The sequence below is a fragment of the Eubacterium sp. AF34-35BH genome, assembly GCF_003477765.1.
GTDB lineage: Bacteria > Bacillota > Clostridia > Lachnospirales > Lachnospiraceae > Eubacterium_G.
Genome location: NZ_QUDZ01000001.1, coordinates 346,027 through 403,697 on the forward strand (window position 1 = coordinate 346,027; position 57,671 = coordinate 403,697).

Genomic DNA, 57,671 nt, shown 5'->3' on the forward strand with positions numbered 1-57,671 from the left:
GTAGGTAGCGCAGAGGGTTACGGATTTTACTTTACTGACTCAAAAAGCAAAGCAATGGGATATAGCCATAAAAATGGCAATATACTTTCTGGTTATGTTAATATCGAGAAACCGTTATCGTTAGATAAAAGAACTCTTAAGAAGAGTGAAATAAAGAAACTTCTAAAAAAATTAGATCCGTCAGGTGATGATATATTATCAAATTATGATACTACAGGAGTTGGTTATCCATCAAAACAATGGTATAACAATGCACTTAGAGATACAATAAATGCGGTATTTGAGAATGATAATGATGCTGACCTTATTGCGGAAATATCAAATGCATATGGAGATAAAAGTATATTAGGAACAGTAAGAAAAGTTCTTGGTTATGACGGATTCATAGCAAAAGATAAGTATAATGATGGAGAAGTGTATGTAACATTTGAATCAAATCAGTTTAAAAATGCAGATAATATTAATCCTACCAGCAATGAAGATATTCGTTATCAGGTTAGACAGGATGCTGATGGAAGGGATTATGTTGAAATTAACGAAGATATATTGGAAGGGGTGAATGAAGATGATTATGAAGCTGTAACAAAAAAAGTTCTCACAAGCATATTTAAAAGTGGAATAGAAAACAAAAATAATATTTTTACTATGAACAAAAATGACAAGAATGAATTTGTCAGAAATAGAACAATGACATATTACTTACATAACAATAATCAGATAAGATTAGACAAATTAAGAATGAGTAAAAATGCAATGGAAATAATAGACAATGCAAAAAACTGGAAAAACGTTGAAAAAAAGTATACAAATACTAATAACAAACATTTAGTTGATTTTGCATATGGTTATTTGAATGTGTCAGTTCTTGGAAATGATTATAAAGTGAAAGTTGTAATGGGGGCAGATAAGTTTGGAAATATTCATTTGTATGATATAGCTGATATGACGCCAACAAAAATAAATGGAAGAACCAATACTACCGTTCACTCAATTAAGGGAGCCAGTATGTTTAATGGTTCTTCCGAGGACAATATATCAAAAAGTGAAATGGATGTCAATAAAATCTTAAAGCAGGACCGAAATACAGATTCAAGCAGGGAAATCCTTGCAACAGCATTGGAAAGCACCATTAAGGATGACACAGAGAGACAATACATTAAGAATTATAGAGACAACATAGACAAGCTCTATGACCTTGATAAAAAACTTGATGTTGTAAACGGTGCATTAAAGGAAATGTATTTTATGCCGGGAAATAAGCCTACATCAACAATAAAGGATTTGCAGAAGCAGGCAAACGGTATCAGAATACAGATGAAGAGATACGAAAACAACCTGCTTAAACTTGAATCTACAAAAACTCTTAAGAACTTTGTTGAGAGAGAGAATAAAGCAGCAGCTACAAAGCAGAGACATATAGATGCACAGAGACTTAAAGAGTATCGAACAAAACAGAATGAACGTTTTGACAGAATGCAGAAACGTTATCAGGATGCTGCAAAGCAGAAAGTTGAAAACCGTAAGAGAATTGAAGCAAGAAACAAAGTTATTAAGAGAGTAGACAAACTCAACAAATGGCTTGAAAAACCAAATAATAAGAAATACATACCTGCTAAGTTTATGAATGGTACGGTTGATTTGTTACAGGGACTTAATCAGGATGTAATGAATGTAGCCCAGAGACTTGATGAAGTAAGGGCAGAAATGGCAGGCTATACGAAAGTTCCACAGAATTTGGTAAATGAATATACAGTATTATTTGAAAAGAATAAACAGTTAAAGGAAAGAACGGAAGCACTTTCAAAGTTTTACAAGGCAATAGAAACAGATCCTGATTATGCAGGTAACTACAGCCAAACAGTAATGGAACAAATTGACAAGATGAAGGAAACCGTAAAGGACAAGCCTATTGGTGCAATGAATGTACAGGAACTCAATGTGGTAAAAGATACCATTGATTTACTTACTAATGAAATAACCAAGTGGAATGAAACTCTTGATACAAAGTTCATTGATGGCGAAGAAAATGAAATGAACATTAAGGAAATATCTGACAAGGCATATAAGGAGCTTGTGCAGAGACAAAAGGTTAGCGACAACGTTGTACAGTCGTTCATTAATTCGCAGTTATCACCAACAAGATTCTTTAAGAGAATTGGAGGATATGCAAAGAATGGAGTTTGGGAACAGCTTGGAGAAATGCTTAATGACGGTCAGAGAGACAAGTTAAGATATGAGCAGGGTGCAGCAACCATATTTGATAAGGTTACATCAAACAGAACGGACAAGAACAACCAGAAGAATTTGGCAAGACTTAAAAAGGAAAAGGTCGATATTGGACTTGTGGACGAAAACGGAAAGCCTGTAGAAATAACAAAGGGAATGATGTTATCAGTGTACAAGCACCTGCTCAATGAAGAGAACTTAAGACATGCAATGTATGGTGGCTTTACAATTCCTGAATTTAAGGATTACTACAAGGGAAATAGAAGTAAGTCATACGCACAGAATAAGACAAGAGCGCTTGGTGTTTCAACAGAACTTGCACAGCTTGGCCAGAAGATTCAAAAAGCATATGATCATGGAGCAACGGATGTTGAAATTGCAGAACTTGAAAACGGACATGAAGAAATCATTGAGCGTGGGAAAATGCAGATGGCTAAAATCAAAAACACCATTGAAGAAATCATACAGGGTGATGAATATCTTAAAAAGTGGATTGATTGTAGCAGTGAATACTTTGACAAATATTCAAAGGATGCCATTAATGAAGTTACAATGAAGAGATACTCAATGAAAAAAGCAGGAGTAGACAACTATTTCCCAATCCACACAGACAGCAATTACCTGGCAAAAGGTAAGGAAGGAAAGGGAAGCAGAGCGGTAAATCTTGAAAATTCAGGGTTTATGCAGGACAGAGTTAAGTCAACTAAGCCTATTTACCTTGAAGACATTACAAATGTTGTTAATGATTCAATATCAGGAACAGGAACTTATGTAGGTTTCCTTATCCCACAGTACAACTACAACAGAATTTTGGGATATACAACGGATGGATATAAGACAAACATTAAGAATGCATTGGAATTAAGACTTGGACAGCAGGCTACAAATTATCTGTCAAATCTTGAAAAGGATTTGTTTGGTGGAAGAAGTGGAGACGGAAGCTGGTCTTCAAGAATAATGTCAAAGGCAAGAGGTAAGGTTGCACAGAGTGCATTAACTCTTAATATTCCTGTAACAGCAGGTCAGGCAGCTTCTTATTTCACCGCTGCACCTACAGTCGGCTGGAAGAATCTGGCGAAGGCTTTTGCCAAGGGTGGAAAACATGGACTTGTTATCTCATCAGCAGACAGAGAGTTAATTAATAAATACAGTCCGCTTTTATGGTATAGAAATCTGGGTAACGTATCACAGGATATTCACGACGCAAAGAATGCAGATGGAATATATAACAAGATTAACGATAAGACAAACGGTTATCTTTTCGGTTGGATTCAAAAAGCGGATGTGGCAACAGTAGGAAGATTGTGGTATGCTGCACAATACTATGTAAGTGACAACTTTAAGGATTTAGAAAAAGGCAGTGATGAATACTATAAGCAGACAGCAAAAGTATTTAACAAGATTGTTGAAGAAACACAGCCAAACTACACAGTAATGCAACGACCGGGTGTATTAAGGTCTCAAAATGAAATGGTAAAGGCACTCACAATGTTCTCTACACAGAGAATGCAGAACTATAACATACTGTTTGATTCAATAGCCACAGCAAGAAGATACAGACAGGATTTTAAGAATGGACTTAACGGAGTAACAGCAGAGGATGTTAAGCAGGCAAACAGAACAGCAAGAAGGGCAGTTGCATCACAGATAGTGTCCGCAGCAGTTCTTGGAATAATGAAGACCGCAGCAGCTCTAATGTTACTACAGTGGAAGAATTTTGGTGATGATGAAAATGAGTTTAGAAAGGAAAATGTATTAAAGTACGGATTAGACCAGTTCTATTCCAACGTTGCAGGAACAATAGTTGGAGGTTCTGAATTATATTCCTTTGTTTCATCAATTGTTAATAAAAGTGCTTACTACGGAATATCCTTAACAGGCTTTGATGCAATTACTGAGTTTGTGTCAGAAATTCAAGACTATGCATTAAGACTAAGAACTGATAAAGTGTCAGCAAAAGACACAGAGAAACTTATTAGAAACTTTAGTGTAGTTATGGGAATACCTTATGCGCAGGCAAAGAAAATCTACGAAGGTACTACAGGCTGGACCAAATACACAGTATCAAAGTTGCAGAGAGAAAACAGGGACTTAACCGAATTTGCACAGACAAATGAAGTTACAATGACTAACAGTGTGAAAAAGATTATTAAGCAGACTGATTTCGACAAGAAAACATTTGATAAAATAATGAAACAGCAGGAAGAAAGTGTTAAGATTAAAAATCCTGAATACAGCAAGAAAGAGGTGGATAAAACAACAAGGTCAAGAATGCGTAGCAGATTCACGAAAGAATTAAAGGAAAAGTATAAGGCAAATGAAATGTCTAAGGCAGAAGTCATAAGACAGCTGAAAAGAACGGGCCTTTATACCGGACAGAGCAGTCCATACAAAACTCTTAAGAGGTGGAATAAAGAATAGCTGGTTTCAAGGGGGGTGTAATAACCCTCCTTTGCTATGCTATTCTTTTTTTATGGAGGTAAAAAAAATATGGACGTAATAATTTATGATATTCTGCTAGACACCCAGTATGCAGGGTGCAGACGGCAGATTGAATTAAAAAAAGGGGAAGCCAATTCAAAAATTTTCAGAATTGAACTTTGTAAGGGAACAGAACCCATAGAAATTGACCCTAAAGAAGCAATGGCAATTATCAGAGGATGTAAGGAAGACGGAACAGTTATTGTCAATCCTGCAAAAATTACAAATGAGAGCAAGATTGAGTACGAGGTGGGAAGTCAGGACACTGCAGCAGTTGGAACAACATGGTATGAAGTACAAGTTGTGGCAAAAGATGGAGAAAGCTATAAAATACTCTATTCTGCACAGTTTAAGGCAGTAGTCAAAGATACACTGGTGGAAGATGGAAAAATCACATCATCAGATGAATTTGGACTTCTAGTTGACACAATCACAGAAAATAAGGAATGGAAGGAAAACAAGGACAAGGAACTTGCCTCGTGGATGGAAGAACGTGAAAAGGAAATAGATACTAAGGAAAAGGAACACGAGACTAAGATTACAGAAAATGAAAAAGCACATGTGGAATTGATTTATGATAATACATTAGTCTTTAAAGAAACAAAAATATTTACTAAGGCAGAAGATACAACTCCGGAAATTTTAGATTTCAATTCGGAATATATAGAAAAAGATTGTGATGCAATAGAAGTCATAAACAACGATAACAGTAGAGTTAAGATAAAAATTGATGATTATAACACAATTAAAACCATAGGCCCGGGGCAAACTGCAAGAGTAGTTTTAGGTGACATTGAAAAATATAAAATTAATGCCACAAATTTATTTCCGGGACAGGAAAGTATTGATATTACAAAAGTAACATTAAAAAAATATATTTTTGTAAATAAAATTGGAAGTTTCTTTTCAAATTATGCCGAGAATGAATTAGTACAAAATGATTTGTTTGTTGAAAGATTAGCAAAAAATACAGCATCGTATTTACCAAGTTTTATGGCATCTTATTGCGCATCAGATCCAATGTTTATGAGTAGCATGACAGAAGCATTACCAAAGGATGATGGCTTTATGTCAAAAGTAGGAAAGAGAATAGAAAGTTTTATAGATCAAACATTGCCAAAAAATGATGAATTCATGACAGGAGTAGGAAAGAGAATAGGAAGCTTTTGGGATGGAAATTGTGCATCACAAACAGCATATGCGTTAGCAAGTAATACAGCATCATATTTACCAAGTTTTATGGCATCTTATTGCGCATCAGATCCAATGTTTATGAGTAGCATGACAGAAGCATTACCAAAGGATGATGGCTTTATGTCAAAAGTAGGAAAGAGAATAGAAAGTTTTATAGATCAAACATTGCCAAAAAATGATGAATTCATGACAGGAGTAGGAAAGAGAATAGGAAGCTTTTGGGATGGAAATTGTGCATCACAAACAGCATATGCGTTAGCAAGTAATACAGCATCATATTTACCAAGTTTTATGGCATCTTATTGCGCATCAGATCCAATGTTTATGAGTAGCATGACAGAAGCATTACCAAAGGATGATGGCTTTATGTCAAAAGTAGGAAAGAGAATAGAAAGTTTTATAGATCAAACATTGCCAAAAAATGATGAATTCATGACAGGAGTAGGAAAGAGAATAGGAAGCTTTTGGGATGGAAATTGTGCATCACAAACAGCATATGCGTTAGCAAGTAATACAGCATCATATTTACCAAGTTTTATGGCATCTTATTGCGCATCAGATCCAATGTTTATGAGTAGCATAGCATCTTATCTCCCAGAACAGGAAGCATTTATTAATTCAGTTGGAAGAAAAATGGCGAAAGCAGATTCATTTTGTAGCGAACTTGCAAGTAGCCCGCCATTTGGAAGTGCAGTATTAAAGAATGCTCTGGTTTCATTAGAACTGAGTAAATATGTGCCTAAAACAGCCACCGTATGTGGTGTACAGATACGGGATGGTATATCACCTGCTGTTATAGCAGATAAAGTGGCACCTTATTTACCATCAAGATTAGGCTTTTTTGGAGTTTATCAAACTATTGCAACTCCAAATGAATCAGGTAAGGAATATTTTAAATTCGAGGATTATTCGATTAAAGGTAAATATTCTATTAATAGTGATAGAAATAAAATTAACATTCCTCGAAAATTACTTTCAATTAAAGTTAGAGGAAATTTCAGTGGTGCACAATCTTGTAAAAACTGCAAAATTTGTGGAGAAGTCGTTGATGAAAATAACCAAATTGTATTTAGCAATTTTGAGATTTTTCGTGCTACAGCTGGAAGTGATGCTGATGGATTAGTTACAGGAACACAACCGTTTAATGCCGAATATATTTTAAATGCAGATTTGGATGATAGCTCTCTTGGTAATAAAACATTATATATAAGATTTTATGTGAAGTATGATACAATGGCATATTTTTATGCTATCGGTGGATGGGGAGACTGTTCAGTAACAATTACGGAAATTTAAGGAGGCAGAATGAGTAAATTAGGAATATTAGTTACACAATACAACGAGGATGAAAAAATATTAAAAAATCTGTTGGACAGCATAGCTGTTCAGCAGAATGTTGATTTAAAAGAAATTGAAGTAATCATATGTAATGACGGAAGTGACACAATCATTAGTTCAGAATTTTTTAATAAATATGACTTTAGTATTAAGTACATACGTCATGAGCATAAGGGAGTTTCGGCAACAAGAAATGCCTGCCTTGATAATTCAACGGCAGAATATGTAATGTTCTGTGACATAGACGACATGTTTGAAAACATGTATTCACTATCAAGAATCTTTTTTGAAATGCAAAGACCTTTTGATGGATTGGTTTGCTCTTTCATAGAGGAATTAAAAATCCCAGACGGAACAATTAAACTTTTGAAAAAGGATAACGACAGTGTTTTTGTTCATGGCAAGGTGTATAGAAGAGCATTCCTTGTAGAAAACAATATCAGATGGAATGAAAATTTAACAATCCACGAGGACAGTTATTTTAACATTCTCTGTAAACAGCTGGCAAAGGAATACAGATACTGTAATGAGCAGATTTACATATGGAAGTGGAGAGACGCATCTGTATGTAGGCGCGATCCAAAATATATACTTAAAACATATACAAATCTTTTAGACAGCAACGAGGCATTAATTGATGAACTAACAAGAAGAGGAATGGGTAAGGAAGCAGGACAGGTTGCATATTCAGCCCTGTTTGATTTCTTTTATACCTTAAACAAACAGGAGTGGATGGATTCATCAAATGCGGAATATGTAAATAAGACACTTGAACGATTCAGACAGTTCTTTGCTAAATATCAGAAAATTATAGCAAATGTATCTGATGAAGAAAAGAAGCAGATTATTTATCTGATAAGGAACAGAATGAGTGGAGAGGGTGTTCTTGTTGAAAGTTTAACTTTTAAGGATTATATGCTAATGATAGGAGGCACGAAATGAAACACATTAAAGAAATCGTAACAGCAATAGGAAGTACATTATCTTCATTGTTAGGAATACTATACATTCCTACATTGTTGATGGTAATCTGCAACATTATTGATTATGGAACAGGCTTAATGGCTGCAAAGTACAGAGAAGATGGAACCATAAGCTCATACAAGAGCTTCAGGGGAATAGCAAAGAAAGTGTCAATGTGGCTGTTGGTAGTTGTAGGTGCAGTAATAGACCAACTGATTTTGTATGCATCACAGACAGCAGGAATAACACTTCCGTTTACGTTCCTAGTAAGCTGCATAGTGGCAATATGGATTACATGCAATGAACTGATAAGCATTTTAGAAAACATAGTAGATATTGGAGTTGAAATACCATCTTTTCTGATGCCATTAGTTAAGAATATAAAGAGCCAGACAGAAGAAAAGATACATATGAACAATGAAAATAGCAAGGAACAGGAGGAATAAATATGACAAAAAATAAACCTAAGAACAAAATAAGAAAATTTAAGGCATCAGACAAGAAGACATATACAATCAATAGAATGTGGGCATACGAAAACACATTCTTCTGTGCTGCAGGAAAACAAAAAAGAGCAAATGTAAAGAATATCCCTATTCACAACACAGGAAACAAAGGAAGAGATACAGCCAAGGCAAATGCTAATTATTTCTGCAATAACAGAGAAAGATATTGTGGTGCTCATTTTATCATTGATTTAGATGGAGTAATCTATCAGTGTGGCAGACTTAAGGATGCTTGCTATTCGGTAGGTGGAAATAAGTATGCTAATTGTTCCAGCACAGGAGGTGGAATTTACTACGGTAAGTGCAACAACTATAATCAGGTGTCAATTGAATTGGCAGGTATTGTTGATAATAAGCCAACAGCCAAGCAGATTGCTGCTACAAAGGCAGTAATTGAATACATACAGAAGTATTGTAAAAACGCAAAGAAAATCATCAGACATTTTGATGTAACAGGAAAAGATTGTCCACATAGATATTCAGGAAAAGCAAATGAAAAGGCTTGGCTTGAGTTTAAAAAGAAAATACAGTAAAAAAGAGAGAACCAATGCTGATTCTCTCTCAAACTAGATTGTACCATTTTACACTATAATTATAATTAGTTTCTTCCTATTAATAATAGTATCTCATATACGTTGTTGATGTACGCACCACCATACTGGCTGAGTATGAACTGGGCAGTTTGAGGATTTCTTATTTTTATATTAACAGGGCATTGCAGTCTTTTTTCATATACATACATTAGCAACTACCTCCTTCCCAAGGCATATCGCCTTTATTCCATTGCCAGTAATCTTCATCATTTACTTCGTAAAAAGTAAGCGGACCAAAGTTATCAACATATTCTCGCCATGCACTCTCCCTTGTTTTTTGCACTTTGTTATAAAACATGATAGCCTCCTGACAGTTGGGATGTGTGTCTAAAAACAGTCTTGTGTCGTCAAGTGCAAAACTGGTTTGAGTAATAATTTTCATTAATGATTTTTTATCGCATTTCATTATTTACACTTCCTTCCTATATATGACTTGTCAAGTTGAGCAAATATTGTGCCTCTGGCAAATCCTTCTTCTGGAGAATAAATGTCTTCCCATTTCTGCCATGGAACATAACACATACCGGGAGCCATATGGTCCACATGCTCTGTGCCTATATCGCAACCGTCAGTTTTCATACAGCCACAACCGCCGGCTCTTTTACAACCACAAATATTACCTGAAGAACTATTTCTTGAATTCCCGTTTGCTGTCATATTACGGTTATTATTCATACAACTGCAATTATTAGAACTGTTGGCTGAACCATTACGACTCATGTTATTAGAATTATTTCCTAAGGGACCACAGCTTTGCGTAGTATTATTGGAACATCCACAACCTTGCGTAGCATTATTAGAACAACCAAAACCCGACATGTTATTAGGACGATTACCACCGGACATGTTGCATGAGCGACCGCAACCGGACATAGTATTGCCACTGCAATTGCAGTTTCTATTCATTGTACAATTCATTATTTACATCCTTTTTTTATTTTACAATAATAAGGTATGCAATTTTTTGACTGTTGTTCTAAATATTGATGTTGGTTTTTGGTGAAAACTGGGGTATACTTATATGGAATTAATTTATCGGAGGAAATCAAATGAGAAATTGTTTAGTTGCTCAGTCAGGTGGACCAACAGTAGCTATTAATGCCAGCCTTGCCGGTGTTATACAGGGTGCAATTGACAGCAAAGAGTTTAAAACAGTATATGGCTCTCTTAATGGAGTTCAGGGGTTACTAAATGGACGACTTATGGATTTGACTAAAAAAGTTGAGGAAACACCTATGTTCATAGAATTACTTAAGAAATCACCTTCTATGTACCTAGGTTCATGTAGATATCAGCTTCCACATTATGAGGAAGATGATGCACCATACGCATATATTTTTAAGAAATTTAAGGAATATGAAATAGATGCATTTTTCTATATTGGTGGTAATGATTCAATGGATACTGTAGACAAATTAAGTCAGTATGCAAAGACAATTGGAAACAATATTAAAATTATTGGAATTCCAAAGACAATTGATAATGACTTGTGTGTTACAGACCATACGCCAGGGTACGGTTCAGCCGCTAAATATGTAGCATCTACATTATTAGAAATAGGTCATGATACTTCAATTTACCCAATTAAAAGTGTTACAATTGTAGAAATTATGGGACGTGACGCTGGTTGGCTTACAGGCGCATCGGTATTAGCCAGAAACAAATATAATTTTGCACCACACTTAATTTATCTTCCGGAAGTTCCTTTTGTGGAAGAAGAATTTATTGAAGACGTTAAGGCTGCAATGGAGAAATACAATAACGTTGTAATTGCTGTATCTGAAGGTATAAAAGATGCAAATGGCAAGTACGTTAGTGCTACAACAGCAGTGGAAGATACATTTGGTCACAGCCAGCTTAGTGGTACAGGCAAGTGTTTGGAATATATTATTAAGCAGAATATACAGGTTAAGGTGCGTTCTGTTGAAATTAACATTCTTCAAAGAAGCGCCGCTCATATGTCATCTATTACTGATATAGGAGAAGCTTTCAGATTAGGAAGACATGCTATTAATATTTCCATAGAAGGAAAAACAGGTGTTATGGTTACAGCCATTAGAAAGGCAAACGATCCATATTGTGTTACAATGTCTGACACACCTGTACAGAATGTTGCAGGTCTTGTAAAACATGTGCCTAGAGAATGGATTAACGCTAGAGGCAATGATGTAACTCAGGAATTTATAGATTACGCATATCCTCTTATTTTAGGAGAACCTGTTGTAAAATATCAGAGAGGAATCCCTGATTATTTGGACATATCGCATTTGTTCCCTAATATGAATGACAAGTAACATAGTGCAAAAATAGTGCAAAATAATGTTGGCAATTAGGATAAAATGGGGTATACTAAAGTTAGTTGTTTAAAATTTAACAATAAAGTATAAGATTATATGGAGGTACATTATGTTAGTATCAGCTAAAGAAATGTTAGAAAAAGCAAAAGCAGGACACTATGCTGTTGGACAGTTCAACATCAACAACCTTGAATGGACAAAGTCAATTCTTTTAACAGCAGAAGAATTAAAGAGCCCTGTTATTTTAGGAGTATCTGAAGGCGCTGGAAAGTACATGACTGGATTTAAGACAGTTGCAGCTATGGTTAAGGCTATGGATGAAGAATTAGGAATTACAGTTCCTGTAGCTCTTCACTTAGACCATGGTTCATACGAAGGATGCTACAAGTGTATTAAAGCTGGATTTACATCAATTATGTTTGATGGTTCACATTATCCAATCGAAGAAAACATTGCAAAGACTAAGGAATTAGTATCAGTAGCTCATAACATGGATATGTCAATTGAAGCTGAAGTTGGTTCAATTGGTGGTGAAGAAGACGGAGTTATCGGTAGAGGCGAATGTGCAGATCCTGATGAATGTAAAGCAGTAGCAGACCTTGGTGTTGATATGCTTGCAGCAGGTATTGGTAACATCCATGGAAAATACCCAGACAACTGGGAAGGACTTAGCTTTGAAACTCTTGATGCTATTCAGGCTAAGACAGGAGTTATGCCATTAGTTCTTCATGGTGGTACAGGTATCCCTGAAGATATGATTAAGAAGGCTATTGATCTTGGAGTATCAAAGATTAACGTAAACACAGAATGTCAGTTATCATTTGCTGATGCAACAAGAAAATATATTGAAGCTGGAAAAGACTTAGAAGGAAAGGGATTCGATCCTAGAAAACTTCTTGCTCCAGGTGCAGAAGCTATTAAGGCAACTGTAAAAGAAAAGATGGAACTTTTCGGTTCAGTAGGAAAAGCTGAATAATTAATATAAAATAACATATTTTATTAAAAAACAACTGGGATGTTGCATCCCGGTTGTTTTTTTCTGTAATAGGAAATTCTGAAAGAATTTCCTATTACAGAAAAAACGTTCCACTATGGATATACTTGCCTTTTTATGCTAATAATTTTATACTTAAATAAGTATATTTAGAAGGAAGACAAAGCTGTGGAAAATAGAGATAAGAAAAAAGATGAATTAAATAAAAAACAACAGAATAATACTGATAAGAAAAACATTGAAGACATGAATGAAACAACAAATAATGATGATAAGAAAAATGTGGAAGATATAACTGAAAGAAAGAAGACAGGCAAAAAACTGAAACTTTCAAATCGAGCTTATAACATTATCAGGTACGTTGCTTTAGTGTGTGCGGCAGCAGTGCTTATTTATGCATCATACAGCCTTACGGATTCTTATTTGAATTACAAAGAGGATGAGGCAAAGTACGCAGAAATAAACAAAATGTTCACACAGAAGACTGAAAATAAGAAAACCAAAAAAAAGAAAAATAAAAGTGAATATTCTTCATCTCTTACAACATGGGTTTGGGATTACAAAGCAATGTTGCAGTACAACGATGAAGCAAGAGGTTACATTAAATTAGATGGAACAAGAATACAGTATCCAATAGTAGAACATAGTGATAATGACTTTTATTTAAAAAAAGGTTCAGACAAAATATCAAATGGCGCCGGTGCCATATTCCTTGACTATAGAACGGCAGGTCTTGATGGCAAAATGTGTATTTTGTACGGTCATAACATGCTTGACGGCTCAATGTTTAAAGGACTAATGAGTTTTAGAGAGAGCAAGTTTGCTAAGGCACACCAGATATTTGATATATACGTTGGCTATAAACATTATCTATATTATGTTTTTTCAACATTTACTGCAAAAGATAACAATGAAGATGTTTATAAGTACGGCTTTGATGATGATGTTGCTTTCCAAAAATGGATTAATTTAGTAGCTGGAAAAAGCAGTCAGAAATTTGATTATGGCATTCCGGGAGTGGATGATAAGATTATAATGTGCTCTACCTGTGTAGACGATTATGGCAACAGACAGATTGTTTGTATGTATAGAGGAGAAGAGGTAGTAGATTAGCAAAAGTTGTAAAAATATGTAAAAATAAGGGGTAAACTTAATTTAATTAAGAAAAAGGTTTAAATAATTAGATAAATACCTTGATGCTATTGATTTTTATAAAGATATGATGTAGATTAGTCTGCGAATGAGGGAGACCTCACCGCTGAATGAGATTAAGGACAAGGGCGTTCTTCAAAATGAATATTTGGAGAAGTGCCTTTTTCTTTTGGGTTAATTAAAATAGCGGAAGAAATATGTTAGTAGAGAAAGGAACAGAAAACTATGGGAGTTAATATTGAAAAAGTATTTGGAGAAAACGTATTTGACGACTCAGTTATGAAAGTTCGCTTACCTAAAAGTGATTTTGAGAGAGTTAAAACTCTTATGCATGAAGGTGGAGAAATAACAGAAGATTTGGCAGATGTTGTTGCTCAGGCTATGAAAGAATGGGCATTGGAAAAAGGTGCTACACACTATACACATGTATTTCAACCATATGTTATTTCAGTAGGAGCTGAAAAACATGATTCATTTGCATCAGTACCAGTTGATGGAAAAATTGAAAATACATTTACAGGAAAAGAATTATTAATGGGAGAACCTGATGCTTCTTCATTCCCTTCAGGTGGACTTAGAGAAACATGTGGAGCAAGAGGATATACAGCATGGGACATTACATCTCCTGTTTACATTAAAGAAGATACACTTTGTATACCGACAGCTTTTTGCTCATATACAGGTGAATCACTTGACACAAAGACACCACTTCTTAAGGCAATGCATGCAGTAAGTAAGCAAGGTGTAAGACTTATGAGATTATTTGGAAATGAAAACACAAAGAGAATTTACTCATATGTTGGACCTGAACAGGAATACTTCCTTGTGGATAAGGAAAAATATTTGAAGAGACCTGACTTAATTTACTCAGGACGTACATTATTTGGAGCACCTGCTCCTAAGGGACAGGAAATGGACGATCAGTATTTTGGCGCAATTCCTCCAAGAGTAAAAGCATTCATGGAAGACATAGATGCGAAATTATGGAAGTTAGGAATCACAGCAAAAACAGAACATTGCGAGGTTGCTCCAGGACAGTTTGAAATTGCCCCAATCTTTTCAATTTCAAATGTTGCTTTAGATAACAACCTTTTAGTAATGGATATTTTAAAGAAAACAGCAAGACAGCATGGCTTAATTTGCTTACTTCATGAAAAACCATTTGATGGAATCAACGGTTCAGGTAAGCACAACAACTGGTCACTTACAACTGATGATGGAATTAACTTATTTAAACCTGGAAAAAAACCTGAAAATAACTCATTATTCCAGTTAGTATTAGCTTGTACAATGGCAGCTGTTGACGCACATGCAGTTCTTTTAAGATTAGCAGCTTCAAATACAGGTAATGACCACAGATTAGGAGCTAATGAAGCACCACCTGCAATTATCTCAATGTACTTAGGAGATCAGGTTGGAGACGTTGTAGATCAGATTATTAAAAATGGTGAAGCTACATCAAGTCTTTCATCAGGAGAAATTGATTTTGGTATTAAGAAACTTCCAAAACTTGAGAAGGATCCTACAGATAGAAACAGAACATCACCATTCGCATTTACAGGTAACAGATTTGAATTTAGAATGGTTGCTTCATCAAACACAATTGGTGATGTAAATACAGTTCTTAACGCAATGATGGCTGAACAGTTTGAAAAAGCTGTTGAAGTGTTAAGCAAGGCTGATGATTTCGAAACAGCAGTTACAGAATACACAGCTAAGTTAATGAGAGAACATCAGAGAATTATCTTCAACGGAAACGGATATTCAGAAGAATGGCCGGTTGAAGCTGAAAAGAGAGGTCTTCCAAACTGCAAATCTATTGTTGATGCAATACCTGCATTATTAGATGATACAACAATTGAAATGTATGGTAAGTTTGGTATTCTTTCTAAGGCTGAATTAGCAGCAAGAAAGGAAATCTTATTTGAACAGTATGCAGGTGTTAGAAATATTGAAGCATTAACAATGGTAGATATGGCTAACAAGTTAATTATTCCTGCAACAGTTAAATATACAAAAGAACTTGCAGATACTGTTTTAGCAGTAAAAGAAGCTGGTGTAGATGCAACAATTCAGGCAGAAATGTTAGCAGATGCTACAGCAAAATTAGCTGAAATGAAGAAGGCAGTTAAGAACTTGTCAGAAGTAACAGAAAAAGCTGCAAACGCAGGAGATGCACAGGCAGTTGCAGTTGCTTACAAAGATGAAGTTATGGAAGCAATGGCTGAACTTAGAAAACCGGCTGATGAACTTGAAGTAGTTATGCCAAAAGAAGAATGGCCAATGCCTACATACGGTGATTTAGTATTTGAATTATAATTACTATTTATAATAAAACCTCAAAAGGAGTTTGCGATTTTTATCGCAAGCTCTTTTTATGTAATAAGAAATTCTTTCAGAATTTCTTATTACATAAAAACGTTTCACTATGGATGCACACTAGCACAAAATGAAAAATGTTGCTAAAGCAACACGCGCTAGGCGCGTAGAATGCCCCAAGCGACATTCTTTTGGTTTAACAAGAAATGTCCCTTGCTACATTTTTCTTGCGTTGTTTTGCATAATTGTATAGAATAGTATTTATTCGTAAAAAGATAATAAGTAAAAGCCCGCAATATTAAAAGTGGGATTAAGGAGAGAAAATTAAAGATGAAAGTAATATTGGATATTCTATTGTTATTAGTAGGATTTTTATTCCTTATTAAAGGGGCTGATTTTTTCGTAGATGGAAGCGTGGCAGTTGCCAGAAGATTGAAAGTTCCATCAATTGTAGTGGGACTTACAATTGTTGCGGTGGGAACATCGCTACCTGAACTTGCCGTAAGTTCATTTGCTTCAGCAAAAGGCTCTAATGCTATTGCAGTAAGTAATGTTGACGGTTCAAATACATTTAACCTTTTAATGGTTTTGGGTGTAACAGCTCTTTTTGCAAGCATTAAGGTGAAACAGTCTATATTGAAGAGAGAGTTCCCATTTTTAGCCATAATTTCCCTTATATTGATATTTTTATTAGGAGATGCATTGTGGTTTGGAGATATAATCGGAAATGTGAATTTGCTTAAATTTTCAAACGGAAATGCTACAGTAGGGTCTGTTGGACGAATAGACGGCATATTATTGTTGTTACTGTTTGTAGGTTTTATTGCATGGACAATTTCTTATGCTTTAAGAGAAAGAACACAGGGCGATGATGGAGATATTCTAATGTCTAAGTCCAAATGTGTTTGGTTTATTCTTGGTGGTATAGTAGCAATTGTTGTAGGTGGAGAGGTAGTTGTAGATTGTGCCAAAAGTCTTGCATTGGCGGTAGGTATGAGCGAAACATTAGTAGGTCTTACAGTAGTAGCAATGGGAACATCTTTACCTGAGCTTGTTACATCAGCCGTTGCTGCGAAAAAAGGAGAAGCAGATTTGGCAGTGGGAAATGTAGTTGGCTCTAACATATCAAACATTTTATTGGTGTTAGGCGTTTCGGCTACAATATCACCTGTAACAGTTACTTTAAATAATGCGATTGATGCGGTTGTAGCACTACTTGTGGCAGTGATAGTTTATGTAGTGGCAATTACAAGTAAGAAGATTGAAAGAAAAGAAGGTATATTACTAATCTTTATTTATTGTTTATACATGGCATATATTATTTGCAGACAATATATGGCGTAAGTAAAAGATCACAGATTTGTTGGAAATGAATTTTTCACAAGAAGTTAGATATAACAATCTAACATTTGCCAGCGAGTTCATTTGAAGATTAATTGAAAACAAATCTGTGGTCTTTTTTTAGACAGCAAAAAGGATGCATCTCTGCATCCTTTCCGCAAATATATTCTAATAATAAAAAAGGGAGGGAATCGGATAAATCCGATCCAAAAAAATTATGAAAAAACATAAACAAAATGTATAGCAACTTTTGTTTATGTTTATATAATAATTTGAAAACGTGAAAAAAGAGTGTTTTCGATGTAAAGAAATTATGAACAAGGTGTAAAAAAGAAAACTAAAATTGTTTCAACGTAAAATACGTGTTCCTATAGCTGAATTTCTGCACAAAATGTAAACAGTTATTGAGTAAGTGCGTCTCTACAAAAAGGAATGTATCTTTTGCTACTATATGCACCGCTACAATGTAAGAAAAAGTAAATTATGCCGGTACGTAAAAGCGCTACATTATTAAGAATAAAAGACGAGTTTTATATTGAAAAAGAGGCAAGTTTCATATTGGAAAAGAGGCAAGTTGTACTGTGAAAATAAATGTGTTAGAATATTTAGAAATCCGAAATTTAATTTTGGACAAAATAAGAAAATGGTTGTCAGGGCAATATAAAGTCTGGCACTTAGAATATTTTAATAGAAAGGAACGAGAAAAATGGCACAGAATCCAATAGTAACAATCGAAATGGAAAACGGAGACGTAATGAAGGCTGAATTATATCCTGAAATCGCTCCAAATACAGTAAATAACTTTATAAGCTTAGTAAACAAAGGTTTTTATGATGGAGTAATTTTCCACAGAGTAATCAGAGGTTTTATGATTCAGGGTGGAGATCCACAGGGAACAGGTGTAGGTGGACCTGGATATTCTATTAAGGGTGAATTTTCATATAATGGTTTTGCAAATGACTTAAAGCATACAAAGGGTGTTCTTTCAATGGCAAGAACAATGGAACCAAATTCAGCAGGGTCACAGTTCTTTATTATGCATGAAACATCACCACATCTTGATGGTCAGTATGCAGCTTTTGGAAAAGTTGTAGAAGGTGAAGATATTATTGATAAGATTGCAGCAGTTGCAACAGATTATATGGATAAGCCTTTAGAAGAACAGAAAATGAAAAAAGTTACAGTTGAAACTTTCGGTCAGGACTATCCTGAACCTGAAAAGATGTAATGGAGGATTTCAATGGCTAGAATAACAAAAGATATGATTATTTCAGATATAATTGACATTCACATGGGATGTATACCAATTCTATTAAGTGAGGGAATGCATTGTGTGGGCTGTCCATCTGCTCAGGGAGAATCTTTAGAGGAAGCATGTTTGGTACATGGACTAGATGCAGACGCTTTAGCAAAGAAATTAAATGACTTTGTAGAAAATGTCAAAGAATAGAAGACGTACCACTATAGATGAGTTGGTACAAAAAAGAATAATTTTTAAAAAATAATTGCAAAAAAATAGTTCCAAAGATATTTGTTTTGTATGTAACAATATCATTTGGAACTATTTTTTATGGATTCTTAATTAAATCCTATAAAGCAACATCACCGATAATGCCATCGATAACATAGTATGCTTTCATATCTTCAGGTTTTACATAAATAGAAACTGAATTTATTGTTCTCTTTTTATTTTTTGCTTTGAAGTCAGCCTTTACAGCTTCTTCAATCTGCTTAGCATCAAATTCCATTCTCTGGAACTGAACATATAAGTTTGACTCTTTTTTAGTAGTCTTTTTAGCTGCTGTTTTCTTAGCTGTAGTCTTAGTAGCTTTCTTTTCTGTTGTTGTAGCTTTCTTTGTAACTGTTTTCTTAGGCTCTTCAACCTTCTTAGCAGTTGCTTTTGTTTCTTCAGCTTTCTTAGCTGGAGATTTCTTTGCTTCTGCAGTAGTCTTCTTTGTTTCAGTAACTTTTTTTGCTTCAGTAGCAACAACCTTCTTCTCTGTAGTAGCTTTAGCAGTAGTTTTCTTTTCTGCTTCTGCGTTTAATATTGAAGAAACAGTAACCTGCTTTGGTTCTGCTTTAGTTTCAGCTGCTTTTGTACTGATTGTGTTTCCCTTTTTAGTTGCCATAATAAATAATCCTCCTTGAATTTAACCAGGGTGAATCAAGTCATGTATTAATGTATTAGTATATATCAACCCTAATTTAATTGTCTTTCACGCAAATATCATACATCTACTAAATAAATTATGCAACGATTTACCTTGAAGTTTGTAACATTTGCCAAAAAAAGCGAATATTTTCGTAATAAAATTATGGAAATAAAAGTTAAAAATAATATATATGTGGACAAATAAAAGATTATAAGGAAGATTGGGAGTTTATGTATATAGGAAGAAAAACGTAGATATTTCATTGACACTATGTCGAAAAATTGTTAAAATTTTATTACAGATGACGAGCACAAATTTAACATATGTAACAAAAATGAATTATTAAATTAAAGATATACAATTTCTATATAAATACTAATTGTAAGTGACTACATTTGTTAAAGCATTAGATAGATTAGTTTGGGTGTTAATAGGATGAACATAAATAATAAAGAAGAATTAAAGAAACAGTTGTACATACATAGAAATAGAATATTTTATATTGCAGTATTTGCAATAGCTTCCATTATTACAATCGCATCAGTAATTGGAAGAAATGACAAGATTGTTTTAGTAGACAGCTCTCAGTTGGTTGTTAGTGAGAAAGAATCAATTGATGTGAAAAATAAGGATGAGCAAAAAGTAGCGGCAGTTGATAGAAATGATGCAACAGTAGAGGACACACATATTGAAACTGAAAACACAACAGGCTCTAAGATAGTTATTAATACTGATATTTTGAATGTTAGAAAGGATGCCACAGAAGATTCGGAGGCATTGGGAATCGCTGAGCAGGGAGATGAATTTGATATTATTGCAGAAGACGGTGAATGGATAGAAATTGACTATAATGGCAATAATGGATATGTAAAACAGGAATATGTACAGTTTAAATAAAATACATTTAAGAAATCCTTTATAATGGGATTTCTTTTTTTTATCACAAATGCTATAATGCTCTTTAACTGAACAAATATTATGGTTACAAAAGATAAACACATTATATTGGGAATTTATACATAATATAATGTAGACATTGTGACCGTAAGAGAAATGTAACTAACAGTTAAATATAGAAAAGGAGGGCGTATGAATTATATTGGATGGTTAATAGTGTTTGTAGTTTTTGCGGCACTGGAGTTGATTTCCCTTGGAATGACCTGTATATGGTTTGCAATTGGAGCTTTGGCTGCCTGTGTTACATCATTGTTTACCGGGAACTGGATTATTCAGGCAATTGTTTTTATAGTTGTTACGGTAATCGTATTGTTAGTGCTTAGACCTATTGCGGTAAAGTACATTAATAACAAAGCCGAGAGGACTAATGTGGAATCAATGGAAGGAAAGAACGGAAAAGTTATTTCTGAAATAGACAATATTAATGCAAAAGGAATGGTTCTTATTGACGGAATGGAATGGACAGCCAGAAGCGTTAATGAAGATATAATACCGGAAAACACATTAGTTGAAGTTGTAGCCATTGAGGGTGTTAAGGCTATTGTGAAAATTAAAAAGTAGATATAAATAAGGAGGAGAAAAATGGAAATTTTATTAGTAGTTATAGTGTTGGCAATTGTTGTCACATCAACATGTGTAAAGATTGTACCACAGGCACATTCATATGTTATTGAAAGATTAGGCGTATACAAAGAAACATGGTCTGTAGGAATTCACTTTAAGGTGCCTTTTCTTGATAGAATATCAAGAAGAGTTAATTTAAAGGAACAGGTTGCAGACTTTGAACCACAGCCTGTTATTACAAGAGATAATGTAACAATGCAGATTGATACTATTATTTTCTATCAGATTACAGATCCAAAGTTATATGCTTACGGTGTTGAAAATCCAATAGTGGCAATTAAGTCACTTACAGCAACAACACTTAGAAATATTGTGGGTGATTTGGAACTTGATGAAACACTTACATCAAGAGAAACAATAAATGCAAAAATGCGTACAGAATTAGATGTTGCAACTGATCCATGGGGAATTAAGGTAAACAGAGTCGAACTTAAGAACATTATTCCACCAAGAGATATTCAGGAAGCAATGGAAAAACAGATGCGTGCCGAACGTGAGAAACGTGAACAGATTCTTAGAGCTGAAGGTGAGAAGAAGTCAGCGGTTCTTATTGCAGAAGGTAAGAAAGAAGCAGCAATCTTAAATGCTCAGGCTGACAAGGAAGCAGCAGTTCTTAAGGCTGACGCTGAGAAGCAGAAGAAGATTCTTGAAGCTGAGGGTGAAGCCCAGGCTATTTTGAAGGTGCAGCAGGCTACAGCTGATGGTATTAAGGTAATTAAGGAAGCAGGAGCAGATGAAGCTGTTCTTACAATGAAGAGTTTAGAAGCCTTTGCCGCAGCAGCAGATGGTCAGGCTACAAAGATTATTATCCCATCAGATATTCAGGGAATTGCAGGAAGCGTAAAAGCACTTGCAGAAGTTATTAAAGAATAATATTATGTAGAAATCAGAAAAATTAAAAACTTAATATAATGTAGAGTTATGAAAATTCAGATTATTAAAGTTTAGTTATAATACTTGGGGCATATTTGATGTTAAAGAATACTTGAAAAGTAATGTATTTTAATGTAAGATATGCCCTGATATTAAGCAAAAATAAAACAGGTGAAAATATTATGTACAATGAAGATAGAGTTTTGTGTGGGGCAAATTCCTATGAAAAAAAATATTATTTGAATCCTAAATTTAACAATTTACCGGAACAGGTAAAACAGGAATTACAAATTATGTGTGTTATGTTTACTGAAGAGGTAGGTGGAACACTGATAGTTGAATATGATGAAGATGGTTACCTGCAGCTTATAACTCAGGCTGACGAGGGCGACTTGCTATACGATGAAATCGGAAGCGGATTGAAGATTCATCAGATTCAATTAGAGAAAAGAGAGCTTTTAGAAGCTCTTGAAATGTACTATAAAGTGTTTGTTTTAGGAGAAACGGAATAATGTTACTAACAGTAGATGTAGGAAATACAAATATCACATTGGGATTATTTAAAGGAGATAAAGTTTTTGCAAATTTGCGACTTAAGACTCAGTCAGCAAGAACATCAGATGAATATGGTTCATTGATTGCTGAAATGATAGTGAGAAAAGGCATAGACATTTCATCCATAAGCGATGTAATAATTGCCTCTGTTGTTCCAAAAGTAATGTATTCACTAAACAGTGGTATAATAAAGTATTTTGGAATCAAACCTATTATTGTAGGAGTTGGCACAAAAACAGGAATAAAAATCAACAGAACTGATCCAAGAGAAGTAGGAGCAGACAGAATTGTAGATGCTGTTGCAGCTTATGAGTTGTATGGCGGTCCATGTATTGTAATTGATTTTGGCACAGCCACAACTTATGACCTTATAAGCGAAAACGGTACATTAGAAGCTGGTGTTATTTCACCAGGAATTCAAATATGTGCAAAAGCATTATGGGATGGAACAGCAAAACTTCCTGAAGTTGAAATCAAAAAACCTGACTCTATTTTAGGAAAAGACATAATCACTAACATGCAGGCAGGAATTGTGTATGGTTATATAGGTCAGACTGAATATATTGTCAATAAGATTAAGGAAGAAAGCAAAATAAAAGACCTTAAAGTTATTGCTACAGGTGGTCTTGGAAATGTTATATACAAAAACACAGACTGCATCGATGTATATGATAAAGAACTTACTTTGCAGGGAATGCGAATTATATACGAAAAGAATAAAAAATAACTCATAAAGGGATAGAATAATGAAAATTGGTAATCTTGAAATTCAAAACCCTTTAGCGTTAGGACCAATGGCAGGCGTAACAGACCTGCCATTTCGTCTGCTTTGTAAAGAGCAGGGATGCGGAATTTTATATTCTGAAATGGTTAGCGCAAAGGCTATTTTATATAACAATAAAAAAACAAAAGATTTACTTGCTATTGATGAAGATGAGCATCCAATAGGAATTCAGCTGTTTGGTTCAGATCCGGATATAATGGCAGAAATTGCAGGCAGAGTTTCCTATGGAGCCTGTGATTTTATTGATATTAACATGGGCTGTCCGGTTCCTAAAATTGTTAATAATCATGAAGGTTCATATTTATTAACTCAGCCAAAGCTTGTTGAAGAAATTTTAACAAAAATGGTTAAGGAAAGCATTAAGCCCATAACAATTAAAATAAGAAAAGGCTTTAAAGATGGAGAACTACAGGCAACGGAAATTGCAAAAATTGCAGAAGCTTGTGGTGTATCCGCCATTGCAGTCCATGGGCGTACAAGGGAACAATACTACAGTGGAAAAGCTGACTGGGATGCAATCAAACAGGTAAAAGAAGCGGTTAATATACCTGTTATTGGAAATGGTGATATTTTTACACCGGAAGATGCCAAAGCAATGAAAGAATATACCGGGTGTGACGGGCTTATGGTTGGGCGTGCAGCAAGAGGAAATCCTTGGATATTTAAACAGATAAATGAGTATTTAAACACAGGAAAGCACATAGACAAGCCAACATCTGGGGAAGTAAAGGAAATGATTTTAAAACATGCCAACCTTATTGTGGAGTACAAAGGTGAATATACCGGAGTTCACGAAATGCGAAAACATATAGCCTGGTACACAGGTGGTTTGCCACATTCTGCTGAATTAAGAAGATTGTGTAACACAATGGAAACATATGAAGAATTAAAAGACTTAATAAACGAGAGATTGTAATATATAAAGGGGTTTTTGTTGACAATGGCAAAGGCTCTTGTTATTATAAAGTGTAAAACTTTGAACAAATTTGATTGGAGGAAGCAATAATGGCAGATAATGCAAAGAAAAATATACTTACTTATGCAGGTCTTCAGGAACTTGAGGCTGAATTAGAAGATTTAAAGGTAAATAAACGTAAAGAAGTTGCTCAGAAGATTAAAGAAGCAAGAGAACAGGGTGACTTATCAGAAAATGCTGAATATGATGCAGCAAAAGATGAACAAAGAGATATTGAAGCTCGTATCGAAGAAATCGAAAAAATCCTCAAGAACGTAGAAGTTGTTGGAGAAGATGATATTGATGATACAAAGATTAGTGTTGGATGCCATATTGTAATTCATGATTTTGAATATGATGAAGATCTTGAATTTAGCATTGTTGGTTCAACACAGACTAACAGTTTACAGGGCAAGATTTCAAACGAATCACCTATTGGAACAGCTTTAATCGGTCACGAAGTTGGTGATGTTGTAGAAGTTGAAATTGGTGAAACAGTTTCAAAATACAAAGTTCTTGAAATTAAGAAGACTAAATAAATATATTTAAAATATAAAGAGCGCACTACAGGTGCGCTTTAAATTGCGAAAACAGAGGAGAGAAAAATGGCAGGACAAAATAAGAATAACAACCAGGAAGTTGATACAAAGCAACTTTTAAAGGTGCGTCGCGAAAAGTTAGCTGACTTACAGGAAAGAGGCAAAGATCCTTTCCAGATTACAAAGTATGATGTAACACATCATAGCATGGAAATTAAAGAACATTTTGACGAATTAGAATGTGGACATGATGAAGAAGGCAAGTTAATAAAGGATCCTTCAAAGCTTGTATCTGTTGCAGGTCGTATTATGTTAAAGCGTGTAATGGGTAAGGCTTCATTCTGTAACATTCAGGATTTACAGGGAAATATTCAGGTTTACGTTGCAAGAAACGAAATCTGTGAAGAACCATTTGAAGAATACAAAGACTTCAAGAAGATGGATATTGGTGATATTGTTGGAATTAAGGGATATCCATTTAAGACAAAGACAGGTGAAATGAGTATTCATGCAACAGAAGTAACTTTACTTACAAAGAGTTTACAGATTTTACCTGAAAAGCATCATGGTTTAACAAATACAGACTTAAGATATCGTCAGAGATATTTAGACCTTATTATGAATCAGGAAGCAAAGGACGTATTTGTTAAGCGTTCAAAGATTATCGGCGAAATTAGAAGATACTTAGACGGACAGGGATTCATGGAAGTTGAAACACCTATGCTTGTACACAATGCAGGTGGTGCAGCAGCCCGTCCATTTGAAACTCATTTTAATGCATTAGATGAAGATGTTAAACTTCGTATTTCATTAGAGCTTTACCTTAAGAGACTTATTGTAGGTGGCTTAGAAAGAGTATACGAAATCGGTAGAGTTTTCCGTAATGAAGGTGTTGATACAAGACACAACCCTGAATTTACACTTATGGAATTATACCAGGCATACACAGATTACAACGGCATGATGGATTTAACAGAAAATCTTTACAGACATCTTGCAGAAACTGTATGTGGTAGTGCAAAGATTGTTTACAATGGAATCGAAATGGATTTAAGCAAGCCATTTGAAAGACTTACAATGGTTGATGCAGTAAAAAAATATGCAGGAGTAGACTGGAACGAAGTTGAAACAGTTGAACAGGCTAGAGAACTTGCAAAAGAACATCATGTAGAATACGAAGAACACCATAAGAAGGGTGACATCTTAAACTTATTCTTTGAGGAATTTGTTGAAGAACACCTTATTCAGCCAACATTTATTATGGATCATCCAATTGAGATTTCTCCTTTAACAAAGAAGAAACCTGAAAATCCTGAATATGTTGAACGTTTTGAATTCTTCATGAACGGCTGGGAAATGGCAAATGCTTACTCAGAACTTAACGATCCAATTGATCAGAGAGAAAGATTCAAGGCTCAGGAAGAATTATTAGCACTTGGTGATGAAGAAGCTAATACAACAGATGAAGATTTTATGAACGCTCTTGAAATCGGTATGCCACCAACAGGCGGTATCGGATTTGGTATCGACAGAATGTGTATGTTACTTACAGATTCAGCAGCTATCAGAGACGTATTATTATTCCCGACAATGAAGCAGTTGGATAAATAAAGCCCATAAATAAAGGGATTGTAGAGGCTTAAATTAAATTTGACATCAAATTGACATCAAATCAGAAAATTAATACGAAGAGTTATGCATCAATATGGGATACGTAACTGTCAGATAACTATATAATAGTTAATCCTAATTAGGACACTTTTTAAAAAGCAATTTTTAAAAAGTGTCTTTTTTGTTGCTATTTTGCATAGGCTCAAATTTTATTAAGGAGATTTATTATGGAAAGAAAACAAGAATTTATGCCAATTAGAGAAGTTAAGGAAAAAAGAAGAAATCTTGAAAAGAAGTTTTTAAGATATCAGGAAGCAGAACATGTTTATAGTATTCAACATAAAAAATTGTTTGAATTGGCAAGTAAGGCTGGGGCTATTTACAGAATTGATGGATATGTATTAATAAACAGAGATATTTTCAATGAATATTTAGAGCAATTTCACGAACCGGCAAAGAAATAGGAGGAGAACAAAATATGAGTGGAAATATTTGGATGTATTCATATGACATTGACGAACAGGACATTGATATGTTGCAGAGAGACTTTATTACTTTTAAGCAAGGAGCAGAGTATTACAAGATGGGAATGAAACCTTTTATAAGAATATGCAGAGAATCAGGAGCAGTTTATAAAATTGGCAAAATGGTAAGGGTTAACAGACACATTTTAGAGCAACATATCAGAGAAATTAGATTGAAGGAGGAAGAAAAATGATTAATAAAGCAGGAACAGTAAGAGAAACAAAGGCATTAGCAAAGAAATTTGTTAGATATAAAGAAGGTGCAGAACTGTATAGTATGGGACATAGCAAGTTTGAAAAATTAGCTAAAGAAGCAAAAGCAACCTATAAGGTTAATGGGATTGTGTTGGTGAATTGCGAAATCTTTGAGAAGTATTTAGAGAAATTTAGGGAAGTATAGGAGGAAGTATATGAGTAAGATAATTGCAATAGCAAATCAGAAAGGCGGTTGTGGAAAAAGCACAACCGCAGTGAATTTAGGAATAGGTTTAGTGAGAAAAGGAAAAAGAGTGTTGATAGTGGACGCAGATCCCCAAGGAAGTGCATCAATCTGCTTAGGTATAAATGAACCGGATGAACTTGATTATACATTGGCAAATGCAATGTTGGATGTAATCAATGATGAAGAAATTGATTATGAAAAATTAATTCATCATCATTGTGAGGGAGTAGATTTCATTCCTGCAAACATTGAACTGTCTGGTTTGGAAGTGTCAATGGTAAATGTAATGAGCAGGGAAATGGTAATGAAGTGTTTGTTAGGAGAACTGACGGAACAATATGATGTCATATTAATTGATTGCATGCCAAGTTTGGGCGTTATTACCATAAATGCATTAACCTGTGCTAATTCGGTAATAATACCTAGTCAGGCGGCATATTTGCCGGTTAAGGGATTACAGCAACTAATTAAAACTATAAGTCGAGTAAAGAAACAGATTAATCCGGGTCTTACAATTGAGGGACTGTTGCTTACAATGGTCGACATGCGTTCAAATTATACAAAGGACATTATCGAGGCATTGGGAAATACATATGGAGAGAGCATAAGAATCTTTGACAATAAGATTCCAATGTCAGTAAGAGCTGCAGAAACAAGTGCGGTAGGCAAGAGCATATACACACATGATGCCAAAAGTAAAGTTGCAAAGAGCTATGAATTATTAACAGAGGAGGTCTTGGAAAATGAGTAAATTTGGAGAGAAGATAAAACTAACAAGTTATGATGAATTACTTGGTGTGAATAATGAAAATGAGGGAACAAAGGAATTAGACATTAACTTATTAAGGGAGTTTGAAAATCATCCATTTAAGGTGCTGGATGATGAAAGAATGGAGGAACTTGTTAGTTCAATAAGGGAAAGAGGAATACTGTCACCCATTTTGGTAAGAAAAAAGGATAACTTCTATGAAGTAATATCAGGGCACAGAAGAAAGAGAGCTGCAGAAATAATAGGACTTGAAAAAGTGCCTGTAATAATAAAGGAGTTAACGGATGATGATGCCACAATAATTATGGTTGACAGTAACATTCAAAGAGAGGAAATACTACCAAGTGAAAAGGCATTTGCCTTTAAGATGAAGATGGACGCCATAAGTCACATGGGGAAAAAGGGAGACAGAAGTCGTGAGATTGTTGGAGAGGACAACGGACTTGGAGGCAGACAGGTTACCCGATACGTCAAACTAACAAACCTGATTGCCGAATTATTGGATATGGTGGATCAGAAGAAGCTAACAATCACGTTAGCGGTAAAAATTGCTGATTTATCAGAAAAAAAGCAGAAAGAAGTATTAAATTACATTAATCAGGGATACAGCATTAATGATGAGCAAATTAAGCGTATTAGAGAAATGAATAAAGAAAGCAAGGAACAGATTTCTGATGTGGTTGGAAATATTGATTCGAAACCAAGGAAAAAGAAAAAAGTAATATTACCAGAGAATAAATTAGAAAAGTACTTTCCGGAAGAATATTCGAGAAAGGACATAGAAAAAATAATTTATCAGCTTCTGGAGAAATGGAAGAGTGAAGGATATGGCATTTGATTATTATTATGGAAACCAAGCCGACCAATTCAATTTCATAAAGATACCAAAGACAATGATAACAGATCCAATGTTTGAAAATTTGTCAGTTAATGCAAAACTTTTGTATGGAGTGCTGCTTGACAGAATGAATCTATCAATGAAAAACAGATGGTTTGATGACGAGAACAGAGTGTACATAATATATCAGGTTGCTGAAATAATGGAAGATTTCAATTTTAGCAAGAAGACTGCAGTAAAATATCTTAATGAATTGGTTGAATTTGGCTTAGTTGAAAAGAAAAGAAGGGGATTAGGCTTACCAAGCCTGTTGTATGTAAAAAGCTTCATAATTGAAAGGGATTATTCAGGAGATAAAGAAGATATTGAAACTTCACAGGATAATTGCGGCGATTCCAGAGGTGTAACATCTTACACTTCAAGAGGTGTAAGGGAGAAAACCTCCAGAGGTGTAACACATTACACTTCAAGAAGTGTAGGAGAGGAAACTTCAAGAGGTGTAAATATTACACTTCAAGAGGTTACCGATGATACACCACTTAATAATAAGACTAATAGTAGTAATACTAATATAAATAATACTAATGAGAGTCATATCACATCTAATCATATCATACCTACTGTAGGTGATAGGATGGGAAGGGATATGATAAAACTAAAATACGAAGCATACCAAAAATTGATAAAACACAACATTGATTACGACCTCCTGATTGAGAATAACATAACTGACAGAGAACAAGTTGACAATCTGGTTGACATTATGGTTGAGGCAATAGTAAGTGACAAGGAGTATCAGATAATCAGTGGCAATAGAATTTCGACAGAAATGATAAAGTCAAGATTTTGTAAATTAGACAAGAGTCATATCGAATATGTTTTAGATTGCCTGAACCATAATAGCTCTGATGTAAGAAACATAAAAAAATATTTGCTAGCGACGTTATATAATGCTCCAATGACAATTGACAGTTATTATAAGGCATTGGTTCAGCATGACATGCCGGAGTTGGCAATGAGAACAAAATTTAGAAGCAATTAAATGAAAAAGAACCATAGTAGACTCGAAAAAGGTCAAAAAAAGACCATACTAGAGTTTTGTTTTACAGATTTGTTGTGCTATTATAGTCCTATCAACAGTTGATGTATTTACCACTGCATTGATGTTGATAAATGTTTGTTATAAATGGACTTAAATTTTGCGCAGAAGGGTTGGTACCATGATTAAAAAAATTAAATATGTGATTATAGTAATGTTGATTATCGCCAATGTGATATGTTCAAGTAGTGTTGAAGCGGCAGAAATATCCAAAGTGACTAATGTAAGGACAAGAGAAGTTACCAAGACTTTTAAGAGCATCAAGAATGCCAGTCTTGCAACAACTAAGTTAAAGTATACAGTAGGTTACAAGATAAGTTGGAAAAAGCAAAAGAAAGTTGTAGGTTACTGTGTTTATGTTTACTATCCGGTAACAAAAAACTGGAAGAAAGTAAAAACAACAAAGAAAAATTACTTTACATTAACTAATTGTTTTCAGGATGAAAAAGTTAAGATAAGGATAAGGGCATACAAGAAAATTAATGGAAACAATGTGTATGGACAATTTTCAAAAGTGAAAAGTGTTAAAATAAAGAAAGAACTTTATCCAAGAACAAAGTGGGGCAAAGTTAAGAAGCCTTTCACAGACAGAATAGCATCTGAAAATGCATTTGAACTTCAAAACAAGTACAGAAAATCTGCAGGAGCAGAGAGAATTGAATGGTCAGAGAATGTATATAATGTTTGTTTGGAGAGAGCAAAGCAAATCAGCAAGAACTACAGCCATGACGGATGGTATGAAACAGCAATGAAGGTTTTCTCAAAAAAATATAAGATTGATGATGAGTTTATTTGGATTGAGGAAGGAGATTCTGAATATGGCATAAATTATGTTTCTAGTGAAAACATTCTTGAAGGAGCTTTCTCATACAAGGAAGCGATGAAGCAATGGAAAAGAAGCAGTGCTCATTACAAAAATCTAATATCAAAGAGTCACGTTAAGGGAGCGATAGTATGCTATAGAGCAAGTGGAGGTTATTATTGGGTTGCATTGTTTGCAGATGCAGACATAGATAAACTTCTAGAAGAAAAATGTAAAAAATGAATAAATGACAGATAACGCCTTATTAAATCATTAGTGATTTGATAAGGCATTTTTTTGTCTTTTTCAAGAAAGGAAAGAGGTATAAGATGTTTAAGAAGATAAAAAAAATGGTAGCAGGATTGTTGGCTGCAGTAATGATTACAACAAATGTTTGTCCAATGGTTTCAGTAAGTGCTGCAAGTGGAGTTGCCAGCTTGGAATCACTGGGAAAATTAGGAACAGTGAATATAGGTTCAAAGAGTGAGAGCGGAACATGGCTTCAAACGCAGGTAGATTCAAAACCGGTTTTTTGTATGGATTTGGGAAAAGCATGTCATACAGGATACACTTACAAATCTGAATCAAAAACAATTAGTAGTGATGATGCCAACACAAAGAATAAGTTAGAAGCCAAGATTGGATATTGGTATGATCAAGTGAAAAAAGGTAGTAATAAGGCTTGGGTTTATGCACAGTGTCTTATCTGGAGTGTTGAAGAGGGATACACAAGTGAAAGTAATTTAAAAAGTGTAATTAATCAGGTTAAAAAGAATACAGGATATTATAAAGATGATACGTTATATTCGGACATTTTTGAAGTAGGGAAAAAAGTGGAATGCGATATTTATATCTGGAAATATTCAGGCTCCACGGATGACAGTGAAGTTCAAAAACTGTTGCAAATAAAATCAACTAATGAAGAATATAAATATTTAGCTACAAGTGGAAAAAGATATTATAGACAAAGAATAACACTTGAAAAAGTTGATGAAGATGGAACTACTCTTCCAAAAGTTACTTTTAGATTTACAGCTAAAAACATAAAGGAATTATATTCATATCAGTATAATGGTTGGGGAGATTCAGTGAAAGAAGATGCGGATGAGGATGCAACAAAGTTTAGTCAGGATGTAATGACAGATTCAAACGGAAAAATTGTATTTAGATTTACATATGTATTGAATTCAAAAAAATATTATTATGTTTCTGATGATGAATTATCAAAGATGAGTACATCTGACAAAAAGCAAATGAAAGACCTATTGGATGATAAAGGATATAATTATGCATCTGATTTATCTAAGGCTGGTGCAGAAAAATTAAAAAAAGCAGACCTTGATGACCAGATGAATGATATCAGTAATAAATATGTTATTGAGGAAGTAAATTCAGGAAGCGACAACCTATTAACTTCTTTTGTGGTAGACAAGGGAAATAATAAGATGACTGATTTAACTAATAATAAAGTGACAGTAACACTTACTAAGGCTGATTCTTGGGTTAAAAACGATGATGGTGATTGGCCTGAAACTGCAGAAGGAACTTATAGTAACTATAAGCTTGCATACAAGCCTGTTCTTAAGGACAAGTACAAGAAGGTGAAATTAACTGCCGTAAAGATTGATGAAGAAACAGGCAAGACTGCTCAGGGTGATGCAACACTTGAAGGAGCAGTGTATGGTGTATATTCAGATGCAACCTGTACAAAGCTTATTAATACATATACAACAGACAAGAACTACCAGTTTGAAACAGACTACATGAGATGTGGAAAGACTTATTACCTAAAGGAAATCACACCGCCAAAGGGATATCTTAAGAATGACAAGGTGTATGACATTGTGGCTGACGGTGCCAAATTCACTGCAGAATACAATTCGGTTGAAAAGCAGGTTTCAGAAAAGCCAATCAAGGGTGATGTGGCAATCATCAAGGGCATGGGTAACGGAACTGCAGGCATTGTGCCATTTGAAAAGAGTGCACAGTTTCAGATTTATCTTGCAAGTGCAGGCTCTTATGCCAAGGCAAAAGCCACTGAAAGAGACATCTTAACAACAGACTTAAACGGCTATGCCAAGTCAAAACAGTTACCATATGGTACATATGTGGTTCATCAGACCATTGGAGCAGACAATACCGAAAAGTGTCCAGACTTTTATGTGAATGTAACTGAAAACGGTAAGACTTATCAGTACTTATTAAACAATCCTGAATTTACGGCATATTTAAAAATTGTAAAGAAGGATTCAAAGACACATCAGACAGTATTAAAGAAAGGCACAACATATCAGATTTACAAGGTAGACAAGGAAGGAAATGAAACTCTTGTAACACAGAAGTACAGCAACGGTAACAAAATGGTGGTCGTTGACAGATTTGTAACAGATGAAACAGGAGAAATCATTACCTATGAGAAGCTTAAGGCAGGATCATACAAGGTGTACGAAATCGAGGGACCGGAAGGATACAAGGTAAACGAGAGTCCTGTTACTGTTGAAATAAACAGCAATTCATACAAAACAATGAAGGATGAGCTTGGAAATGAATATCTTTATGCAGAGTGCGAGTATTACAATGATGTGACTTATGGAAAGTTTACATTAGACAAGATGGGACCGGAGTTATGTGGCAGAAATGATGAAAGTGGTGTAGAAGAAAATAAAACAAACGATAATACATCAGACAAGACTGACGTAGTTTCAAACAAGGTGCAAGAAGCATTAAGCAGCACTGACAAAACAACGGAGGCCAATGTAAATCCATTTGATTATGATGATGTAAAGCTTAACGGTGTTGTGTTTGAACTTACTGCAAAAGAAGACATCATGTCACAGGATAATCAGGGAACAGTGCTTTTTAAGAAGGATTCAGTTGTGGCAACAATTACAACAGGTGAAAAGGCTGAGTTTACAAATGACTGTAATGGCATTTGCAACTACACAGTAAATGATGATGGCACAATGACATTAAACGTACCGCTTGGTGAATACACATTGAAGGAAGTAAAGACAAGGCACGGTTATGTTCTTCCAAAACAGGCATCATGGGACTTAAGCTTTAAGTGGAATAACAAGGATGATGAATATGTACTTGATGTTTCTGAAAATTCCAAGGATGGAAAGGTAGATGTTTACAATGAACTTGTAAAGACAGACATCACACTTCAAAAGCAGGATTCAAGAACAGGAGAATCCATAGCTGATGCAGTGTTTGGATTTTATTCAAGGGACAACATTTATAACCGAAAAGGAAATGTGATTGTAAAGGCTGGAGAGAAAATTGCCACAGTCACAACAGATGAAAATGGTGTGGCAAAGATACCATTTAATGTGCCGGTAATGGGTGAAGGTTACGGCAAGGTTGATGAGCAGGGAAAACTTATTAATGAGGCATTAAATTCAGGTAATTACTATTTCCTAGAGCAGAGTGTAAGTGGCAGCTATTACATTGACAGGGAAATGCATGATGTTCACCTTGAATACAAGAATCAGGAAACAGCAACAGTTTCAGCAAGGGTAATGGTTAAGGAAGACCAGACTGAAACAGTAATCAGCAAGAGAATGATTGCATCATCAGTGGAAATCAAGGACTGTCATTTAAGGATAAATGATGACAAGGGCAATGAAATCATAAGCTGGGTTTCAGGTGACATTTCATCAGTTAAGTTAAATGAAAATCTTAAGAAAATGGGATATTCCAACGTTCATGTCGAAAAAGATAACGATTATGCATTAAAAATCAATGGACTTCTTAAGGATAAGGAATACACATTAACTGAAACGAGACCTGCAGATGGATTTGTAACTGCAGATGCCATTACATTCAAGCTTGTTGAAAGTGGTAGCAATAATTGTAGGACAAAGGTTTATGTTAAGAGTGGAGACAGCTTTAAGGAAAATATTGATAATCAGGTGGTAATGTATGATGACACAACAAAGATTGAATTTTCAAAGAAGGACATTACAAACGGAAGGGAACTTTCAGGATGTCACATGCAGGTAACTGAAAAGGACACAGGAGTTGTAATGGATGAATGGGTTTCAACGGAAGAAAGCCATGTGATTGAAGGTAAGTATGCTGTAGGCAAGACGTATGTTTTAACTGAAAAACAGCCAAGAGACGGTTATGCAACTGCAGAAAGCATTGAGTTTACCGTGGCAGATGATGGAAAGGTTCAGAAGGTAAGCATGACTGATGACACAATAAAGGTTCAGTTTAGCAAGAATGCATCAGACACAAAGAAGCAGCTTAGCGGTGCAAAATACAAGGTGTATGACAGCAAGGGCAAGAAAGTGTATGAATTTACAACCGGCAAGAATTCTGAACTCATTGAAGGAATCCTAAAGGCAGGAGAAACATATACCTTTAAGGAAGTAAGCGCACCAAAGCATTACAAGGTTGCAAAGGATAAGAAAATCAGGATAAGGGACACAGGAAAGCTTCAGAAGCTTACAGTGGTTGATGAAAGAATACCTGAAGTACCTGACACGCCACAGACAGGAATAAAGGGAAAGACTGCAGGAATGATGATTTCACTTATCTCATTATTAATGGCACTTGGATGTTTTGCATGCGTGAGAGCAAAGGACAAGTCAAAATACAATTTCAAACAGGAGAAGAAGGAAAATGAAGAGAATGATTAAAATATCTCTGATACTTCTTTTATTGGGGATGGCTGTGATTGCAGCTGTCCCTTTTTTAAAGGAAAAAGAAGCGGAGAGGAAAAGTGAGAATGGATTTAAGGAAATACAGGAAAGTGTTACTGAGAAAAAAGACAAAACAATGAATGTGACAAAACTAAAGGGAGAAAACAAGGACTGCATTGGATACTTGGAAGTGCCAGGAACTAGCATAAGTTATCCTATAATGCAGACAAGGGATAATCCGAACTATTATTTATATCATGACTTTGATAAAAATTATAGCTTTTATGGAACACCATACTTAAGTGCTTATTGTGACTTAAAGAAATCTGACAATCTAATTATTTACGGTCATAACATAAACGGTGGAAAAATGTTTGGAGCACTGGAACAGTATAAGGAGAAGGATTTTTTCGATAGACACAGAAAGATATATTTCACAACGGACAGAAGAAGAGAATATGAAGTGTTTGCCGTTATGAGTGTGAACGTAAGAAAATTTAAATATTGGAAGTTTATAATGGCAAGGGATGAGAAGGACTATGATGAATTTGTCCAAAAGGTGCTGGAGCATAGCATGTGGAATATAGGGGGAAAGCCTAAGTATAAGGAACAGATTCTGATGTTGTCTACTTGCGATAATGGGAAAGAAGATGACTGGAGAATTGTGGTGGTGGGGAAGGAAATATGATATAATAGTTTAAAGTTTTTAAGCAAAATACAAATTTAAAGTTGTGGAGAAATCTGTTTAAGTTTGTTCAGATGATGTGATAATTAAGAACCGCCTTGGCAGTCGGAGGATAAAATGGATTTAATTGAAGAGTTAAAAAATTATTGTGATATAAACAATCCAGTTGGTGCCCTAATGCTATCTGGAGAGTGGGGATGTGGTAAAACATATCTTATTAAAAACAAATTTATTCCATTAATGAGAGATAGATATGTTTTTGTGTGTGTTAGTTTATTTGGTATAGATTCTTTAGATAATTTAAGAGTCGAGGTAAAGAAAAAATGGTTGGGTAAAGCAAGTGAAGTTGAAAAACTGAATGGAACAAATGTTTCAAAGGTTGCAGATTCTTATAAAAAAATATTTGGTACAATCAAGGATTTTTTGCCTGAAAATTTGCAAAAAAAAGGAGAAGTAGTTTCTTCTATTATGGACTTAGTTAATTTTGTGCCTATAAGTAATACAATACTTGAAAAAAAGGTTATACTTATTTTTGATGACTTAGAGAGGGCAAATATTTCGTACACAGATCTTCTGGGATGCATCAATGATTACTGTGAAAATCAGAGTTTTAATACGATTATAGTTGCAAATGAAAAAAAAATAAAAGATGGATCAGATAATGAATTATCATACCGCGAAATTAAAGAAAAAATAGTGCAAAGAGTTATTACGTTTGCTCCTGATTATGGAGAAATCGTCTCTAACTCTATAGAATCAATGTCGTGTGGTATAGAATATAAGGGGTTTCTCAGAGAAAATAAGGAATTATTGGTTAAAATTTTGTCGGGAGATTTTAATGATAACGTAATCATTGAACAGTATAAGGCTGAAAATTATAAGCCTGGTGGTAACAAGAAAAGAGAAGAATATCAAAAAGAAGAGGAAAAACTTCGAGATTTGTTAGCACAAAGACCGCATAATATACGGAGTTTTAAATGTGCCATTCAAGATTTTGAACGTGTATATAATAAGTTGATTAAAGCGAATATTCAAGACTGTAGTAACTGGCTTCTCTCTTTTACATGTCTTATGATGACGAATAAAGCAGGATTGATTTGTAAATTCCCAAGATACGGGGATTTGTTTCAGTATCTTAATGTCGAAAAACTTTATCCTGAAGTATTTGATACTAATTTTATTGTGAATGGATTCTCAAAGTGGATTATTAATGGGGAGTGGAATGATGAAGTTATATCAAAAGAGATACAGTTGTTTTTGGATAAAGAGAAAGCAGCCACTCCACTTGAAATTATCAGAACACATAAACTGCCTGAAGTAGATGAAATAGTAATTGATGAAGGATTTAAAGACTTATTGGTAGAAGCATATGCAGGAAAGTTGTCACTAGATGAGTATGTTCTTTTTCTTGATAATTGTTACTATTCTAGAATCTATGACTTTGATTTACCTACAATTGATTGGGAAAAGGTGAGAGAGGGGATTAGAAATCAAATCAAATATTTGGTTAAATCTGATAAAAAAGATAGTCATTTTTACAGAGTAATCAAGGATGAAAGTAAAGAATATTTTACAGAAGATGAATGGTCTGCATATCAGATTATAAAAGAGTTTAGAGAAAATGATGTGTGGATTTATGAAAAAAATCAAAAGCTTTATATTGATTTGATTAGTTCTGAATTAAGCGTTGCTTTTAGAGAACTGAGCAATAAGAGATACAATATATTTTCTCTTGAGATGGAATCTGCTACAATTAATGCATTTAAGAATGCAGATAATCTAGATAAAAGCCTTTTTTCTAAATGGTTTATTGGAATTTGGGGACAGTATATTAATTCACTAGAAATTGATATGCAAGTCACAATGATTTCACTCAAAAAGTTAAGAGACGATTTGAACTGTGTAATGCAAGAATATAAAGAAAAAAGAAAGAATATTGCAGCTAAACATACACAGAATTTTATTGAAAAATTGGATGACATCATAAAACAGAAAAGGGAGGGTACGCCAGATAAATAGTAGCTATTTTTACAATAAATATGAAATATTTTTGGAAAATAGGGGCATCTGAATTTGATAAAATAGAACTGATAATAGTGGACATTTATAAAATTAGTTGTAATACTATATTTCTTTGATTTTATCTATATAAGGATTTTATTTGAACGAAAAGAAAACGTAATGAAAAAGTAAAACCTCGGGACTTGAAGTCCCGAGGTTTTACTTTTCCACAAAAAGACCATACTAGACTCAAAAAAACTGTAAAAAAGACCATACTAGTTTTTTACAAAATTTTAACTTACCTGTAGAATATAGTTATGAAGTTTGAGAGAGCAAATGCTTTTACAACAGCTTCAAATAATAATTAAAAAACGCCTTATTGAATTATGGAGACAGTATGTCTTCCGTAATTTAGTAGGGCGTTTTTTTGTTTGTAAAAAGTTAGGAGGTGCAGTTGTGGAAAATAGTGCAAATGGTCCGCCAGATTAAAGGTAGTGACAATGTGTAGGTGCAAATTAAGTTTATTTATAACAAATAAAGTATTAAGAAAATTATGGAGGAAAATCAATGTTAAATTACGAAGAATTCAAAGAAAAAGTTAAAGATGAAATTACAGATCATATGAGTTCAAAATATAAGGATTGCATAGTGGATATTAGAGAAACAAAAAAGACAAACAGAGCAGTGGAGGGACTTATGTTGCGTGAAATTCCAGGACTTAGTAATGCATCCCCTACAATTTATGTTAATGACCTATTCGAAGAATATAAAAAAAATGGTGACTTTGAGACAGTGATTGATAGAGCTGGAGAAACAATGGAAACAGCAATCAATAGTTTTGACAAGGATATTGCAAAAGATGCAATAAACACATCAAAGATGATGGAAAATGTATTCTTTACTCTTATCAATGCAGAGCAGAATAGAGAATTATTAGAGACTGTGCCACATCGTGAGTTTGAAGATTTGGCAATAGTATACAGATGGAATATTGGAGCAGGTTCTGATGGTGTTTATACAAATCTAATAAACAATGAATTGACTGAAAAAGAAGGTGTTACAGAAGAAGAATTGTTTAAGGCTGCAAATGAAAATACAAAAAATCTCTTTCCTGTAACTGTTAAGAATATGAATGAAGTCATTGCGGAAATTATATTTGATGTAGGAGAACTTGATGCAGAAATGAGTAAAGAATTTGAAGAAGTTGTTAATGATGTTCCGGATGAACGTTCAATGTATGTTATATCAAACGCATCAAAATTGTTTGGGGCAGCATCAATGTTGTATGAGGAACCACTTCATAAACTATCTGAAAAACTTGGTTCAGACCTTTACATTTTACCGTCTAGCACACATGAAGTTATTGCTATTTCTTCAAACTTTGGAGAACCGGAGGAACTTGCAGAAATGGTTTATGAAATCAATATGGAGCAGGTTGATATTAATGATAGGCTTTCAAATCAGGTTTATCACTATGACAAGGACTTAAGGACATTAAGACTTGCAACAGACACAATGAACAAGAGTCTTGATGATGTGGATCTTGGTGTAAGAGAAAACACAGAAAGAGGTGGAAGATAGTCATAGTGGATTATGAGAAAAAATTGAAGGAGGTTATAAAAATTAAAATTTCAAATTTAAATCAGGATGAAGAGTTTGTCATTAAAGTTGAGGTGGTAACGGATGGAAAAGATAAAGCAGGTATCAATTAGACTTGTTAAAGAACGACCTCTGTTATCAGAAGAACAACTTATTTCTCCTGAAAAGGTAGCAATGGTAGTTGGAGACTACATAAGGGACTTAGATAGGGAAGCATTGTGTGTAATCAATTTTAACAGCAAGCTTCAACCTATTAACTTTAATCTTGTAAGCATTGGAGCTGTAGATACTACCATTGCCACACCAAGAGAAATACTTAAGTCAGCAATATTATCTAATGCAGCAAATATGATGGTTCTGCATAATCATCCCTCCAATATATTGGAGCCTTCAAAGGAAGATATTAGGACAACATCAAAGCTTGTTGAAATTTGCAATCTTGTAGGAATACCTCTTCTGGACCACATTATTGTTGGTCCGGATAAAGGGAGGTATTTCAGCTTAAGAAATAAGAAGCTAGTTAATTTTAGTAAAAGCAAAGTATATTCAGATAAGCTAGAATTTTTAAACTTCAAGACAGACAAAGACATAAGGATAGCAGAGGAAGTAAAGACCAGATAAATATAGAGGTTTTAGGATTTTTCCTAACAAGAATGCATTTGTATATACAAATGCGTATCTTGCATTAGACATACCCCACTTATCGGAAATCGAAAAAAGTGAACTATTAGAAAAATTTGAGAAAGAGAGAAGGTGAAATTTGTGAGCAAACAAAGTAGAGATATTTCAAGGCTGATTAGATTTAGCAACAGAGAATACAACTTGATTATGGAGAGAGCTATAGATAACAATATGAAATTTTCTACATATATGAGATTTATGGCACTGAGTAGGGATGCAACAGATCCCAAACTTAGAAAGTTGATTATGAAATTGATTAATGAAGTCAATTACATTGGTCACAACATTAATCAGATAGTTAGAAATAACAATAGTGGTTTGTACTTGGAGTCTGACAAAACAAGACTTATAGAGTATATGAGAACACTTAATATGAAATTAGGAGAAGTAATGAATAAATATGGCTATAAGTAGAATTCTTCACATAAATAGCCATGAGCATTCGAGCAGCTCACATTTGCAAGTGGCTATTAACTATATCTTAAAAGATGAAAAGACCATGAATGGTTTACTTACCGGAAGTGTTAATTGCATAAAAGAAGACGCATATGAAAATATGAAAGCTACAAAAAAACTTTTTGGAAAAATAGATAAAAGGCAAGGGTATCATCTCATAATTTCGTTTGAAGAAAATGAATGTGATGAAAATACAGCCATGAAGGTTATTCAGGAATTTGTAAACGAGTATCTGGAAAGTGATTATGAAGCAGTGTATGCAGTGCATAACAATACAAGTCATATTCATGGTCATATTATCTGGAATAGTGTCAGATTCACAGACGGATATAAATATCACTACAAAAAGGGCGATTGGGAAAGAGACATTCAATCCAGAGTAGATAGAATTTGTGAAAAATATGGGCTAAATAAACTGGAAGTGCGAAAAGACAAAGAAGAAATAAAAAACAACAAGGAATGGGATCAGCTAAAAGATGGACCTTTTGTATGGAATGATCAAATAAAGAAGGACATTGATGCAAATATTATAAGAGCTTATGATTTTGAGTCATTCATAGTAGGACTGGAAAATCAAGGATATCAGATAAAGTATGGAAAGTATTTAGCCATAAAGCCCCCTGAAATGAAAAAATTCAGAAGACTGAAAACACTAGGAGAGGGATATAGTGAAGAAGAAATAAAAGTTCGTATTACAAAGGAAGACCTTAAGTCATATAGACGTTCAGAGATTATCGGGGCTCCACGTATCAATAGTTTTAAGTCCAACAGAATCAGGAAACGCAAACTGACAGGTCTGCAAAAAGAGTATTTTAGAATGATGTATCAATTAGGAAAAATTAAGAAAAGACCTTACTCTCAGGCATGGAAATATAAAAGAGATGTAAAGAGATTTGAATACTTGCAAAGACAATATCTGTATCTATCTCATTATGACATTAATAAAGCAGAAGAAATACCAAAGGTGCAATCAGAAATAAGAAACAAGATAGGTGTCCTTAATAAGGCGAAAGATGTCATAACTGAAGAAATGGAAAAACATTTTGAAGTATTTAATGCAGTAAATGTTATAGAGAATGAAAAGAATGCCTATATGTTTTATAAAACAGGAGATGAAACATTTAGGGAATCAGCTAAGGTTGTCGAAGCAGCAAAACAAGTATTAAAGGAAAATAACATATCTTTCAAAGAAGTGAAGAAACTTAAGGAACATTACGAAAAGTTAATGAATGAGAACAAATCTCAAATAAAAAAATTGAGATTAGAAATTAGTACAGGTTACAGAATATTGAAAGAAATTAAAGAAAAGGAATTACAAAGAGAGTATGTAGAAAATAAGGAACGTGACATAGATAAAAAGCAGGTGAAAAGGAGATGATTAAATGGTGGATGGAAAAGATTTTGATAGTGAATTAGAAGTTATAAGAGTTAGAAACACTGGTTCTAAGAATATAACAGATGCTGTTGCTTCAAAGGCAGATGGAAAAATAGAGATTGAGAAGCATGTTCCAAAGCGTGCACCTTTGGAATTAATCAAAAGATTATTTTTATCCAAGAAGTATAACAACAATCTTGTGGAAAGATTATCGAATGGAGATTTAACCATAGGACAAATGAAACAGATAAAGAATGCAATAAAAAGTGGATTGTCAGAAAAACAGATAGATTCACTAATAAGTTGTAAGAAAGATGAAAAAGCAATGGCAACCATTATTGAAATTGCAATAATGCTCAACAAGAAAGGAGATAGTTAAATGGCAGACGAAATTTCACAGGCAATACAGATTATAAGATTAGAGTTTGACGGATTAAGATTTGGAATGAATGTAACTGGAGCTACAGCAAAACAAGTAAAGAACCTCACTATTTTTCTATATGCTCTTCTTACAAGAGAAAAACTTCAAGGAAGGACATCGCTTAAGAAAATGATAAGTAGGGATGGAAACTTACAGGTTCTTAAAATAAAAGAAACTGATTATAAGAAATTCTCAAAGGTTGCAAAAAAGTATGGACTGCTTTATTCAAAACTTCCGGACATTAACAAAGATGATGGGATGATGGAGATATTGTTCCATACAGAAGCAACACCAAGAATAAATGCACTCATAGAAAAAATGGGAAGTGGCAGCATAGAGGATTTGGTTGATTATGTTAAAAATGGTAAAGATGGAGACTTTGAAAAAATAACAGATTATCTTCAACATAATAATGTGTTAAGAAGTGATAAAAGCATTACACCCAGTGAAGAAAAGAAAAGTCAAATAAATAGCATATCAAGAAACTTAGATTACAACGCAAAATTAGAGGATGATCGTTTGGTAGATGTGACAGTAGCAAAGAAGTTATACATGGAGGAAAATCTTACACAATTAAAAATGAGGATTCCGAATACATATGGAGCAAGTGCAAGATATGTATGGATTGATAAAGATGATGCAATTCCAATCAATGATGGAAAGACATTTTATGTATTTTTCAAAAAAGATGAGGAATATAAAATTCTTGATAAGGATGACAACATTGTAGAAAAAGTTAAGGGATTACAACTTAAGAATGCTCATTACGATGGGGTATCAGATGAAGTTAAGTACCGGGCAATGAGACAACAGCAAATCAATAAAAGAAGAAAAAATAAATCTAAGTCAGTACAAATTAATAAGTCAAAGTCCAACCTCGGGACTTCAAGTCCCGAGGTTAGGATAAAGAGGTAATTGACTATGAAGACTGGTAAAATTACTTACTTTGGAATAACGATTGGAGCCATAGCTAGTGCTTATGTTTCATATGTGCTAAATGGAGTGTGGAGCAAGGGAATGGATATAACCACATTTACAGACACATTTCTTTTTGCCTTACAGCACCCATCAAGAAACTATTACAACACTAACACTGATAAAGCAATAGTCTATGGTCTAATTATATATGGAATGGCTGTTCTTATGTATTTAACCAATAAAAGAAAATTAATGATTGGTAAGGAATACGGAACAGCAAAGTTTGCAAACATAAAAATGGTAAATAAAAGATTGGCTGACAAAGATAAAGAAAAAAACAGGATTCTCAGTAAACATGTGAGAATGAGCACAGACACAAGGCGAACAATGATTAACAATAACTTGTTGGTCATTGGTGGTTCAGGTGCAGGAAAGACATTTTTTATGGTAAAACCAAACATTATGCAATTATTACCAAATGGTTCATTTATGTGTACTGATCCAAAGGGTGAGGTGGCAAGGTTTACAGGAAACATGTTAAAGAAAAATGGATATAACGTTAAGGTAATTAATTTAATTGATATGTCAAAATCAGATTGTTACAATCCGTTCCGATATATTCGAGAAGAAAATGATGTAATCAAACTTGTAACAAACATTATTAGCAATACAACACCAAAGGATGGTGCACCAACCGATCCATTTTGGACAAAATCAGAAGGATTATTATTGCAGTCATTAATTTATTATGTTTGGTTGGAAATGCCAGAAAAAAAACAGAACTTTCGAACTGTAATGGAATTATTATCAGAAGCAAAGGTGGATCCGAAAGGTAAGGATAGTAAGCTGACAATTAAGATAAAGAATCTTGCGAAGAAAAGTTCTATGGGCTCAAATCATCCAGCATATAAACAGTATATGAAGGTAGTGGATGCTGCAGGAGATACCGTCAGATCAATTATTATCAGTGCTAACGCAAGACTTGCATTGTTAGAGAACCCACAAATCCTAAGAGTTTTATCAAGAGATGATTTAAAACTTGAAGAATTAGGAATAGGAGTAAATGGTGACCTGAAGACAAGAACAGCTTTGTTTTGTATTATTCCGGATTCAGATAAGTCTTACAACTTTATTATAGGAATGTTGTATACACAATTATTTCAGGAATTATATTTTCAGGCAGATTTTAAGTATGGTGGGAAACTTCCACTGCAGGTTACTTTACTGATGGACGAATTTGCAAATGTTGCATTACCGGAAGACTTCTGTTCATTGTTATCTACAATGCGAAGCAGGGGAATAAGTAGCACAATAATAATTCAGAATCTTGCACAGATTAAGGCATTGTTCAAGGACACATGGGAGACTATCACAGGTAACTGTGACACATTGGTTTATCTGGGTGGAAATGAAAAATCAACTCATCAATATATTTCCGAAATGCTAGGAAAGAGTACCATTGATAAACGCTCAAATGGAGAAACAAGAGGAATTCACGGTAGTTCAAGTAGAAATTATGATGTCTTGGGTAGAGAGTTGATGACTCCGGATGAAGTGAGAAATATGAGCAATAAGAAATGCTTAATATTTATACGAGGATTTGATCCAATATTTGATGATAAATACATACCTATGAAACATAAAAGGTTTAAGGAAACAGAAGATGGTGGAGCAAAACCGTATGTACACATACCGGTGGCATCAACACAATCAATACTGACTATTATGAGTGAAAATCAAATTAAGGAACTAATAAACAATAAGAAACAAAATGAAAAAATACAGATAATGGATCTTAGCATAGAAGAAATAATGATGCTTGGAGATGCAAGTCAAATATATTTTGGAGAAGGAACAAATGTTACCGGAACTGAAAACAAAGTGACAGATAGTAATAATTCAGATGATGAATATCAGGTTATTACCAGACAGGAAATGCTAGAGAATTTATCAGATGAAGAATTGAAGGAAGAGATGACAAGTCGTTTGGTTGATATGGAATTTGAACCAAATCAGATAGAAGAATTGTATAAGGCATTGGATGCACACATAAAACTTTCTGTTATTTTAAGTTATCTGTACCCAACAACGACTGTAGAAGAAATGAAAAGTAGAAGAAAAAATTATTTGAAAATAAAAGGAGATTAAGCGATATGAAGAGGATAAAGAAAAAACTAAAGAAATTGGTAAACGTAGTAACTGCAAGTGCATTTATGACTTGCGCACAGATAAGTACAGTAATGGCTGCAACTGATACAAGTTCAGTAACAAAGCCATTAGATAGCCTTAAGACATTACTATTATCCGTAATTGGTGCTGTAGGTGTAATAATTCTTGCAAAGAATGTAATGGAGTTTGCACAGGCATATCAGCACAACGATTCAGCAACAATGAATTCAGCACTTAAGGGAATTGCCGGTGGTGCCATGATGGCAGGAATTACATCTGTACTTGGAGTATTAGGCTTTTAGGAGGAATTGAAGTATGGATATATTCAGCTTAGGCGGAGTAATCCTAGACCTTCTTAAAACTGTTGTAGCCTTTTGGAATGATAAGATAGCGTTAGTATTTGAACTGTTGGGGCAATCCCCAACAGAATTCAAAGGAGGTGGACCTTGGAGAGTCATAAGTGACATTGAACCCATATTTGTGGGTGTAGGTTCATCACTGGTGGTTCTATTCTTTGTAATAGGTTTTTGTTCAGAAAGCATTGACGTAAAAGAAGAAATACGTTTTGAAACAGTACTTAGGATGCTTATGAGATTAGGCATAGCAGAATGGCTGGTAGCAAATAATGTAACAATAATGAAAGCTTTCTTTCAGTCGGTGGGAACATTGGTAGGACTCATCACAAATAGTGGAACTACAAAATTAAAGATACCACAAGAACAGCAGGACATAATTGAAGGTTTAGGATTCGGAGAGAGTCTTTTAATGATGATATTAGCAGTAATAATTGCGTTAGTAATTATATTCTGTGGATTTATGATTGTTTACACAGTGTACTTCAGATTCCTAAAAATATTAGTAATAGTGCCGTTTGGTGCAATTGCATTTTCAACAACTAGTGGAAATAGAATGGTAAGTCACACAGCAGTAACATATGCAAAGCATTTTCTTGCAGTATTACTTGAAGCAGTAACAATGGCATTAGCAATCATAGTATGCAATGCATTCTTAAATGCAGGATTACCAACTTTTACAAGCGATTATGCAGATTGGACAAAAGCACTGATGTACATGTGTGAATTGACATTTAGTGTAGCAATGACAGTAGGTTCAGTAAAGGGAGCGCAAAGCTTAACAAGTAAGATGCTTGGATTATAGAGAGGAGACAAAATGAACATTTCAATAAATAAGGATATCGAAAGATACAAAGAATCAATAGTAATGGGACTTACAGCAAAACAACTGATATATTCAGTAATTGCATTGGCATTAGGAGCAGGCATTGTACTTTCAACATATAAGTATGTTGGATTAACAGTATCAGTATACATAGCGATACCTGTAGTGGCACCAATTGCGTTAAATGGATTTTATGAATATCAGGGAATGAGTTTCACAGAGATGATGAAACGAAAATTCAAATGTTTATTTATGAGTCCACAGCTTACTTACATTTCAGAAGAAGGTGAAGAAATGTTAAAGGAGTTGCAGGCAGAAGAATTAAATAAGTAGAAAATAGCAGATAAGAAATCAAGAAAATTAAAGAATGGTAGTAGAGCAAGTAAAAAGGATAAAGGCTACGTTAATGATAGTCGTGTTAAGAAGAAAAAGAGAAAGGATGGATAACGATGGGATTATTTAAGGACAATTTCACATTACTCAAAAAGGCATCAGAGCCACTATACAAGACACCAAAATCTGTTCAACAGACAATAGAAATTATGAAAATTTCTGAATGTGGAATATTTGAAGTGGCAGTTGGAAGATACTCAAAGACGTATAGATTTAGTGATGTGAATTATGCAACCAGAACAGAAAATGAACAGGAAAGTTTTTTTCAAAGATATTGCAAATGCCTCAATTCATTTGATTGTACATTTAAAATTACGGTCAATAACAAGAATAAAGATATGGAACTGTTAAAGAAAGACGTAATGCTTTCGTATGAACAGGATGGTTTCGATAAAATGCGTAAGAGTTATAACAATATCATTGAAGAAAAAATATTAGAAGGAAGACAGGGAATAGAGCAAGAAAGATACATAACAATCAGCATAGAGAGAAAGAACTTTGAGGAAGCAAAGGCACAGTTTACAACAATTGAAAATTCTTTATTTAAAAATTTTGCGGAGCTTGGTTCTAAATTAATTCCTATTTCTGGAAATGAAAGATTAAAGATTCTTCATGACTACTACAGATTAGGAAGAGAAGAAGAATTTGATTTTGATATTAAGGAAGGCAAGAAAACGGGAACAGATTTTAGAAATGACATTTGTAATTCAAAACTTAAGTTTTATCAGGATTATTATGAAGATGAATCCAAGGTATGCAGAGTGCTTTACATCAAGAAGTATCCTACATATTTATCAGACAGATTTTTTACGGAACTAACTTTTTTACCTATTCATTCAATAACGAGTGTTGATGTGGTTCCGGTACCAAAGGATATGACAATGAGAATTCTTCAAAAGAAATATCTTGGCATTGAGTCAAATATTATTAAACAGCAGCAAACACGAAATAAGAATAATGATTTTTCATCAGAAATTTCATACACAACAAGAAGACAAAAGGCAGATATTGAGGATATTATGAACAATGTTAGAGAGAATGATGAAAGCTTATTCTTTGTGGGAGTGACGATGGTAGTTATGGCTGAAAATATTGAAGAATTAGACAGTATATGTGAGTCTGTTGATTCAATAGCAAGGGGAGCAGGATGTTCGATTGATATTTGTCAGTACAAACAGAGAGAAGCACTTAATACAGTACTTCCAATAGGTGTGCGACAGATTGAAACTATGAGAACAATGCTGACACAAAGTCTTGCAGTTCTTATGCCGTTCAATGTTCAGGAAATTTGCGATAAGGGTGGAATTTATTATGGGGTAAACCAGATTTCAAAGAACATCATTGTTGGAAACAGAAAGAAATTGTTAAACGGCAACGGATTCATATTTGGCGTGTCCGGTGCAGGAAAGTCGTTTCAGGCAAAGATGGAAATGGGTTCAGTTTTACTTTCAACAAAGGATAATGTTATCTGCGTGGATCCGATGGGGGAATATGAAGATGTGGTTGAAAAGTATGATGGCACATATATCAATATATCAAACAATACACGAAATTATATAAACCCTATGGATATGGATGTATGGAACCTTGACATATTAGATAGCAAGGGATGGGTTAGAGACAAGTGTCAGTTTATGCTAAGTATCTGTGAGCAGATAATGAAGGAAATCACACCACAGCAGCGTTCAATTATTTCAAGATGTGTTAAGGACCTTTATATGGAAATTGCACGTAGCAAGGAAAAGTATGTTCCAACAATGGAAGATTTGTATAATAAGTTACTTGAACAGGAAGATAAGGAAGCAAGGGACGTTGCACTTGGACTTGAAATATTTGTGACAGGCGCACTTAACATATTTAATCATCAGACAAACATAAACGTAAACAACAGATTCATTGTTTACGGAATAAGGGACCTTGGAGAATCACTTGCCCCACTTGCAATGCTTGTGATGATGGAGACAATACAGCAGAAAATCATACAAAACGGAGAACACGGAAAGGCAACATGGTTCTACATAGATGAAGTGCATGTGCTCCTTAATTCACCATTCAGTGCGGAATACCTTAGACAGATGTGGAAGAAGGTAAGAAAGCAGGGAGGACTGTGTACAGGAATCACACAGAACATTGTGGACCTTTTAATGAGTGAGACAAGCACCACAATGCTTTCAAACTCAGCATTCATACTTCTTTTAAATCAGTCAAGCAAGGATATAGAAAAGATAGTGGAGGCACTGGAAATATCAGAGGAGCAGCTTAACTACGTGATAGACTCACCGTCAGGATGCGGGCTTATAAAATGCGGAAGTAGGATGGTGCCATTTGATAATGTGATAACAAAGGACAGCGAGTTGTACAAGCTGTATAACACTAATTTGTATGAGAAGATGGAAATAGGAGGAGTGTAGATAGTAATTGATTATGGATATAGTTTGGAAAAATTTAGTTTTTATTACGAATGAAAAGAAAAATAAATAAGATATAAACGCCAAGTTAGCAAGGAACTAATTTGGCGTTAATTTTTACTCAAAATCAAGGAGGACAACATGAAAATAAACAAGGAGCAAGAAGTTAAGACAGAAATACACAAGAAAAAGACCGGAAAGATTCATAAAAAGAATGAAACAAAGAGTGACAACAAAACAATAACAACCAGAGCCAAAAGAAGTGTAAATTTAGCAGGAATAATGGCTGAATCAGCTATTACTGAAAACGTTGAGGGTGGTGAAAACATTGATGGAGCATTTGAGGCAACAGGCATTGCAATAAGACCTGTAAAAGGGGCAATAAGTGAGGGGAATCGAATTAGAAAAAAGATAAACACGTCAAAACTACAAAAGAAAGTGGCAGGCAAGAGAATCAGAAAGCAAGCATCAACCAAAGGTAAAGAACTTGCCAAAAAGTCAGCAAAGAATGCGTCAAAAAATGTAGCAAAGAAAACATCCAAAAAGGTAGCCAAGGATGCAACAAAGGAAGTTACCAAGGAAAGTACAAAACTTGCAGTAAAAACCGGTACTACAGTTGCCGGTCCTGAAGGCACATTAATTGGAATGGCTGCAGGTGAAGCAGTGGGAATGAAGATTGAAAACACATTTTACAGGGCAGAGCAAAAAAGCAGGATGATGAAATATTTCATGGACAAACTAAAGCCCGGTGATGAGCAAAATGACAGCATATTCAAACTTGCAGGAAGCCTGATAAAAAACAAGATGGCATATATGATTAAGCAGGTGGCATCCTTGCTTGCACCATTGGTAGTTCCAATACTAGTAGTGGTAATGGTCGCAACAGGAATTGTGTTTGCAATCATAGCAGTGCTATATAATTCACCATTTGCAATCTTTCTTCCACCACTTGAAAGTGGAGATACAATACAGACAGTAACAACGCAGTATGTATCTGAATTTAATCAGGAAATACAGACATTGGTGGATGAACACAAGAATGCGGATGAGGGAAGAAAGGTGTATGTGGACTACGAGGGAATGAACAGCGAGCCTTCAAACTACTATGACATAATGTGTGTGTACATGGTGGAATATGGTTACGAAAACACGGCAACAAAAATGAATGAAACAAACAAGCAGAATTTAAAGGCAGTGTTTGATGACATGTGCAAGTATACAACAGAAAAGATAACAGAGAAAAAAGGAAAAAAGAAGAAAAAGTATCTTGAGATACGAATAACCTTAAAAAACTACACGGAAATGTCAGAGAAGTATCAGTTTGATTATGAAAGGCAGGCAACACTTAATCAACTAATGAGTGCTTGCGTCACAAGTAATCCGTCAGGTGGTCAGACAGGTGGAAGTCAGCTAAGTGGCTTGCAGGGAAGCCTTACCCCACAGGAAATAATAAGCATAACAGACAAAATAACAAACCCAATACAAAAGACCGTGGCATCATTTGTATTGTCTAAGGTAGGATATCCGTATAGTCAGAACTTAAGAAATAGTGGAAAGGCATTTGATTGTAGTTCGCTGGCATACTACGCATGGAAATCAGAAGGCATTGACATAGCATTTGGTGGCTCAACAACTGCAGCTGCAGAAGCGAAGGGATTGAAGGATAAAAGCGTAAAGGAAGAAAATTTACAGCCTGGAGACTTGATATTTTATAGTTACACAACCAATGGAAGATACAAAAACATCAGCCACGTGGGGATTTATGTAGGTAACGGAAAGATGGTTGAGGCAGTAGATGAGGCACACGGAGTATGCTTGGGGAATTATCATAATGGTGGACTGGTGATGATATGCAGACCGGGAAAATAGAGCAAATTTGTTTATTATGCTAATGTGATGCTTAAGATAAAATAAGAAAACCAGCAACACCCAAAATCGGTGTTTGCTGGTAGTAAAGAAATTAATAAATTTTAGCAACAGTATTATGTATTTATATTTCAATATTTTTTGACATAAAAACAGTGTTTATCTTTTCAAGTATAACTAATAGGGCTACTAGATTTATTGATGAGAAAAGTGTAGTAGCATATAGAAAAAAGTTTATTACAATCAGAGTTATCCCAATAATGGCAATAGAAAACAGAATAATACGTTTTATTTTGGTATATCTTATGATTTCGCAATTATCCAAATAACGAGTCTGATTACCGGTTGTTTTAATGCAAAATAAATAAATAAAATTCACAAAAGAAATTAAGAGAAAAATGATAATATTGTTGCAAAACAAATTTTGAATGTTCAATAAGAGTAGAATAATAACATTGGAAAATAAATAGCAAAGAATGCGAGATTTACAATGTATTCCTCCACAGTATGAACGTAATGGTATAAACGAAACAAGAAAAAATAGCAAAATAAATGTTTTTTGCATCATAAATGAAAGAAAGAATGTTGTCATAAAATTTATTAGTATCATAATGCCATTATTTAATCCATAAATATAAATCTCTTTATCATCAACAACAATATTTTTTTGCAGCATCTTGTTAACTAAATAGTCTGCTACGGACATAACTAAAATTTCCTAAGTTTTTTACTGTTTTTAGGTAATATTTCTTCATGTAATACATACCAACATCTCTGATTAGATGCAATGGTAGTAATAACTAATGCAAATGTAGCAAGTGAAGAAAGTATTTTAATATTTGTCTTCTCAACTAAACTTTTAATTTTTGTTTTCATATAGAACCTCCTCGTTTTTTGTATTGTAAAAATATTATCATAAATTGTCTGAAAAATTGTAAAGATGTAACAAAAGGTACTTTATATGTAATATTTTTACAAATTTCGCAGAAAAAATTGTTGAAACAAGGGACTATATATAGACCTAATATGAAAAATAAACAAGTAAAATTCTTAATAGGACTATATATGGGAGGACTATTATGACTTCAAATGAAGCAATTTGTAGAAGATTAACAGATTTGTGTGGAGAGGCGAATATTAGTTATTATGCTTTAGCATCCCTTGCGGCTATCCCAAAGTCTACGCTTAAGAATATATTTAATGGGACAAATCCAACCATTGCAACAATTAATAAGATATGTAATGGTCTAGGAATAACAATGCATGAGTTTTTTAACTCAGAATATTTTGACTACTGTGAAGATGATTAATAAGAGGGGGATTTAGAGTGTTACGTTTGGCTATTTGCGATGATAATGAATATGTTGTAGAACAGATAGAATCATATATAGAAAGAATAAAAGAAGTTGCTATTAAATATGAAGTATATTTTTCGGCAGAAGAATTTTATAAAAATATGCATGAGATGGATTTTGATGTATATTTTTTAGATATAGAAATAGCAAATACATCAGGGATAGAATTAGCTGAAAAGATTAGGAAGAGTAATCAATATTCATTAATAGTTTTTATTACCAGTCATTCCAGATATGCTCTAGATGTTTTTAGAGTAAATACATTTGATTTTCTATTAAAACCTATATCGTTTGAAAGGTTTAAAGAAGAAATATGCAAGATTGACAACTATATTTTTACTCTAAAGAACAATTTTGTATTTATGCAAAATAAAAACAAATATGCAATTCCCTGTTATGATATTGTTTATATTGAAAAAATTAGGCGAAAAGCATATATTCATAAAAAATTAGAAAATATATATGAATGTAATATGACTATGGATGAGATTATAAATAGATTGCCAACAGATATGTTTGTTAAAATAAATAGAAGTTGTGTTGTGAATATGTCTATGATTGATGAGATTGTAAAAAATGAACTATATCTGAAAAACGGCAAAGTATTATATATTGCAAGGGACTATAAGATTAAGGTAAAAGAAAAACATATAAAATACGTTCTACGACAAATATAGTTTAGTAAAAACATTATATTAAAAGTAATAAAGTCTGGACTATTTTATTCTTATAAGATAGTATATTTGTAATACATACTTATAGGATAAGGGGAATTAAATGAAAATTGCAATTTGTGATGATGATAGAACAGTAATTGAACAAGTAGAACAGTATATTGAAACAATTAATGATAGAACAATAGAATATGAAGTGTTTTTTTGTTCAGAAGAATTGTATAAATACATAGAAAAATATGAAAAGGAGTTTGATGTATTTATTCTAGACATAGAAATGAAAGAAATGTCAGGAATAGATTTTGCAAAAAAAATTCGAGAAAAAAATACAAGTGCCTTAATTGTTTTTATGACAAGTCATTCACAATATGTTTTCGATGTATTTGAAACAATAACATTTGATTTTATTGAGAAGCCTTTAACATTTGAGAAAATAAAGAGGGTATTAGAAAAAACAAAAAAATATCTAGGATCGTCAAGAAATAGTTTTGCGTTTAAATACAGAAAAAACAGTTATAACGTTTCGTTTTCAAATATTTGTTATTTAGAAAAAGATGGCAGAAGATTGTGCATTTATACAATGGATGATAAAAAGTATCAATGTAATATGAGATTGAAAGAAGTCTGGTCACAGTTAGACAGTGAAATATTTGGAATGTTGAATAAATCAGTGATTGTAAATATTTCAAATGTTGAAAGCATTGCTGGAGATAATGTAATATTGCAGGATGGTAAGAAATTATATATAAGTAGAAATTATAGAAAAGAACTCAAGAAAAAACATTTTGACTATTTAAGGGGGCTTGTATGAGTATATTTTTGGATTTAATAATAAATGTAATTGATTATTTAATTATTTTTAGATACTTTAATTTTTTTAGTGAAAAAAGAAATATTGAAAGGAAATATTGTGTTAGTCTTTTTTTTAGCTGTATCATATTAATGAGTGCAGCTAATCAGTTTCAGAGTCAGAGAGTAAATCTTATTTTATGTATATTAATGATTTATCTGTATAGTCTTTCATTTTCATATAGTATTTCTTATCATATCATCCTGCCGGTTTTATATATAGGATTTGGAATTGTAGCAGAACTTATAGGTTTTTTGATTTTAAATGTTTCAGGAGAAGTGATTCCGTATTTTATCCGTTATTATGGTAGTTCTTTTATCTGTGAATTTATTCGTTTTCTGATTGTTTACGCTGTCTGTAGCATTAAGAAAATAAATCTTCCCAAATTGTCTTTTAGCACAGGCAAATTTCTAGTTATTATTCCGTTTTCAAGTCTTGTCATATGTTGTATGGCTATCAATATTATTCAAAATAGTAAGAATAATCTGGTCAATATAATGTGTCTGGTGATAATTATTATGACAATTACCAGTAATATTTTGATGGTTAAAATGTTTTTTAAAGTGATAGATACATTATCGGATAATTATCAAAAAGAAATGTTATTACAGGAAGCAGAGGCAAAAGAAGAATATTATCAGGAAGTGGAAAAGAGTAGCAGAGAAGTTCAAAAGATAAAGCATGATTTAAAAAATATGTTGTTAGCGATATGCGGAAGTTATAAAGAAAAAAATAAAATTTCAGAGGAAATCAGAAAAATTGTGCAGGAATTGGATAATAGTGATAAAAAAATATATACATCTAATGTGGTTATTAATACAATAATTAACAATAAAATTAGTCAGGCAGAAAGTTTGGAGATAAAAACAGAGATTGATATTAAGGTTCCAAAATCTGTGAGTTTGGATTATAAGGATGCAGGAATTTTGTTAGGAAATATATTAGATAATGCAATAGAAGCATGTGAGAGGATTAATAAAGATAGAAGATGGATTAAGATAGATATATTTCGCCAAAAGAATGTATTGTTTATTAAAGTATGTAATACTAAAAATAAAGAGCTAGCAAATATTAGTAAAAGTAGCAAACGTGATGTTCATAATCATGGGATTGGTGTATCAAGTATAGAGTCTATTGTAAAGAAGTATGATGGTTATGTAGAATTTGCAGATAAGGGAGAAAAATTTGAGGTTGATGTAAGTTTATATGGAATGATATCTTGAAAATCGGAATTTATAGAGTGTTATCTTATTATTGATATGTATGATTTATTGAGGCAGAGTATGTAGATGGTATATACTCTGTTTTTTTATGCGATGCAAGACACAAATAAAAAATCTGCTCAGAGTGAGTGACCGAAATTTTATAGGGGCTCACTATTGAGTGCTTACTGCATGTTTAACTAAGACAAGATATCAATATATGCTAATTATGTTTGATAAAGAGTCGGATAAAATAAAGTTTGTAAATAGACATTTTATGATAAATAGGTTAATCGATATTTGTTGTTAAAAATATTATAAAACTTTACTATCTAGTTTAAAGCAGTAATAATATTTTTTAGAATATATATGTGATTAATTTCTTAAAATAATAAAAGCAATTTCGCATATAAAATTAACTGTCGTTTTATAACAATTCCAAAAAAATAACAATAATGTGCATTTCGTTACAGATAAACGACAAATTATGACATTTAAAACAGAAAAGAAAATAAGTAATGTATAATATAGTTACTGTTGTTTAATTGAAAAAATAACAGGATTGTATCGAGTAAGTATTTGTGTTCTTAAACTGTTTATCTCGCGACAGTAAATTAATGATAAGAGATTGATTTACCTAGTATATAGATATAATTGACATAATCAATATAGTTTTATATGACAACGTGACAAGGTGGTGATATTGGCAATGCACGAAAATCATTAAGTTTAAAATGGTTTTCTGTCGCTAGGTAAGTCGTGTGATAAAAAAAGTTGATAGATTAATTAAAAGAAGGTCAGGAAAAATAGCTGGATAAGAATGGAAGGTATGTGGCAGAAAAGTCGTTTTGCAGTTTCATTTATTAATGTCTATTTCATCCTGTAAATAAATGTATATTCTCGAGAAACTCAAAACCAATTTATAGATATAAATTTGAATATAGATTGGGGAAAGGTGGATTATGGCATTATTAGTTGAGACAGAAGAAATGATTTTTAATAACTTGCTTTTTTTCGAAAGAGAAGTCACACGACCTCAAACTATTAAGCGAGAGATTGATATGCTCATGCCACGGCTCCACAAAATTGGAGTACAGCACAAAAATATTGTGATAAGCAGAGTTATAAAAAATAATCATGTAAAAAAGACAATGCTCATGCAGATACATATGCCAATTGATGTGAACGCTTCGTTACTGGAATTTATAGATGAAAACCCTCGATACTCGCTGGAAAATAATTTTTCAATAGGAAAGGGACTAAAATTAGTTATTTCTAACAATGAAGATGAATTTCGCGAGGGAATTAATCAGTTAATGAAAAGAAGACCAGATTTTGATATGTCAAAGAATCCCATTGTGGAAATGTCGCATATCTCATATGACGGCACAGTTATGAGCTTTGAACTTTTTCTAGAAGATAAAATATTATTATAAGGTAGGGACATTAAAAAATGATTAAACTTTTTAAAGATTTGCAGTTTTTTCGCTGTACAAAGTCGAAGTATCTTGTGAAAAAAGGAAGTATGTCAAATTATTCATTTGACATTATAGATGAGAAAGGTACTGGCGTTTTAGAATATATATTTGAGAAAGAAAAGTATCCGGTAGATGAGGAGAATTTTAATTCAACTGTTCGAAAATACCTTGGAGACGAATCAAATGATTTTATAGAGAAACTTATAGAACTTGAAGTTTTAAAACGGGTTGAAAAAAAAGTGGATAAGCGAACGGTTTTTGTTATTACAGGAAACGAGAATAAAGAGTTACTGATAGGGAAATTAGAGGAAATGAACTTTGAATCTATTGGTTCTTATGATATTGAAAAGTTGTCTGAATCGAATCAGGAACTAGAAAATGGA

The 57,671-nt window shown here is 33.7% G+C and carries 53 protein-coding genes and 1 pseudogene (2 of these 54 only partly in view); 49 read left to right on the forward strand and 5 right to left on the reverse strand.

All coding sequences use genetic code 11. The annotated features are described in order from the left end of the window. The 5 genes from DWZ69_RS01590 to DWZ69_RS01610 form a co-directional block, all read left to right on the forward strand. Positions 1 to 4,647: the 3' portion of a hypothetical protein gene (locus DWZ69_RS01590; RefSeq protein WP_118435823.1), read on the forward strand. Its footprint begins 5,040 nt before the window's first position; 4,647 of the gene's 9,687 nt are visible here — the last part of the coding sequence; its start codon lies off the left edge, out of view; its stop codon occupies positions 4,645 to 4,647. Between the two features lie 69 nt (positions 4,648 to 4,716). Further along, complete coding sequence (locus DWZ69_RS01595) at positions 4,717 to 7,197, forward strand: hypothetical protein (protein WP_118435825.1); 2,481 nt, start codon at positions 4,717 to 4,719, stop codon at positions 7,195 to 7,197. Between the two features lie 9 nt (positions 7,198 to 7,206). Continuing rightward, complete coding sequence (locus DWZ69_RS01600; protein WP_118435827.1) at positions 7,207 to 8,181, forward strand: glycosyltransferase family A protein; 975 nt, start codon at positions 7,207 to 7,209, stop codon at positions 8,179 to 8,181. Next, positions 8,178 to 8,648 (forward strand): phage holin family protein, encoded by a 471-nt coding sequence (locus DWZ69_RS01605; RefSeq protein ID WP_118435829.1) that lies wholly within the window; start codon positions 8,178 to 8,180, stop codon positions 8,646 to 8,648. The genes DWZ69_RS01600 and DWZ69_RS01605 overlap by 4 nt, the downstream gene beginning before the upstream one ends. Before the next feature lie 2 nt (positions 8,649 to 8,650). Continuing rightward, entirely contained in the window at positions 8,651 to 9,241 is a 591-nt protein-coding gene (locus DWZ69_RS01610; RefSeq protein WP_118435831.1) for a peptidoglycan recognition family protein, read from the forward strand. A gap of 116 nt (positions 9,242 to 9,357) precedes the next feature. On the opposite strand, the pseudogene DWZ69_RS01615 reads toward DWZ69_RS01610, so the two are convergent. From DWZ69_RS01615 to DWZ69_RS12225, 3 genes and pseudogenes are all read right to left on the reverse strand, one after another. Next, positions 9,358 to 9,450, reverse strand: a pseudogene (locus DWZ69_RS01615) (Mn-containing catalase); the annotation flags it as partial. After that, positions 9,450 to 9,707 (reverse strand): spore coat protein CotJB, encoded by a 258-nt coding sequence (locus tag DWZ69_RS01620; RefSeq protein WP_022166277.1) that lies wholly within the window; start codon positions 9,705 to 9,707, stop codon positions 9,450 to 9,452. The pseudogene DWZ69_RS01615 and the gene DWZ69_RS01620, both read right to left, overlap by 1 nt. Beyond that, the gene (locus DWZ69_RS12225) at positions 9,707 to 10,219 is read right to left on the reverse strand and encodes a spore coat associated protein CotJA (protein ID WP_243002585.1); all 513 of its coding nucleotides are present in this window, start codon (positions 10,217 to 10,219) and stop codon (positions 9,707 to 9,709) included. The genes DWZ69_RS01620 and DWZ69_RS12225 overlap by 1 nt, the downstream gene beginning before the upstream one ends. Positions 10,220 to 10,350: 131 nt before the next feature. On the opposite strand from DWZ69_RS12225, the gene DWZ69_RS01630 reads away from it, so the two are divergent. From DWZ69_RS01630 to DWZ69_RS01660, 7 genes are all read left to right on the forward strand, one after another. Continuing rightward, entirely contained in the window at positions 10,351 to 11,595 is a 1,245-nt protein-coding gene (locus DWZ69_RS01630; RefSeq protein ID WP_117999411.1) for a 6-phosphofructokinase, read from the forward strand. 112 nt (positions 11,596 to 11,707) lie between these two features. Beyond that, a complete protein-coding gene (gene fba, locus DWZ69_RS01635; RefSeq protein WP_022166274.1) occupies positions 11,708 to 12,574 on the forward strand; it encodes a class II fructose-1,6-bisphosphate aldolase in 867 nt (288 codons plus the stop codon). Positions 12,575 to 12,760: 186 nt separating this feature from the next. Next, positions 12,761 to 13,705, forward strand: a complete 945-nt coding sequence (locus tag DWZ69_RS01640; protein WP_022166273.1) for a class B sortase — start codon at positions 12,761 to 12,763, stop codon at positions 13,703 to 13,705. A 264-nt stretch (positions 13,706 to 13,969) separates the two neighbouring features. Continuing rightward, a complete protein-coding gene (locus DWZ69_RS01645) occupies positions 13,970 to 16,063 on the forward strand; it encodes a glutamine synthetase III (RefSeq protein WP_117999412.1) in 2,094 nt (697 codons plus the stop codon). A 330-nt stretch (positions 16,064 to 16,393) separates the two neighbouring features. Then, positions 16,394 to 17,407 (forward strand): calcium/sodium antiporter, encoded by a 1,014-nt coding sequence (locus tag DWZ69_RS01650; protein ID WP_022166271.1) that lies wholly within the window; start codon positions 16,394 to 16,396, stop codon positions 17,405 to 17,407. Between the two features lie 703 nt (positions 17,408 to 18,110). Continuing rightward, positions 18,111 to 18,632: a peptidylprolyl isomerase gene (locus DWZ69_RS01655; protein WP_022166270.1), complete on the forward strand. Its 522-nt coding sequence runs from the start codon at positions 18,111 to 18,113 to the stop codon at positions 18,630 to 18,632. A 12-nt stretch (positions 18,633 to 18,644) separates the two neighbouring features. Continuing rightward, positions 18,645 to 18,854, forward strand: coding sequence for a DUF1858 domain-containing protein (locus DWZ69_RS01660; protein ID WP_022166269.1), 210 nt, complete (start codon positions 18,645 to 18,647; stop codon positions 18,852 to 18,854). A 139-nt stretch (positions 18,855 to 18,993) separates the two neighbouring features. Here the strand turns inward: DWZ69_RS01660 and DWZ69_RS01665 are convergent, their stop codons facing one another. After that, positions 18,994 to 19,533 (reverse strand): DUF6465 family protein, encoded by a 540-nt coding sequence (locus tag DWZ69_RS01665; RefSeq protein WP_118435833.1) that lies wholly within the window; start codon positions 19,531 to 19,533, stop codon positions 18,994 to 18,996. Between the two features lie 459 nt (positions 19,534 to 19,992). On the opposite strand from DWZ69_RS01665, the gene DWZ69_RS01670 reads away from it, so the two are divergent. The 31 genes from DWZ69_RS01670 to DWZ69_RS01815 all read left to right on the forward strand — a co-directional run bounded on the left by DWZ69_RS01670 (position 19,993) and on the right by DWZ69_RS01815 (position 51,732). Then, on the forward strand, positions 19,993 to 20,454 hold the full coding sequence (locus DWZ69_RS01670) for an SH3 domain-containing protein (RefSeq protein WP_117999414.1): 462 nt from the start codon (positions 19,993 to 19,995) through the stop codon (positions 20,452 to 20,454). 192 nt (positions 20,455 to 20,646) lie between these two features. Then, positions 20,647 to 21,075, forward strand: a complete 429-nt coding sequence (locus DWZ69_RS01675) for an NfeD family protein (protein ID WP_117999415.1) — start codon at positions 20,647 to 20,649, stop codon at positions 21,073 to 21,075. Positions 21,076 to 21,096: 21 nt separating this feature from the next. Continuing rightward, positions 21,097 to 22,011 (forward strand): SPFH domain-containing protein, encoded by a 915-nt coding sequence (locus DWZ69_RS01680; protein WP_022166265.1) that lies wholly within the window; start codon positions 21,097 to 21,099, stop codon positions 22,009 to 22,011. Between the two features lie 182 nt (positions 22,012 to 22,193). Continuing rightward, complete coding sequence (locus DWZ69_RS01685; RefSeq protein WP_117999416.1) at positions 22,194 to 22,523, forward strand: DUF6145 family protein; 330 nt, start codon at positions 22,194 to 22,196, stop codon at positions 22,521 to 22,523. Beyond that, positions 22,523 to 23,293: a type III pantothenate kinase gene (locus tag DWZ69_RS01690; RefSeq protein WP_117999417.1), complete on the forward strand. Its 771-nt coding sequence runs from the start codon at positions 22,523 to 22,525 to the stop codon at positions 23,291 to 23,293. Before DWZ69_RS01685 ends, DWZ69_RS01690 begins: the two co-directional genes overlap by 1 nt. A gap of 19 nt (positions 23,294 to 23,312) precedes the next feature. Beyond that, the gene (dusB, locus tag DWZ69_RS01695) at positions 23,313 to 24,266 is read left to right on the forward strand and encodes a tRNA dihydrouridine synthase DusB (RefSeq protein WP_117999418.1); all 954 of its coding nucleotides are present in this window, start codon (positions 23,313 to 23,315) and stop codon (positions 24,264 to 24,266) included. A gap of 89 nt (positions 24,267 to 24,355) precedes the next feature. Further along, positions 24,356 to 24,844: a transcription elongation factor GreA gene (gene greA, locus DWZ69_RS01700; protein WP_022166261.1), complete on the forward strand. Its 489-nt coding sequence runs from the start codon at positions 24,356 to 24,358 to the stop codon at positions 24,842 to 24,844. A gap of 66 nt (positions 24,845 to 24,910) precedes the next feature. After that, positions 24,911 to 26,455, forward strand: coding sequence for a lysine--tRNA ligase (gene lysS, locus DWZ69_RS01705; protein ID WP_117999419.1), 1,545 nt, complete (start codon positions 24,911 to 24,913; stop codon positions 26,453 to 26,455). Between the two features lie 227 nt (positions 26,456 to 26,682). After that, positions 26,683 to 26,919: a DUF6462 family protein gene (locus DWZ69_RS01710; protein ID WP_118435835.1), complete on the forward strand. Its 237-nt coding sequence runs from the start codon at positions 26,683 to 26,685 to the stop codon at positions 26,917 to 26,919. Between the two features lie 14 nt (positions 26,920 to 26,933). Beyond that, the gene (locus tag DWZ69_RS01715; RefSeq protein ID WP_118435837.1) at positions 26,934 to 27,173 is read left to right on the forward strand and encodes a DUF6462 family protein; all 240 of its coding nucleotides are present in this window, start codon (positions 26,934 to 26,936) and stop codon (positions 27,171 to 27,173) included. After that, positions 27,170 to 27,379, forward strand: a complete 210-nt coding sequence (locus DWZ69_RS01720; protein WP_118435839.1) for a DUF6462 family protein — start codon at positions 27,170 to 27,172, stop codon at positions 27,377 to 27,379. The genes DWZ69_RS01715 and DWZ69_RS01720 overlap by 4 nt, the downstream gene beginning before the upstream one ends. Before the next feature lie 10 nt (positions 27,380 to 27,389). Beyond that, positions 27,390 to 28,172 carry an AAA family ATPase gene (locus DWZ69_RS01725; protein ID WP_118435841.1) on the forward strand — a complete coding sequence of 261 codons (783 nt, stop codon included), beginning with the start codon at positions 27,390 to 27,392 and terminating at the stop codon, positions 28,170 to 28,172. Next, positions 28,165 to 29,028 carry a ParB/RepB/Spo0J family partition protein gene (locus DWZ69_RS01730; RefSeq protein ID WP_118435843.1) on the forward strand — a complete coding sequence of 288 codons (864 nt, stop codon included), beginning with the start codon at positions 28,165 to 28,167 and terminating at the stop codon, positions 29,026 to 29,028. Before DWZ69_RS01725 ends, DWZ69_RS01730 begins: the two co-directional genes overlap by 8 nt. Beyond that, positions 29,018 to 30,070: a DUF6017 domain-containing protein gene (locus DWZ69_RS01735; RefSeq protein ID WP_243081027.1), complete on the forward strand. Its 1,053-nt coding sequence runs from the start codon at positions 29,018 to 29,020 to the stop codon at positions 30,068 to 30,070. The genes DWZ69_RS01730 and DWZ69_RS01735 overlap by 11 nt, the downstream gene beginning before the upstream one ends. A gap of 178 nt (positions 30,071 to 30,248) precedes the next feature. Continuing rightward, positions 30,249 to 31,172: a CAP domain-containing protein gene (locus DWZ69_RS01740; RefSeq protein ID WP_118435847.1), complete on the forward strand. Its 924-nt coding sequence runs from the start codon at positions 30,249 to 30,251 to the stop codon at positions 31,170 to 31,172. An 86-nt stretch (positions 31,173 to 31,258) separates the two neighbouring features. Then, positions 31,259 to 35,575, forward strand: coding sequence for a SpaA isopeptide-forming pilin-related protein (locus DWZ69_RS01745; protein WP_118435849.1), 4,317 nt, complete (start codon positions 31,259 to 31,261; stop codon positions 35,573 to 35,575). Continuing rightward, positions 35,559 to 36,266, forward strand: a complete 708-nt coding sequence (locus DWZ69_RS01750) for a class B sortase (protein WP_118435851.1) — start codon at positions 35,559 to 35,561, stop codon at positions 36,264 to 36,266. The genes DWZ69_RS01745 and DWZ69_RS01750 overlap by 17 nt, the downstream gene beginning before the upstream one ends. Positions 36,267 to 36,380: 114 nt before the next feature. Further along, entirely contained in the window at positions 36,381 to 38,282 is a 1,902-nt protein-coding gene (locus DWZ69_RS01755) for a P-loop NTPase fold protein (RefSeq protein ID WP_118435853.1), read from the forward strand. A gap of 549 nt (positions 38,283 to 38,831) precedes the next feature. Continuing rightward, positions 38,832 to 39,845: a DUF5688 family protein gene (locus tag DWZ69_RS01760; RefSeq protein WP_118435855.1), complete on the forward strand. Its 1,014-nt coding sequence runs from the start codon at positions 38,832 to 38,834 to the stop codon at positions 39,843 to 39,845. A gap of 5 nt (positions 39,846 to 39,850) precedes the next feature. After that, positions 39,851 to 39,976 (forward strand): hypothetical protein, encoded by a 126-nt coding sequence (locus tag DWZ69_RS12315; protein WP_279210250.1) that lies wholly within the window; start codon positions 39,851 to 39,853, stop codon positions 39,974 to 39,976. After that, on the forward strand, positions 39,948 to 40,484 hold the full coding sequence (locus tag DWZ69_RS01765; RefSeq protein WP_118435857.1) for a JAB domain-containing protein: 537 nt from the start codon (positions 39,948 to 39,950) through the stop codon (positions 40,482 to 40,484). Before DWZ69_RS12315 ends, DWZ69_RS01765 begins: the two co-directional genes overlap by 29 nt. A 141-nt stretch (positions 40,485 to 40,625) precedes the next feature. Further along, positions 40,626 to 40,958 (forward strand): plasmid mobilization relaxosome protein MobC, encoded by a 333-nt coding sequence (gene mobC, locus DWZ69_RS01770; protein ID WP_118435859.1) that lies wholly within the window; start codon positions 40,626 to 40,628, stop codon positions 40,956 to 40,958. Next, positions 40,945 to 42,378, forward strand: coding sequence for a relaxase/mobilization nuclease domain-containing protein (locus DWZ69_RS01775; protein WP_118435861.1), 1,434 nt, complete (start codon positions 40,945 to 40,947; stop codon positions 42,376 to 42,378). The genes mobC and DWZ69_RS01775 overlap by 14 nt, the downstream gene beginning before the upstream one ends. A gap of 4 nt (positions 42,379 to 42,382) precedes the next feature. After that, complete coding sequence (locus DWZ69_RS01780; RefSeq protein WP_243081024.1) at positions 42,383 to 42,754, forward strand: hypothetical protein; 372 nt, start codon at positions 42,383 to 42,385, stop codon at positions 42,752 to 42,754. Then, the gene (locus DWZ69_RS01785; RefSeq protein WP_118435863.1) at positions 42,755 to 43,711 is read left to right on the forward strand and encodes a PcfB family protein; all 957 of its coding nucleotides are present in this window, start codon (positions 42,755 to 42,757) and stop codon (positions 43,709 to 43,711) included. Positions 43,712 to 43,717: 6 nt separating this feature from the next. Beyond that, the gene (locus DWZ69_RS01790; RefSeq protein WP_118435864.1) at positions 43,718 to 45,862 is read left to right on the forward strand and encodes a VirD4-like conjugal transfer protein, CD1115 family; all 2,145 of its coding nucleotides are present in this window, start codon (positions 43,718 to 43,720) and stop codon (positions 45,860 to 45,862) included. A gap of 65 nt (positions 45,863 to 45,927) precedes the next feature. Continuing rightward, positions 45,928 to 46,185: a hypothetical protein gene (locus DWZ69_RS01795; protein ID WP_243081028.1), complete on the forward strand. Its 258-nt coding sequence runs from the start codon at positions 45,928 to 45,930 to the stop codon at positions 46,183 to 46,185. 13 nt (positions 46,186 to 46,198) lie between these two features. Continuing rightward, positions 46,199 to 47,041, forward strand: a complete 843-nt coding sequence (locus DWZ69_RS01800; protein WP_118435868.1) for a hypothetical protein — start codon at positions 46,199 to 46,201, stop codon at positions 47,039 to 47,041. Positions 47,042 to 47,053: 12 nt separating this feature from the next. After that, positions 47,054 to 47,395: a PrgI family protein gene (locus DWZ69_RS01805; RefSeq protein WP_243081025.1), complete on the forward strand. Its 342-nt coding sequence runs from the start codon at positions 47,054 to 47,056 to the stop codon at positions 47,393 to 47,395. A gap of 116 nt (positions 47,396 to 47,511) precedes the next feature. Further along, positions 47,512 to 49,866, forward strand: coding sequence for a VirB4-like conjugal transfer ATPase, CD1110 family (locus DWZ69_RS01810; protein ID WP_118435870.1), 2,355 nt, complete (start codon positions 47,512 to 47,514; stop codon positions 49,864 to 49,866). A gap of 138 nt (positions 49,867 to 50,004) precedes the next feature. Further along, a complete protein-coding gene (locus tag DWZ69_RS01815; RefSeq protein WP_118435872.1) occupies positions 50,005 to 51,732 on the forward strand; it encodes a C40 family peptidase in 1,728 nt (575 codons plus the stop codon). Positions 51,733 to 52,437: 705 nt separating this feature from the next. Here the strand turns inward: DWZ69_RS01815 and DWZ69_RS01825 are convergent. Beyond that, a complete protein-coding gene (locus DWZ69_RS01825) occupies positions 52,438 to 52,605 on the reverse strand; it encodes a cyclic lactone autoinducer peptide (RefSeq protein WP_118435876.1) in 168 nt (55 codons plus the stop codon). Between the two features lie 203 nt (positions 52,606 to 52,808). On the opposite strand from DWZ69_RS01825, the gene DWZ69_RS01830 reads away from it, so the two are divergent. The 6 genes from DWZ69_RS01830 to DWZ69_RS01855 form a co-directional block, all read left to right on the forward strand. Beyond that, complete coding sequence (locus DWZ69_RS01830; protein WP_118435877.1) at positions 52,809 to 53,039, forward strand: helix-turn-helix transcriptional regulator; 231 nt, start codon at positions 52,809 to 52,811, stop codon at positions 53,037 to 53,039. Positions 53,040 to 53,065: 26 nt separating this feature from the next. Continuing rightward, positions 53,066 to 53,761, forward strand: coding sequence for a LytTR family DNA-binding domain-containing protein (locus tag DWZ69_RS01835; protein ID WP_147364242.1), 696 nt, complete (start codon positions 53,066 to 53,068; stop codon positions 53,759 to 53,761). A 100-nt stretch (positions 53,762 to 53,861) separates the two neighbouring features. Continuing rightward, positions 53,862 to 54,569 carry a LytTR family DNA-binding domain-containing protein gene (locus DWZ69_RS01840; RefSeq protein WP_118435881.1) on the forward strand — a complete coding sequence of 236 codons (708 nt, stop codon included), beginning with the start codon at positions 53,862 to 53,864 and terminating at the stop codon, positions 54,567 to 54,569. After that, positions 54,566 to 55,831 (forward strand): sensor histidine kinase, encoded by a 1,266-nt coding sequence (locus DWZ69_RS01845; RefSeq protein ID WP_118435882.1) that lies wholly within the window; start codon positions 54,566 to 54,568, stop codon positions 55,829 to 55,831. Before DWZ69_RS01840 ends, DWZ69_RS01845 begins: the two co-directional genes overlap by 4 nt. 941 nt (positions 55,832 to 56,772) lie before the next feature. After that, the gene (locus DWZ69_RS01850; protein ID WP_118435884.1) at positions 56,773 to 57,246 is read left to right on the forward strand and encodes a hypothetical protein; all 474 of its coding nucleotides are present in this window, start codon (positions 56,773 to 56,775) and stop codon (positions 57,244 to 57,246) included. Positions 57,247 to 57,263: 17 nt separating this feature from the next. Continuing rightward, positions 57,264 to 57,671, forward strand: partial view of a hypothetical protein gene (locus DWZ69_RS01855; RefSeq protein WP_118435886.1) — the start only. It continues 462 nt past the right edge of the window; the window shows 408 of its 870 coding nt (coding positions 1-408); its start codon is at positions 57,264 to 57,266; its stop codon lies beyond the right edge, outside the window.

Bases quoted from the DNA above. Each gene is read 5' to 3' on its own strand.
- DWZ69_RS01595 (WP_118435825.1), top strand. From the start codon at position 4,717: ATGGACGTAATAATTTATGATATTCTGCTAGACACCCAGTATGCAGGG.
- DWZ69_RS01600 (WP_118435827.1), top strand. From the start codon at position 7,207: ATGAGTAAATTAGGAATATTAGTTACACAATACAACGAGGATGAAAAA.
- DWZ69_RS01605 (WP_118435829.1), top strand. From the start codon at position 8,178: ATGAAACACATTAAAGAAATCGTAACAGCAATAGGAAGTACATTATCT.
- DWZ69_RS01610 (WP_118435831.1), top strand. From the start codon at position 8,651: ATGACAAAAAATAAACCTAAGAACAAAATAAGAAAATTTAAGGCATCA.
- DWZ69_RS01620 (WP_022166277.1), bottom strand. From the start codon at position 9,707: ATGAAATGCGATAAAAAATCATTAATGAAAATTATTACTCAAACCAGT.
- DWZ69_RS12225 (WP_243002585.1), bottom strand. From the start codon at position 10,219: ATGAATTGTACAATGAATAGAAACTGCAATTGCAGTGGCAATACTATG.
- DWZ69_RS01630 (WP_117999411.1), top strand. From the start codon at position 10,351: ATGAGAAATTGTTTAGTTGCTCAGTCAGGTGGACCAACAGTAGCTATT.
- fba (WP_022166274.1), top strand. From the start codon at position 11,708: ATGTTAGTATCAGCTAAAGAAATGTTAGAAAAAGCAAAAGCAGGACAC.
- DWZ69_RS01645 (WP_117999412.1), top strand. From the start codon at position 13,970: ATGGGAGTTAATATTGAAAAAGTATTTGGAGAAAACGTATTTGACGAC.
- DWZ69_RS01650 (WP_022166271.1), top strand. From the start codon at position 16,394: ATGAAAGTAATATTGGATATTCTATTGTTATTAGTAGGATTTTTATTC.
- DWZ69_RS01655 (WP_022166270.1), top strand. From the start codon at position 18,111: ATGGCACAGAATCCAATAGTAACAATCGAAATGGAAAACGGAGACGTA.
- DWZ69_RS01660 (WP_022166269.1), top strand. From the start codon at position 18,645: ATGGCTAGAATAACAAAAGATATGATTATTTCAGATATAATTGACATT.
- DWZ69_RS01665 (WP_118435833.1), bottom strand. From the start codon at position 19,533: ATGGCAACTAAAAAGGGAAACACAATCAGTACAAAAGCAGCTGAAACT.
- DWZ69_RS01670 (WP_117999414.1), top strand. From the start codon at position 19,993: ATGAACATAAATAATAAAGAAGAATTAAAGAAACAGTTGTACATACAT.
- DWZ69_RS01675 (WP_117999415.1), top strand. From the start codon at position 20,647: ATGAATTATATTGGATGGTTAATAGTGTTTGTAGTTTTTGCGGCACTG.
- DWZ69_RS01680 (WP_022166265.1), top strand. From the start codon at position 21,097: ATGGAAATTTTATTAGTAGTTATAGTGTTGGCAATTGTTGTCACATCA.
- DWZ69_RS01685 (WP_117999416.1), top strand. From the start codon at position 22,194: ATGTACAATGAAGATAGAGTTTTGTGTGGGGCAAATTCCTATGAAAAA.
- DWZ69_RS01690 (WP_117999417.1), top strand. From the start codon at position 22,523: ATGTTACTAACAGTAGATGTAGGAAATACAAATATCACATTGGGATTA.
- dusB (WP_117999418.1), top strand. From the start codon at position 23,313: ATGAAAATTGGTAATCTTGAAATTCAAAACCCTTTAGCGTTAGGACCA.
- greA (WP_022166261.1), top strand. From the start codon at position 24,356: ATGGCAGATAATGCAAAGAAAAATATACTTACTTATGCAGGTCTTCAG.
- lysS (WP_117999419.1), top strand. From the start codon at position 24,911: ATGGCAGGACAAAATAAGAATAACAACCAGGAAGTTGATACAAAGCAA.
- DWZ69_RS01710 (WP_118435835.1), top strand. From the start codon at position 26,683: ATGGAAAGAAAACAAGAATTTATGCCAATTAGAGAAGTTAAGGAAAAA.
- DWZ69_RS01715 (WP_118435837.1), top strand. From the start codon at position 26,934: ATGAGTGGAAATATTTGGATGTATTCATATGACATTGACGAACAGGAC.
- DWZ69_RS01720 (WP_118435839.1), top strand. From the start codon at position 27,170: ATGATTAATAAAGCAGGAACAGTAAGAGAAACAAAGGCATTAGCAAAG.
- DWZ69_RS01725 (WP_118435841.1), top strand. From the start codon at position 27,390: ATGAGTAAGATAATTGCAATAGCAAATCAGAAAGGCGGTTGTGGAAAA.
- DWZ69_RS01730 (WP_118435843.1), top strand. From the start codon at position 28,165: ATGAGTAAATTTGGAGAGAAGATAAAACTAACAAGTTATGATGAATTA.
- DWZ69_RS01735 (WP_243081027.1), top strand. From the start codon at position 29,018: ATGGCATTTGATTATTATTATGGAAACCAAGCCGACCAATTCAATTTC.
- DWZ69_RS01740 (WP_118435847.1), top strand. From the start codon at position 30,249: ATGATTAAAAAAATTAAATATGTGATTATAGTAATGTTGATTATCGCC.
- DWZ69_RS01745 (WP_118435849.1), top strand. From the start codon at position 31,259: ATGTTTAAGAAGATAAAAAAAATGGTAGCAGGATTGTTGGCTGCAGTA.
- DWZ69_RS01750 (WP_118435851.1), top strand. From the start codon at position 35,559: ATGAAGAGAATGATTAAAATATCTCTGATACTTCTTTTATTGGGGATG.
- DWZ69_RS01755 (WP_118435853.1), top strand. From the start codon at position 36,381: ATGGATTTAATTGAAGAGTTAAAAAATTATTGTGATATAAACAATCCA.
- DWZ69_RS01760 (WP_118435855.1), top strand. From the start codon at position 38,832: ATGTTAAATTACGAAGAATTCAAAGAAAAAGTTAAAGATGAAATTACA.
- DWZ69_RS01765 (WP_118435857.1), top strand. From the start codon at position 39,948: ATGGAAAAGATAAAGCAGGTATCAATTAGACTTGTTAAAGAACGACCT.
- DWZ69_RS01775 (WP_118435861.1), top strand. From the start codon at position 40,945: ATGGCTATAAGTAGAATTCTTCACATAAATAGCCATGAGCATTCGAGC.
- DWZ69_RS01780 (WP_243081024.1), top strand. From the start codon at position 42,383: ATGGTGGATGGAAAAGATTTTGATAGTGAATTAGAAGTTATAAGAGTT.
- DWZ69_RS01785 (WP_118435863.1), top strand. From the start codon at position 42,755: ATGGCAGACGAAATTTCACAGGCAATACAGATTATAAGATTAGAGTTT.
- DWZ69_RS01790 (WP_118435864.1), top strand. From the start codon at position 43,718: ATGAAGACTGGTAAAATTACTTACTTTGGAATAACGATTGGAGCCATA.
- DWZ69_RS01795 (WP_243081028.1), top strand. From the start codon at position 45,928: ATGACTTGCGCACAGATAAGTACAGTAATGGCTGCAACTGATACAAGT.
- DWZ69_RS01800 (WP_118435868.1), top strand. From the start codon at position 46,199: ATGGATATATTCAGCTTAGGCGGAGTAATCCTAGACCTTCTTAAAACT.
- DWZ69_RS01805 (WP_243081025.1), top strand. From the start codon at position 47,054: ATGAACATTTCAATAAATAAGGATATCGAAAGATACAAAGAATCAATA.
- DWZ69_RS01810 (WP_118435870.1), top strand. From the start codon at position 47,512: ATGGGATTATTTAAGGACAATTTCACATTACTCAAAAAGGCATCAGAG.
- DWZ69_RS01815 (WP_118435872.1), top strand. From the start codon at position 50,005: ATGAAAATAAACAAGGAGCAAGAAGTTAAGACAGAAATACACAAGAAA.
- DWZ69_RS01825 (WP_118435876.1), bottom strand. From the start codon at position 52,605: ATGAAAACAAAAATTAAAAGTTTAGTTGAGAAGACAAATATTAAAATA.
- DWZ69_RS01830 (WP_118435877.1), top strand. From the start codon at position 52,809: ATGACTTCAAATGAAGCAATTTGTAGAAGATTAACAGATTTGTGTGGA.
- DWZ69_RS01840 (WP_118435881.1), top strand. From the start codon at position 53,862: ATGAAAATTGCAATTTGTGATGATGATAGAACAGTAATTGAACAAGTA.
- DWZ69_RS01845 (WP_118435882.1), top strand. From the start codon at position 54,566: ATGAGTATATTTTTGGATTTAATAATAAATGTAATTGATTATTTAATT.
- DWZ69_RS01850 (WP_118435884.1), top strand. From the start codon at position 56,773: ATGGCATTATTAGTTGAGACAGAAGAAATGATTTTTAATAACTTGCTT.